Source organism: Paenibacillus sp. J22P169, from assembly GCF_059691995.1.
Map to the genome: position 1 here is coordinate 749,726 of NZ_JCAUAO010000002.1, position 57,671 is coordinate 807,396.

At 45.2% G+C, this 57,671-nt stretch carries 36 protein-coding genes and 1 pseudogene (1 of these 37 cut by a window edge); 33 read left to right on the top strand and 4 right to left on the bottom strand.

Annotated features, from left to right (window positions below; translation table 11 throughout):
* The 8 genes from AC58QG_RS17380 to AC58QG_RS17415 form a co-directional block, all read left to right on the top strand.
* Nucleotides 1-201, top strand: the end of a protein-coding gene (locus tag AC58QG_RS17380; protein WP_497363370.1) for an ABC transporter permease. It extends 696 nt beyond the left edge of the window; only the last 201 of its 897 coding nucleotides appear in the window; its start codon lies beyond the left edge, outside the window; its stop codon occupies nucleotides 199-201.
* Between the two features lie 17 nt (nucleotides 202-218).
* Nucleotides 219-1,103 (top strand): carbohydrate ABC transporter permease, encoded by an 885-nt coding sequence (locus tag AC58QG_RS17385; protein ID WP_497363371.1) that lies wholly within the window; start codon nucleotides 219-221, stop codon nucleotides 1,101-1,103.
* 40 nt (nucleotides 1,104-1,143) lie between these two features.
* Nucleotides 1,144-1,914 (top strand): sugar phosphate isomerase/epimerase family protein, encoded by a 771-nt coding sequence (locus AC58QG_RS17390; protein WP_497363372.1) that lies wholly within the window; start codon nucleotides 1,144-1,146, stop codon nucleotides 1,912-1,914.
* A gap of 21 nt (nucleotides 1,915-1,935) precedes the next feature.
* Nucleotides 1,936-3,036 (top strand): Gfo/Idh/MocA family protein, encoded by a 1,101-nt coding sequence (locus AC58QG_RS17395; protein ID WP_497363373.1) that lies wholly within the window; start codon nucleotides 1,936-1,938, stop codon nucleotides 3,034-3,036.
* A 44-nt stretch (nucleotides 3,037-3,080) separates the two neighbouring features.
* Nucleotides 3,081-4,277 carry an MFS transporter gene (locus AC58QG_RS17400; RefSeq protein WP_497363374.1) on the top strand — a complete coding sequence of 399 codons (1,197 nt, stop codon included), beginning with the start codon at nucleotides 3,081-3,083 and terminating at the stop codon, nucleotides 4,275-4,277.
* 19 nt (nucleotides 4,278-4,296) lie between these two features.
* A complete protein-coding gene (locus AC58QG_RS17405) occupies nucleotides 4,297-6,693 on the top strand; it encodes an alpha-L-rhamnosidase-related protein (protein ID WP_497363375.1) in 2,397 nt (798 codons plus the stop codon).
* Entirely contained in the window at nucleotides 6,686-7,462 is a 777-nt protein-coding gene (locus AC58QG_RS17410; RefSeq protein ID WP_497363376.1) for a ChbG/HpnK family deacetylase, read from the top strand. Before AC58QG_RS17405 ends, AC58QG_RS17410 begins: the two co-directional genes overlap by 8 nt.
* Nucleotides 7,463-7,735: 273 nt before the next feature.
* Nucleotides 7,736-9,904 (top strand): CBM96 family carbohydrate-binding protein, encoded by a 2,169-nt coding sequence (locus AC58QG_RS17415; protein WP_497363377.1) that lies wholly within the window; start codon nucleotides 7,736-7,738, stop codon nucleotides 9,902-9,904.
* 71 nt (nucleotides 9,905-9,975) lie between these two features.
* Here AC58QG_RS17415 and AC58QG_RS17420 read toward each other — a convergent pair whose 3' ends face one another.
* On the bottom strand, nucleotides 9,976-12,321 hold the full coding sequence (locus tag AC58QG_RS17420; protein ID WP_497363378.1) for an AraC family transcriptional regulator: 2,346 nt from the start codon (nucleotides 12,319-12,321) through the stop codon (nucleotides 9,976-9,978).
* A 259-nt stretch (nucleotides 12,322-12,580) separates the two neighbouring features.
* On the opposite strand from AC58QG_RS17420, the gene AC58QG_RS17425 reads away from it, so the two are divergent.
* The 17 genes from AC58QG_RS17425 to AC58QG_RS17505 all read left to right on the top strand — a co-directional run bounded on the left by AC58QG_RS17425 (nucleotide 12,581) and on the right by AC58QG_RS17505 (nucleotide 40,409).
* Entirely contained in the window at nucleotides 12,581-13,558 is a 978-nt protein-coding gene (locus AC58QG_RS17425; RefSeq protein WP_497363379.1) for an ABC transporter permease, read from the top strand.
* A gap of 25 nt (nucleotides 13,559-13,583) precedes the next feature.
* Nucleotides 13,584-14,462, top strand: a complete 879-nt coding sequence (locus AC58QG_RS17430; protein ID WP_497363380.1) for a carbohydrate ABC transporter permease — start codon at nucleotides 13,584-13,586, stop codon at nucleotides 14,460-14,462.
* A 40-nt stretch (nucleotides 14,463-14,502) separates the two neighbouring features.
* On the top strand, nucleotides 14,503-16,029 hold the full coding sequence (locus tag AC58QG_RS17435; protein WP_497363381.1) for a type 2 periplasmic-binding domain-containing protein: 1,527 nt from the start codon (nucleotides 14,503-14,505) through the stop codon (nucleotides 16,027-16,029).
* 24 nt (nucleotides 16,030-16,053) lie between these two features.
* Nucleotides 16,054-17,829 carry a hypothetical protein gene (locus AC58QG_RS17440; protein WP_497363382.1) on the top strand — a complete coding sequence of 592 codons (1,776 nt, stop codon included), beginning with the start codon at nucleotides 16,054-16,056 and terminating at the stop codon, nucleotides 17,827-17,829.
* A 29-nt stretch (nucleotides 17,830-17,858) separates the two neighbouring features.
* A complete protein-coding gene (locus AC58QG_RS17445) occupies nucleotides 17,859-18,995 on the top strand; it encodes a glycoside hydrolase family 88 protein (protein ID WP_497363383.1) in 1,137 nt (378 codons plus the stop codon).
* A 2-nt stretch (nucleotides 18,996-18,997) separates the two neighbouring features.
* A complete protein-coding gene (locus AC58QG_RS17450; protein ID WP_497363384.1) occupies nucleotides 18,998-20,143 on the top strand; it encodes a glycoside hydrolase family 88 protein in 1,146 nt (381 codons plus the stop codon).
* Between the two features lie 156 nt (nucleotides 20,144-20,299).
* Nucleotides 20,300-26,716 (top strand): discoidin domain-containing protein, encoded by a 6,417-nt coding sequence (locus AC58QG_RS17455; RefSeq protein ID WP_497363385.1) that lies wholly within the window; start codon nucleotides 20,300-20,302, stop codon nucleotides 26,714-26,716.
* 450 nt (nucleotides 26,717-27,166) lie between these two features.
* Nucleotides 27,167-28,072 (top strand): carbohydrate ABC transporter permease, encoded by a 906-nt coding sequence (locus AC58QG_RS17460; protein WP_497363386.1) that lies wholly within the window; start codon nucleotides 27,167-27,169, stop codon nucleotides 28,070-28,072.
* Between the two features lie 20 nt (nucleotides 28,073-28,092).
* Nucleotides 28,093-28,920 carry a carbohydrate ABC transporter permease gene (locus AC58QG_RS17465; protein ID WP_497363387.1) on the top strand — a complete coding sequence of 276 codons (828 nt, stop codon included), beginning with the start codon at nucleotides 28,093-28,095 and terminating at the stop codon, nucleotides 28,918-28,920.
* Nucleotides 28,921-29,036: 116 nt separating this feature from the next.
* Nucleotides 29,037-30,377 carry an extracellular solute-binding protein gene (locus AC58QG_RS17470; RefSeq protein ID WP_497363388.1) on the top strand — a complete coding sequence of 447 codons (1,341 nt, stop codon included), beginning with the start codon at nucleotides 29,037-29,039 and terminating at the stop codon, nucleotides 30,375-30,377.
* A gap of 172 nt (nucleotides 30,378-30,549) precedes the next feature.
* Nucleotides 30,550-32,247 (top strand): cache domain-containing sensor histidine kinase, encoded by a 1,698-nt coding sequence (locus AC58QG_RS17475; RefSeq protein ID WP_497363389.1) that lies wholly within the window; start codon nucleotides 30,550-30,552, stop codon nucleotides 32,245-32,247.
* A gap of 17 nt (nucleotides 32,248-32,264) precedes the next feature.
* On the top strand, nucleotides 32,265-33,863 hold the full coding sequence (locus AC58QG_RS17480; RefSeq protein ID WP_497363390.1) for a response regulator transcription factor: 1,599 nt from the start codon (nucleotides 32,265-32,267) through the stop codon (nucleotides 33,861-33,863).
* 29 nt (nucleotides 33,864-33,892) lie between these two features.
* Nucleotides 33,893-35,050, top strand: coding sequence for a glycoside hydrolase family 88 protein (locus AC58QG_RS17485; RefSeq protein ID WP_497363391.1), 1,158 nt, complete (start codon nucleotides 33,893-33,895; stop codon nucleotides 35,048-35,050).
* Between the two features lie 189 nt (nucleotides 35,051-35,239).
* The gene (locus AC58QG_RS17490; RefSeq protein ID WP_497363392.1) at nucleotides 35,240-36,388 is read left to right on the top strand and encodes a type III polyketide synthase; all 1,149 of its coding nucleotides are present in this window, start codon (nucleotides 35,240-35,242) and stop codon (nucleotides 36,386-36,388) included.
* Nucleotides 36,381-37,097, top strand: a complete 717-nt coding sequence (locus tag AC58QG_RS17495; RefSeq protein ID WP_497363477.1) for a methyltransferase domain-containing protein — start codon at nucleotides 36,381-36,383, stop codon at nucleotides 37,095-37,097. Before AC58QG_RS17490 ends, AC58QG_RS17495 begins: the two co-directional genes overlap by 8 nt.
* Nucleotides 37,094-38,242, top strand: coding sequence for an NAD(P)/FAD-dependent oxidoreductase (locus AC58QG_RS17500; RefSeq protein WP_497363393.1), 1,149 nt, complete (start codon nucleotides 37,094-37,096; stop codon nucleotides 38,240-38,242). The genes AC58QG_RS17495 and AC58QG_RS17500 overlap by 4 nt, the downstream gene beginning before the upstream one ends.
* A 10-nt stretch (nucleotides 38,243-38,252) precedes the next feature.
* The gene (locus tag AC58QG_RS17505) at nucleotides 38,253-40,409 is read left to right on the top strand and encodes an MMPL family transporter (RefSeq protein WP_497363394.1); all 2,157 of its coding nucleotides are present in this window, start codon (nucleotides 38,253-38,255) and stop codon (nucleotides 40,407-40,409) included.
* A gap of 135 nt (nucleotides 40,410-40,544) precedes the next feature.
* Here AC58QG_RS17505 and AC58QG_RS17510 read toward each other — a convergent pair whose 3' ends face one another.
* On the bottom strand, nucleotides 40,545-42,932 hold the full coding sequence (locus tag AC58QG_RS17510) for a glycoside hydrolase family 2 TIM barrel-domain containing protein (protein WP_497363395.1): 2,388 nt from the start codon (nucleotides 42,930-42,932) through the stop codon (nucleotides 40,545-40,547).
* Between the two features lie 142 nt (nucleotides 42,933-43,074).
* Between AC58QG_RS17510 and AC58QG_RS17515 the strand changes: the two genes are divergently transcribed.
* From AC58QG_RS17515 to AC58QG_RS17525, 3 genes and pseudogenes are all read left to right on the top strand, one after another.
* Nucleotides 43,075-43,932, top strand: coding sequence for a helix-turn-helix domain-containing protein (locus AC58QG_RS17515; RefSeq protein ID WP_497363396.1), 858 nt, complete (start codon nucleotides 43,075-43,077; stop codon nucleotides 43,930-43,932).
* Between the two features lie 120 nt (nucleotides 43,933-44,052).
* Entirely contained in the window at nucleotides 44,053-46,443 is a 2,391-nt protein-coding gene (locus AC58QG_RS17520; RefSeq protein WP_497363397.1) for an ATP-binding protein, read from the top strand.
* 228 nt (nucleotides 46,444-46,671) lie between these two features.
* Nucleotides 46,672-47,295: pseudogene (locus tag AC58QG_RS17525) on the top strand (YfbR-like 5'-deoxynucleotidase); the annotation flags it as partial.
* 442 nt (nucleotides 47,296-47,737) lie between these two features.
* Here the strand turns inward: AC58QG_RS17525 and AC58QG_RS17530 are convergent.
* Nucleotides 47,738-49,192, bottom strand: a complete 1,455-nt coding sequence (locus AC58QG_RS17530) for an aldehyde dehydrogenase family protein (RefSeq protein WP_497363398.1) — start codon at nucleotides 49,190-49,192, stop codon at nucleotides 47,738-47,740.
* 15 nt (nucleotides 49,193-49,207) lie between these two features.
* On the bottom strand, nucleotides 49,208-50,251 hold the full coding sequence (locus tag AC58QG_RS17535) for a zinc-dependent alcohol dehydrogenase family protein (protein WP_497363399.1): 1,044 nt from the start codon (nucleotides 50,249-50,251) through the stop codon (nucleotides 49,208-49,210).
* A gap of 128 nt (nucleotides 50,252-50,379) precedes the next feature.
* On the opposite strand from AC58QG_RS17535, the gene AC58QG_RS17540 reads away from it, so the two are divergent.
* From AC58QG_RS17540 to AC58QG_RS17560, 5 genes are all read left to right on the top strand, one after another.
* Nucleotides 50,380-51,267, top strand: coding sequence for a LysR family transcriptional regulator (locus AC58QG_RS17540; protein ID WP_497363400.1), 888 nt, complete (start codon nucleotides 50,380-50,382; stop codon nucleotides 51,265-51,267).
* Between the two features lie 142 nt (nucleotides 51,268-51,409).
* Nucleotides 51,410-51,835 carry a MerR family transcriptional regulator gene (locus AC58QG_RS17545; RefSeq protein ID WP_497363401.1) on the top strand — a complete coding sequence of 142 codons (426 nt, stop codon included), beginning with the start codon at nucleotides 51,410-51,412 and terminating at the stop codon, nucleotides 51,833-51,835.
* A 17-nt stretch (nucleotides 51,836-51,852) separates the two neighbouring features.
* The gene (locus tag AC58QG_RS17550; protein ID WP_497363402.1) at nucleotides 51,853-53,100 is read left to right on the top strand and encodes an MFS transporter; all 1,248 of its coding nucleotides are present in this window, start codon (nucleotides 51,853-51,855) and stop codon (nucleotides 53,098-53,100) included.
* Nucleotides 53,101-53,394: 294 nt separating this feature from the next.
* A complete protein-coding gene (locus AC58QG_RS17555) occupies nucleotides 53,395-54,858 on the top strand; it encodes an RICIN domain-containing protein (protein ID WP_497363403.1) in 1,464 nt (487 codons plus the stop codon).
* Nucleotides 54,859-55,068: 210 nt separating this feature from the next.
* A complete protein-coding gene (locus tag AC58QG_RS17560; protein ID WP_497363404.1) occupies nucleotides 55,069-57,531 on the top strand; it encodes a carbohydrate-binding protein in 2,463 nt (820 codons plus the stop codon).
* The last annotated feature ends 140 nt before the right edge of the window (nucleotides 57,532-57,671 follow it).

Genomic DNA, 57,671 nt, shown 5'->3' on the forward strand with positions numbered 1-57,671 from the left:
GATCAAGTATTTAATCTGTATAGCCCACAAGTATATGAGAGCGGGGATATTATCGACACGTTCGTGTACCGGATCGGATTAATCGATGCGCAGTACAGTGTTGCAACTGCAGTTGGCTTGTTCAAATCGGTTGTATCGTTGTTGCTTATCTCCATATCCTATCTGTTGGCTAACCGGTTCGCCGGTTACCGGATCTTTTAAGAAAAGGGAGTGGCACAATGGTTCAAAATCCAGGGATTGGCCGAAAACTGTTCGTTGCGTTCAACTATGTAAGTCTCATTGGGCTGTCGATTCTGTGCATTTTGCCGTTAATCCATGTCCTGGCTGTTTCGTTCAGCTCAAGTGCCGCAGCTACAGGCGGCTTGGTTAAGCTTTGGCCCGTGCAGTTTACAACGAGCGCATATAAGTATGCCATGCACAAACCGGAATTTCTTACTGCTCTAGGCGTTTCGCTCAAACGTGTGTTGCTGGGTACTTCCATCAGTATGTTTCTTACTGTGCTTACCGCCTATCCGTTATCCAAAGAAAAACACAAATTTAGCTGGAGAACTGGCTATGCGTGGGTCATGGTATTGACGATGCTATTTCATGGCGGTTTGATTCCATGGTATATGACGATCAAATCGCTTGGATTAATAGACTCCATTTGGGCATTGGTACTGCCAGGAGCCGTTCCAGTGTTTAACGTCATTTTATTGTTGAATTTCTATCGCGGCTTGCCCAAGGAACTGGAAGAATCCGCCTTCATGGACGGCGCGGGCCACTGGACGACTCTATGGCGCATCTATGTACCGCTCTCCATGCCGGCGCTTGCCACGATTTTCTTGTTCACGATTGTTGCCCAATGGAACAGCTGGTTTGACGGACTCATTCTAATGAATTCGCCGTCGAATTATCCGCTGCAGAGCTACTTGCGTACGATTATCGTGAGCAATGATCTGAACATGATGACTTCAACAGATCTGACCTTGCTGCAAGAGCTATCCGAACGCACGGTAAAAACGTCTCAAATCTTCTTGGGTGTGCTGCCGATCCTGATGGTATATCCGTTCCTGCAGCGGTTTTTCGTCAAAGGGATTGTCATGGGCAGTGTGAAAGGATAATAGATATAACTACTATATAAGCTTTAGGAGGCTGATTTTAATGAAAAACATATCAATTGCTTCATATTCGTTTAATGGACTTAGAAAGGAAGGCAAGATCGACTTATTCGGGTATCTGGAGTCGTGCAAATACCGATATGGTCTGGAAACGGCCGACATTTGGAACGGCATGCTGGCCAGTACAGAAGAGGATTACCTGCGCAAGGTCAAGGAGGCGCTTGAAGAGAAAGAGCTTAAGCTCGTTAACTTGTGCGTCGACTGGGCGGATCTGTGGCACGACGATCGTGAACAGCGGGAGGAGCTGCGACGTAATGCGTTAGCCCATCTGCGAGCGGCAGAGTATCTGGGAGCCCGTACGATGCGCTTGGACTTTGGGGTACGTGATCAGACGGATCTAACAGAAGAGCAGTTTGATTGTATTGTTTCTGGATATAAGGAATACAGCGAATTTGCTTACAATGCTGGGTTCAAGGTAGGTCCCGAAAATCACTACGGCGCTCAGCTGTATCCAGATGTCATGCAGCGGGTCTCCGAAGCGGTTGACCATCCGGCTTACGGTATCTTGCTTCACTTTAACCGCTGGCGCAGCGATATCGAGAATGGTGACCGAAGAGTTGCCAAGTACATTATGCATACCCATTTAGATGCTAACAATATGACGAATCGACTTGAGGAGTGCCTCGGTATTTTGCGTGATGCTGAATACAAGGGCTGTTTAGGCTTAGAGTACAATGCACCGGGGGATCAATATGCTGAAGTGGAATGGCTGCTTTCATCCGTAAAGCGTGCGCTTAAAACGAAGCAACTATAAATGAAAAGGAGTACAACTACCATGGGGAAAAAGAGAATCGGCATGATCGGCGTTGGACAAATCGCCAAAGGACACTTGAAGAGATATGCAGAAATCGCAGATGCGGAAATCGTCGCAGCCTGTGATATTAATGAGGCGGAGCTGGATCGCGTTTGTGCGGCAAATCAAATCCCGCATAAGTATACCGATTTCCGTAAAATGCTGGAACGCGATGATCTAGATGCTGTCGATGTATGCCTCCATAATAACTACCACGCGGCCGTAACAATAGCCGCACTGGAAGCTGGTAAGCACGTCTACTGCGAGAAGCCGATTGCTGGCTCCTACATAGACGGCGTCAAGATGCTTCAGGCTGCGGAGGACACCGGCCGCATGCTGCATGTGCAGCTCGGACAGCTGTACACAAAGGAGACGAAGGCAGCCAAGCTGCTCATCGAAGACGGCAAGCTGGGGCGATTGTACCATGCGCGATCGACAGGGTATCGTCGTCGCGGTCGTCCTTACGTCGACGGTTACGGTACGCCGACGTTCGTACGTAAGCAGGAATCCGCCGGTGGGGCATTGTTCGATATGGGGATCTACCATATTTCACAAATGCTGTATCTGCTTGATCAGCAAAAGGTGGAGCGAGTTAGCGGGAAAATTTATCAGGAAACGGACATGGATCCGAAACGGCGCGAGGAGAGCGGCTACAATGTGGAAGAGCTCGGGCTTGGTTTCGTGAAATTCGCTGGTGGCGCATCGCTGGATATTATCGAGGCTTGGGCGATTCATATGAACGAATTCGAGGGCAGCAGCATTGTTGGTTCTCAGGGCGGAATTCGGTTGGCTCCGTTCAGCTATCATACGACCATCAGCGATATGGAAATCGATTCTACTGTGAAGCTGGACGCGATGGATTTCCGCCGACATAAGCTGTTCGAGAATGAGGATGCTTACGATTCCTCTCAAAATCACTGGATTGCAGCGTTACAAGGGCGCGTGCCGCTGCTTCCGACGGCGCAGCTCGCGTTGCAGACGATGCTGATCAGTGAAGGGATTTACATGTCCGACCGACTAGGCAGAGAAGTTACAGCGGACGAAATCATGGCTGAATCCACATCTACAATGATTCATATTTAATGGCCTCCAAACTTGAAAAGCAAACAGCACCGGTGCCCGCGTCTATGTCGGTGTCGATGAACACCAATCTTACTAAGTATTCCATGCACCTCTTTATATTGCTGTACTATATGGCGGTTTCTTCTTACCAGCCATTTTTGAGCTATTGGTTCTCCCAACAGGGGCTGAGTAACAGTCAAATCGGTCTTCTGTATTCACTAGGACCGTTGATTGGACTTGCGGCTCAGCCTGTATGGGGGCTGCTAAGCGACCGTTACGATATCGGCATGCGACTAGTCTTGACGAGTCTTTTACTGACTCCCCTAGTTGCATTCTGTTACCTGCTGGCTGGAGATAGGTTTTACTTGTATATCATGGTGTCCGCCGTATACACCTTTTTGTTCTCCGTCGTAAGACCGAATATGGAGCAGCTGACGGTAGGCCATGCCAAAGCGCACGGTCAAAGCTACGGAAACATCCGGGTGTTGGGATCAATCAGCTTTGCGATTGCGGTGACGCCATTAGGCATTTTGTACAACAAGTTTGGCATCAATACGATGTTTGTCGTCCATATGCTCACGATGGCGCTTTCGTTCGCTGCGCTGCTGCTCGTCAAGCCGGTAAGCTCCGGCACACCGAAGTCGAAAGCGATGGCATCCGGATTTCGGCAGTTGATGGGTAATCGCAATTTTATTTTATTTCTCGTTTGTGCGTTTCTACTCGGCATCGCCAGCAACTTTTACAGTGTATTTTTCCCTATGCTTGTCAGCAATCTGGGGGGCGAAGTGGCACAGAACATCGGCCTGCTTAATACGGTTTCGGCAATCAGTGAATTGCCCTTCTTGATTTTATCGGGGTACTTGCTTAAACGATTTGGTTTTTTCAACATTCTTGCCTTGTGCGCACTCGCAGCTGCGCTGCGCTGGTTCGTGATGTCAATGGAGCCGACATTCGGTTTGCTGCTTATAAATCAAGTACTGCACGGCATAACGTTTGGACTGTACACAGCGGCTGGCATCACTTTCATTTATGAGATGACGCCAGATGGACTTAAAACGACGGGACAAACGATGTTTGCCATTATTTCAGTCAATTTGGCGAGCCTAATATCCAGCAATGGCGGTGGCTGGATTGTGGATCGGTTTAATTTCCATACACTATACACATTAGGTTCGTTATTAGCCCTCCTTGCGGCCCTAATTTTCGGGTACATGGCTATTATGCATCGACGGGAGCGGCGCAATTTGCTGAATCCACACTAATGAGGAGGTAGACAACACCATGGCTTATTTGGAAGAAAGTAAACGTTGGCAGGGCATGTGGATCTGGGCTGATGGCATGGAACGAAACCGTTCAAAGAGACAGCACGAACTCGTCTACTTTCGGCGGGAATTCGAGGTTGAGGATTCAGCAGATGCTAGACTTGTGGTACATGTCTCTGCGGATAGCCGGTATCGTCTTTATTTGAATGGAGAGTCGGTCTCCGTCGGTCCATGTAAAGGGGATAATTGGAATCATTATTATGAAACCGTGGATCTTACCAATTTGCTAAAATCGGGAAAGAATGTGCTAGCGGCGAAGGTGCTGCATTATTTGTATGCTTCCCCGTGGCTTAGCGAGGGCAAAGCCGGTCCAATGTCTGTAACCCGAGCTGAGTTAGGAGGCTTCTGGTTAGATGGGGCCTTGGTAAAGAAGGATGGAACGATCATGGATTCCCTGCATTCCGATGACCAATGGAAATGTAGGGAAGACCAAGGCTTCCATCTTCAACCTACCAAGGTAACTTCCTGGCTAGGGGGGTTGGAGCAAGTGGAAGGCCAGTCTGTTCCACACGGCTGGCAGCAGATTGCTTACGATGACCGCGAATGGCAATCAGCTGTAGCCTTCATGGCTACACGAGACAATTGGGGTCTGTTCTTACCGTGGAATTTGAAAGCGAGGCCGATTCCGCCGCTATACGAGAGGGAAACCAGTTGGTCAAAGGTTGTACGAGCTGAAGGGCTAGAAGTAGGGGAAGTGCAACGGCTGATTGAAGGTTCGGAAGTCTTAACCGTGCCGGCTGGAAGCAAGGTATGGGCGGAATTCGATGTAGGTATGCTGGCAACCGGCTATCTTCAGCTTTCCATGACTGGAGGACCCGGAAGCCTCATTCGTCTGCTTTGTGCGGAATGCTATGAACCGATATCTTCGAACACAGGAAATCGGGGAAAAGGAGTACGCGACCAAGCTGAAGGCGGCTGTCTGCTCGGGGAATACGATCAATATTCCATAGCTGGTGTCGGAACGGAGCAAAGTCCTGAAGTCTATGAGCCGTTTACATTCCGCACGGCCCGTTTCGTCCGTCTGGAAGTGAATGCAGGAGAATCGCCAATATGTGTGACCAAATTTCAGTTCAGGGATACGGGGTACCCGCTTGAGATCGAAGGAGCTTTTTCCTGCTCTGATCCGGAGCTGAATCAAATATGGGATATAAGTATCAATACACTTCAAAGGTGCATACACGAGACCTATGAGGATTGTCCTTATTACGAGCAGTTGCAGTATATCATGGACACCAGGTTGCAGATGATGTTTACCTATCAACTCTCAACGGACGATCGACTGGCAAGGCGCGCGATATTCGACTTCCATAGCTCAAGATTGCCTTCGGGGATGCTGCAATGTCGGTATCCATCAACAGAGCCACGCGTGATTCCGTCCTTCTCGCTCTATTGGATACATATGCTGTATGAGCACTATATGCAATTTGGAGATGTGGAGCTAATTAGATCTTATCGTGCAACGATGTCTGACCTGCTGCAGTGGTTCGACAATTTGCTGACACCTGAGGGACTCGTCGGGGCAACGCCAGACAAGTACTGGGCTTACATCGATAATGTGCATGATTGGACCTCCGGCTCCCCGGCAGGTAGAGAAAACCCGCCTCTAACGATCCTAAGTCTCATGTACGCTGCAGCGCTGGAAAGAGCGGCAAAGCTATTTGAGTGGACGGGTTGGCGAGATGCGTCACGGGAATGCCTTGAAAAGCAAGAGCGAGTTAATGAGGCGGTTCGCACGGTTTGCTGGTCGCAAGATCGTAAGATCTTTGTCGATATACCGCATATGGATAGGACCAGCCAGCATGTACAGATTTGGGCAGTCTTATCGGGTGCGGTCAAAGGCGGAGAAGCACGGGAACTGCTGCTTCGCATGCTGGATGACAAAACGCTAGACAAGGTATCCACGCCAATGTCATTTCAATTATTTAGAGCTTTAGAAATGACCGGATTGTATCAGCATGCCCACCAGCAATGGGATCGTTGGAGAGTCTTCATTGGACAGCATTTGACGACATTTCCAGAAGTCGATCACAAATCTCCGCGAAGCGATTGCCATGCTTGGAGCGCATTGCCACTGTCTGAATTCCCAATGATGGTGTTGGGCGTCCAGCCACTGGAGCCAGGCTTCACCAAAATCCGAGTCGCGCCTCAAATTAAGGGTTTGACTTGGGCGAAGGGGACGCTTCCGACTGTGAAAGGTCCTGTACATGTGGAATGGTCCATCGAAGACGGCAACCATTTCCGAATCACCCTGTCAGCACCCCTGGGTATACCTGTCGAGCTCAGACTTCCTGACGGAACTGAAGTAGCAGTTGCGGATTGTCACTCCTATGAAATTTGGTGCAAGATTGATGAATAAGCAGAAACAGGTTTATTTGATTATACGTGGGGATGATTGTGGTCTTAATCGATCTACGAACGAAGCGCTCCTTGAGGTATGTCAAAAAGGAATTGTGAAAAACGTTTCACTCATGGCTAATGGACCTGCTATAGGAGAAGCAGCCAATCTGTTTGAAGGACATAGCGAAATCTGCTTCGGTCTGCATTTGACTTTCAATTCGGAGTGGGATCGATTGAAATGGGGCGCGATCCAGTCCAAAGAGAAGGTGACCTCGCTTATCGACAGCAACGGTTATTTTTACCCAACGACAGCCTTACTGAAAGAAAATCATCCAAGCGTAGATGAAGCCATATCGGAAGTGCAGGCGCAGTATGACAGACTTCGAGAGCTAGGTTTTCACATTTCGTATGTTGATGAGCATATGCAATTCGGACTTGTCATTGAAGGCTTCATTGAAGCGTTGGATGCCTGGTGCCGCAAAAATGAATTGATTTATTTTCGCTGGATGGACCGTCGCTTGCCCAAGCATTGGAAAGGAACCGATAGAATAGACAACCTGATAGAGTCTCTGAGGGTAGTCGAATCCGGTTGCTACACATGGGTTGGTCATCCTGCCTTCACCTATGAAGATATGCGGCTGCTCGGCAACCAACAATCTTCTTGGGAGAAAGTTGCCTTTGATCGTAAATGGGAGCGGGAGATGTTTCTGAATCAACGTATTATGGACTACTGTACTGAGCATGGCATTCAGCCTATCCGATATGACGAGCTGGATAAATTTCTCTAACCTTTGATTACACCGAACTATCATGGTATTTGAACCGCTGATCCGACATGAAATGATCTCATGTTGGCATTAGCGGTTTTTCTGTTGTTTGTTGTTATTGATTCGGGATGAGCGAATGAGGAATAGGTAAAATTATTATCAGAAAAGACAAAATTAGTACTTTCAGAAATCGCATGAATATTTATACAATGTAAATGAAAGCGCTAACATTATATAGGGGGTGTGACTCGGTACTGTGGCGTTTATTTCAAATCACGAGGAGGATGAATTGGCATGTCGAGAAAAATGAAAGCACTATTATCTGTCTGTGTGTTCGTCGGTGGTCTGGCTGGCTCTGTAGGTGTGGGAGGTTTAACTGCCCACGCAGCAGGCGCTGAGGTGACTGTCTCCAACGAAGTTGCAGGAAAAACGCCATTGCATATCGGCTATAATCAAGGCCATTATTTCCCGGGAAGTAATACGTCCGCTTGGGTGGATTATTCGGGTGTGAATTCCTTTCGGGTCTGGGCACCGATGAATGAGTATGAGCCCGTTGATGACATTGCTCCTTATGGCGATGGTGTAACGGATCTCACTTCTTTCGAGTCTCGCAAAGCTGCTTTACGTGCCAATCCATTGAGCGCAACCTACATAAATTGGACCTATTTTTACGATCGCTTCGCAAACTATATCCAAGCAGGACGGAATAAAACAAACTTGAATTATGCGCTTGATGAACTGAAGCAGCGTAATATTGCCACGATGGTTGTGCTTCATCCGAATATGTGGACCGGTTCAGGGAATTGGCAGGATCGCTGGGAGCTCTGGCAATATGACTATGCTATGGCCTATTATCTCGCCAAAACATACGACATACAAATGTACGAAATGTTCAACGAGCCTGATCATGGTGACAATATCACGGTAAGTCAAGATACGTATATTACGATGCTCCAATTCGGTTCGGATGCCATTCGATCTGCCTTGGCTGACGTAAATGCAAGCTACGGAAAAAGTTTAACGCCACAGATCAGCGCTCCTGTACTTACTCATGCCCAAAGCTCGACAGGCGACTATCACATGGTAGCCGATCCAGATTCGGATACCCGTGATGACACCTATGGGTGGGGTCAGAAGGCGATGATGAATATCCGCAAAGATTACAAAGGAAACACGGTCAACTACGATATCTTCAATATCTTTGGGACGCATAAGTACGGAAATGTGGGCAATGACTTTTACAATGAGATCAATATGATAAATACGAAAATGCAGCAGTTCTCGCCGACAGGCATTGCGCTTCCAATCTACTATACAGAGTTTAATCGTTACAATACGAGTACGTTTACTGCGAATCCTAGTTATAATTTGGAAAACGCGCAAACAGCTGCTGATCTAGGACTCATTTATGGTAAATCGATCTTGGCGGGTGCCAAGGGGTTACTTGCATTTAAATTTAGTAACACGTATTCGGATACGTATGGGTATCAGGGGACAGGGTTCAATTATGTGTCCAATACAGCTCCCTATAATATCGGAGGTGTGAAGAAATCGGCAGAAGTCGTCCGCTTAGCTGCCAAAGGGTTCAAAGATGCGCGTGACCGGTATAAAACGATTTCGAATTCTGCCTACAGTGATTATGCAGCATATACGTCATATGATCCCATCTCAGGGAATTATTACATGCTAGCTATCAACCCAAATGCAACGAACAATTACGATGTGACATTTAATTTGAATGGCTTGGGTATCTATACAGACACAGTCATGTCAGTAGAAGAGGTAAGTCAGAATCATACAGGCGAAGTTACCCAATTGGTTAATATGCCAGTTTCTAGAATGTTCACTTTAACGCAACCGAAGCAAAGTGTTTGGTTGATTACGATTCCGAAAGGGCCTGTGCTGACAGAGAACAAACTGACAGCTTTTGAAGATGCGCAGGTGCAAGGAGGAACGGCTGCTAACACTAATTTTGGCAGCGATACCGTCATGCGAGTCAAGAGAGATTCGAATGCAGCGACGAACAATCGCGTTAGTTATGTCAAATTTAATACAACAGGAATTAACCTTTCCGGCGTTAAGCGTGCGATTCTCAGGGTATCTGGGAAAAATGCCATTGATTCCGCAGATCTAAGTTTTCACGTATATGGCTTATCGAATGACAGCTGGAGCGAATCCTCAATTACATGGAACAATGCACCTAATTTAGATCCAGGCTCTTCTCAAATTACGGGTGTTGGTTCGAGTGCATTTCCAGTGGGGCATCTAACTGTAGATAATATTGATCAAATTGCTCGAATGGATGTCACGGATTTCATCAAGAAGCAACCAGACAGCGCTGTAAGCTTCGCTCTGATTAGAGAGAGTCGATTCAGCGGAGATGATGCAGATGATGCCAGACATGCATTATTGAATACAAGCGAAGCAAGCTCAGGCAGACCTTATTTGGAGTTGTGGTACTAGTTAGCATTTCTGACGAAGATTAACAAAAAAGAGCTCCTACTAAGCAGAAGCATCTGCTTAGTAGGAGCTTATTAACTATTCAATAATCCATTTGATTCTAGACGCTTGCGATACTGACTCGGCGTTATGCCTTCCCGCTTTTTGAAAATACGATTGAAATAGGACGGCTGATAGCCAACCTGACAAGCGACATCATTAATTTTCATATCGGTATCTGTTAACAGCTGCCGGGATTTATCCAAACGCAAATCGGTTAAATAATCAATGAAATTAACGCCAGTCTGCTGCTTAAATGCTTTGCTTAACGTGTAAGGGTTAACGCCGATCGCATCAGAGCACCATTCCAGTGATAAGCTGTCATTGGCATATTGTTCCTGAAGCAAGTTCAAAACCCGGTCAACGGAGAATTCTATTTTCTTCTCTTGGGTGCTGCGAATCTCAGCAACTTCTTCCCAGTAAGGGAGGATGATGGTGGTGACGATCCATTTCTGCATCACTTTGGTTTCTCGAAGCTGATCCCATTGCTCATAAAGACCATTGATCTCATGGGAACCGTACCCCCACTTTTGAAGCGCATGAAACAAAATGCCAAGAAACTGCATCATACCTTGACGAACATAGATTTCCTTACCCTCATCCTCCAAATGTTGAACAAAGCTTGTCATTAATCTTTCTGTTTCACTTGCATCACCGATTCGAATGACATGCAATAATTCTTTTTCGATATCAAATGGGTAAGTGAAGCCTGGTCTCGTAGGAGGAAGAATATCTTCCATGTCGATGATTTGATTCATATCGTTCAGATCCCTGTACCCCAGCGCATATTGAGCGTCTTCGAATGCTTCGGGGATCTCCTGAGCGGATAATGTTGATTTTCCAATCACTTGTGTGACATTCAACTTAAGTAATTGCGTCATCTTTATTTTGATTTCTTCGGCTAAACGATAGAGTTCGCCCCGAAGCTGTACGGACTCCCATTCCTCTGGTACGAGCACGAGCAAGCCGACAGTCATGTTTTGAAAGTTGATAACACAGCCTTCCAAGCCTGCTCTATGTTCAAACAGCTCGATGATAATGTTGGACGCGGAGAACGAAACAAGATGCTCGTCCCCTTCTCGGAAGCGGTTGTTCTCGGTCAAGCCTAGCAAACGAATAAGAAGAACGTTGTAACGTTTGTCTTCTGGATGCCAGCCTAATCCAATCATGCGGTCCTGAAGCTGTTTCTCGGATAATGCATATAAATGACCCTGCAGTAATTGGAGCAGAAAGCCTTCTCGTAAATACGGAAGCTGCTCGTCAATGCGCTTTTTCAGGGATTGCGATTCAGCTGTCAAATGTCGCCAACGGTTCTCAATCACAACGACTTCGTCGTGATGGTCAGGTGTCGGACCGAGCACGCCTCCGAATACTCTTACAAGCCTTAGGATTGGTTCATATAGCTGCCGAGAAGCAAGCAAGGATAGAATGGCTGCCAGTATTAAAGCAATGAGACTGACACCTAAAATGAGTCGGTAAAGGTAGGTTACTGGCTTCGTTAACTGCGAAAGTGAAGTGGCTGTCACGTAGATCCATGGTGAATTGGTTCTGCTAAACTTCTCATACGATAAGGAGTAGCTTTCACCATTTGTACGAAATGTAAAAGCATCCATATTTTTTTGATCTTGTAGAGCTTTGAGCAACAAGGTCTTTTGTTTGGGATTGGAATCAGCCCATTTACCATTGTTGAGGGATAAGACCCAATCTCCTGCTTGATGATAGAGAAAGGAATCGACTTGATTCTCACTACTGACACCTTTCATGAGTTCGGCGAGCTTATTTTGATCTAAATAGATGATTAGTGAACCATCCGGTTTTCCAGAAGTGCGTGGCAGCTTCTGTATGAGAGCGACACCTAACCCATGTCCAGAGAGTGGAGGTAACTTATCCGTCCAAAACAAGCTTTGTCCTGCTTGCATGACAGCAGCAAATACAGTTTGGTTCTGTGTGCCTTCCATTGAAGTAATACCATCTTCACTGGAGATCAGCATGCTGTTATCCGATAGATAGAGATAAGCCTTCTCGATGATCGGGGTAGAGCTCTTGATCGTAGAAAGAGCCTTGTACAGCTCCCAGACGTCTTCATATCCATGATTAATATTAGATTGATTAAGGTTGATGTCAAAGGCGGGATTGAAGGCCCATTTAACTGTAAGGGTTTCCATTTGTGCAAAATAGGTGTCTAATATTTTGGTTGCTTGGGTGACCTGCATTTGGTTGGTATGATTAACTTCCTTCTCAATGCGAGAAACACCAAAATAATAAATGCCAATACCGATGAGCAGCGTGGGCAAGCAGGTAATCAATAGAACAAGAAGCAAGCTTCTTCGATATAAAGAACTGTGAAATCGAACACTTTTTTTCGTGCCGTGGTTTTGCATATGTTCTCCTTATTTGGGAAATAAGTTTGCAAAAAAATCTTAACTTAGGTGATAGTTTAAGTATCTAGCACAGGGAAGAGGGAGTCAATATTTAAATGCTCCCAGCAAAAAAGTGTTAATGCAAAAAAGTACTATAGACCAGACAGTTTGATCGAATTGGTCTATAAAATGCATGCAAAAAAATCGGGTTGTTGGAAATTTCGTATGCCATTACGCTGAGTTCAGCTAGAAAAATTTATAGAAAAGGAGGCAAGCAACAGTGAGTCAATCTACTGATCAAAGGCTTTCTACTTGGTTTTCTACTACACGACAGGAACCCAAGCGTAGGAAGAAGTCATTGTTCTGGCAGCATTTGCGGCGCGATAAATATTTGTATCTACTCGTATTACCTGGTCTTCTTTATTTCATCGTGTTTAAATATGTACCCATGTATGGGATCATCGTTGCCTTTCAGGATTACACACCGTACATGGGTGTACTGAAAAGTAAATGGGTGGGCTTCGAACACTTCGAGCGCTTCTTCTCGACAGCTGATTTTTGGATATTATTTCGGAATACCATGGCCATTTCGTTTTTGAAGCTGTTTTTCTTTTTCCCATTACCCATTATGCTTTCCCTTTTATTAAATGAACTTCGTCATGCGCCTTACAAGAAGATCATACAATCCGTTGTATATTTACCGCACTTCCTATCCTGGGTTATTATTTCAGGCATTACATTTCTTATGCTTTCCCAGTCGGAAGGAATTGTAAATAAAGTGCTGGATGCTTTGGGATTTGCCAAATTTGACTTTCTCACGAATCCAGACATCTTCTGGGGATTAATTGTTGGACAAACCATTTGGAAGGAATGCGGCTGGGGCACAATTATCTTCCTGGCTGCGATTGCAGGTGTTGATCCTCAATTATATGAAGCTGCCAAAATGGATGGAGCCAATCGGGTGCGTCAAATGTGGCATGTTACCCTGCCAGCCATTAAAAATGTGATTGTGATCCTGTTAATTATCCGATTAGGTGATATTATGGATGTCGGCTTCGAGCATATCTACCTGATGATGAATGGAGCGGTTAACACAGTAGCGGATGTATTTGACACGTATGTGTATCGAGCGGGTGTCCAGCATGGACAGTTTAGCTATAGTACAGCCATCGGACTTTTTAAATCAATTGTAGGGCTAATCCTTGTAATTCTTGCTAATAAAATAGCTAAAAAGGCTGGCGAAGAGGGCGTTTACTGAGTCTACCAGAAAGGAGGATACCTGTATGAAACGAAGTTTGGGTGATAAAATATTTGATAACGTAAACATTGTTATTCTTGGACTCATTGGACTCGTTTGCCTGTTTCCCATCTACTACGTATTCGTCCTGTCCTTTACAGAACCAACCGAATATTATAGAGGCGGTCTAATTCTATTCCCAACAGAGTGGAGCTTTAAATCTTACCAATACTTGCTTTCTACGAAAGCGTTTCCGCGAGCGCTAAGTGTCAGTGGCTTTCTAGCCATTGTGGGTACCATCATGTCGCTCATTATCACATCTGCAATGGCCTATGGACTGTCACGGAAAAGGTTAATGGGACGTAGATGGATCATGCTTATGATTCTTATTACGATGATTTTTAGCCCAGGATTAATTCCGCAATATTTATTAGTTCGGGAGCTTGGACTCATTAACAGTATTTGGTCTCTTATCATTCCAAGTTTGACAAGTGGCTGGTATGTGCTATTAATGAAGGGCTTCTTTGACAGCATTCCCGTGTCTCTTGAAGAGGCTGCAATCATTGATGGAAGTACAGACATCGGTGTCTGGTGGCGCATCATACTTCCGCTTTCTTTACCTGCATTGGCAGCATTCGGTTTGTTCTATGCGGTTCATTATTGGAACACCTATTTCAATGCCGTCATGTACATCAGCGATTTTAAAAAGCTGCCCTTGCAAGTACTCTTACGTAATATGCTGCTTGATCCGTCGACAGCCGGTGGCGGTGAAATGGGACAAGCAGCGATGCAGGAGGTTAGACTTCCGGCGGAGACACTGAAGATGGCTGCAGTCGTCATAGCGACATTGCCGATTATGCTCGTTTACCCTTTCTTGCAGAAGCATTTCGCCAAAGGTGCTATGGTGGGTTCAGTAAAGGAATGAAATTGCAGTAAACCAAATTAGATATAGAGGTGGTTATTAAATGAAAGTGAAAATGAAAAAAACTATGCTAGCCATGTTGGCCCCTACTCTCGTATTATCGACGTTACTTACAGCATGTGGGGACTCAGCTAAAGAAGGTTCAACTACTGCTAAAGCAGAGGACTTGACGCCGACAGATATTAGCATCTTCACGACGTTCTTTGGCTCTGAGCCTCCCGGCGAGGATAATGTCATTAAGAAAGAAATAGAGAAGCGCAGCAATACGAAGTTGAATATTTCTTGGATCAGCACAGAAGCCGAGCAAAAGGCCAACGTGATGCTCGCATCCGGGGACATTCCGGACTTGATGTTTATTAGTAATATTAATTCAGCACAGTTTACGTCAATGGTTAATCAAGGTGCCTTTTGGGATGTAACACCATTCTTGAAAGATTATCCGAATTTAATGAAATTCCCTGAAGATACATGGATCTACACGCGAATTAATGGCAAAAATTTCGGTATTCCTCGTGTACGGCCAACGGAAGGCGGCAGCTTCCCCTATGTTCGTAAAGATTGGCTGGATAAGCTTGGTTTGAAAACACCAACCAACATGGATGAGGTTTATACGGTGCTTAAAGCATTTGTAGAAAAGGATCCGGATGGCAATGGGAAGGCAGATACGGTCGGAATGGTCGGCCTCGCAAGTGAAACAAGTATGAACACACTGGCATGGGTCGAAAACATATTCAATAAAGCAAACGGCGAGTATGCGATGGTAGACGGAAAGCTGATCAATAAGAACATTCTGCCTGGAACCCGCGAGGCGCTTGTCTGGTTGAATAAAGCGTACAACGAGAAGTTGATTCCACAAGATTTCGCTGTGTTAAAATCGGCACAGGCTTCGTCTATGATGAAATCCAACAAAGGCGGTATGTATTATGGGCCACCTGAGGCGGCATGGCCGGATGTAGAAGACCTAAGAAAATTGGGCATCAAAGAAGCAGATACGTTGCCGCTGATCTCGCTTAACGGAGTGACCTTTCGAGATGCAGGATTCTTCGGCATGTACGCGATTCCGAAAACGGTTCCTGAAGCAAAGCTGAAGAAAATTTTGAAGTTCATGGATTACGGTGCTTCGGACGAAGGCTCGACACTGGGTAACTATGGCATCAAGGACATCCATTTCAAAGATGAAAATGGGATTAAAATCGCGACACCGCAAGCAACGAAAGATGTGGTCTCTTCCCAAACCTTTGGACAAATTTATCAAAGCTACGATAAATATTTCCGAGCATACCGTGTCGGTATGGATGCCGTAACCTTTGAACGCAACAAGAAAATTATTGATGAGCGCGCTAAAGTAAGTATCCCAGATTACGGTAAAGGGTTGTACTCGGTAACGGATGAGAAACTGGGAGCCGACTATACCAAAAAACTGATTGCTCTGAAAGTGAAAATCATTATGGGCAAAGAGCAAATTGGAGCTTGGGATACGTATATCGATCAGCTGAAAAACGACGCTAACTTTAAGAAAATCGAGACAGAGATTAACGAAGCTTACAAAGTCAGAATGGGTAAAAAGTAAGCGTTTGAGAAGGAGAGGATGGAAGTGGCGGCTTCTAAAGTAACTACATTTGAGGACATTGAATCTAAGTTAACAAAGTTTCTAGCAAGGCAAGGCACGACTGAGCTGAGCCCCGACATAAGCGTAAATCGTGAAACGTATTTGGATCTGGTACAAGGCATTGTAGATTTCTTCAAAGCGCATCAGGATGACAGGGGAGCGATAATAGATCCTGTCATCGGCGGGGAAAGGCAGTATTCTACGCCTTGCTTTGCGGCGACGACTGCGGCGTTAGTGAAATTTCGGGGGAGAGCAGATTTATTGGAGCCCTCCTGCAGGGCCCTAACTTATAGCCTGGAATGCCTAATTCAAGGAAACGCATCATGCAATAACCATGGAAATTTCTATACCACACAGGTTGTGCATGCCTTTTCGTGGCTGCAAGACATTGTCGAACCATCGTTGGTTGCAAAATGGAAGAGCATGTTTGCCCTTGTGAAGTCTGAAACGGCGTATCGCCAAGCCTTTCATAACTGGTCAGTTGTCGCCTATGCGGGAGAAGTCATGCGTTTGGAGCAAGGGCTTGGCGGAAATCTGGAAGAGATTGATGCCAATCTCGATATCCAGGTGCCACTTGTAACAGAATTAGGCATGTACGTAGATCCAAACGGCCCTTTGTCTTACGATTTATTTTCTCGCTTGTTTTTTCAAATGATGCTGAATCATAGTTACAACGGACGGCACAAGGCATTTCTTCAAGATGCATCGCTTAAGGGAGCCATCACCTCGTTGTTCATGCAGAGTCCGACTGGTGAAATTCTACTCGGTGGCCGCAGTGCTCAGCATCAATGGAACGAAGCCGAGCAGTGCTATGTGTTTGAATCGTATGCGAGGCACTACCATAAGCTGGGGGATCAAGCCATGGCAGGCGCATTCAAACGGGCAGCCAAGCTGTCGCTTGCTTCCATCACTCGCTGGGTGAGACCGACAGGCGAGCTCAATATTGTGCGCAATTGGTATGATCCAAGCGAACGTGTCGGTTACGAAGGCTACTCCTTCCACTCCCAATACAACTTGTTATGTGGCTTCATGCTAGCCTCATGCTATGCCCAAGCGGATGAGTCTATTCCTGAAAAAGCGTGCCCCGCTGAAACAGGCGGTTACGCCCTATGGATTGAATCTCATTTTCGAAAGCTAGTCTTACATGGCGGCGGGTACTATGCGGTTATCCAAACGAAGGGAGAAAGGAACTACAATCCTACGGGGATCATTCGTATTCAAAAGCGCGGAATGACGCTGCCAATTGGTCCTGCAGATATGGTAGCAACTGAGAAGAATCCCGAAGAAGGTGCGATTTCTTATGCGATCAGCACGTACTACCGGGAGAAATGGCAGCGCACTGCCGATATGACACGTGGCGAACTGGATGAAGTGAAGGTAGATATTCTAGAAGAGCACCCTGATCGGGTTGTGGCTCAGCTCACGTATATTGGCGGACTCGCCGTGAATATTTGGAAGCGTAAAATTACTTTGGATAAAACAGGTGTAACCGTTGAGGATGAAGGCTCTATGAATTTCCATGAGGAAATTCCGATTCTATTGTTTGATGGTCGAGATGAGTCGGAGGTTATTCTCTCAGACCGTCAATCTCAAGTGAGGCTTCGTGACGAACTGCAGCAGGTGATAATTCTTGAACCTGCCGATGCAGGACTAGCTTGGACGGAGCGAACCGGTTTGTCACGGAATGGCAAACTCGGTTCCCTTATGTATGCGACGAAGGGGAACAAGACTTCATACCGAGTTACGCTAAGCAAAGTGTAGCCGATATCCATAGAAGGGAGAGCGTGACGATGACACATAAGCATACACAGATTAATTCTTGGATTGACGAGGCCTGGGAGCGTACAGTTGAAAAAGTTAGTAAAACAAGTCGACGGATCGGGGCAACCTTTCCTCATATTACCGTAAATGGGAAGTATGATAGTGCGAAGGCAGAGTGGTGGACTAGCGGCTTTTGGCCAGGTTTGTTATGGCTCATGTACAGGGAAACTGGAGATGAACAGTTACGGGAATACGCAGCTTCCTGCGAAGAGCAACTGGATAGTGTCCTGGAAAACTTTTACCAGTTAAGTCATGATATTGGATTTATGTGGAGTTTATCAGCCGTAGCCCAACATAAACTGACGGGAAATGAGCAATCGAAACGACGTGGATTGATTGCAGCTAGTCATTTGGCTGGTCGTTTCAACTTGAAAGGAAACTTCCTACGCGCTTGGTCTGACAGCGCGACTGAAAGTCGTGCGGGCTGGGCGATCATTGACTGTACCATGAACTTGCCAATCCTTTATTGGGCGTCGGAAACACTGAATGATCCTAGATTTAAGTATATTGCGATGGCACATGCGGACACGGTTCTACGCGAATTTGTTCGTGAAGATGGCTCGGTGAGACATATCGTTTGCTTTGACCCCCATACAGGGGAACGAGTGAGCGTTCGGGCGGGACAAGGCCACTCGGAGGACTCTGCATGGTCAAGAGGTAATGCTTGGGCCCTGCATGGACTTATTCTTTCCTATCGGTATACCAAAGAGCAGCGATATTTGGATGCTGTGAAACGTGTTGCTCATTATTTCATTTCTGCTTTACCTGAAGATCATGTACCCTATTGGGATTTCCGTGCACCGAAGGAAGAACAGGACTGCGTGGATACATCAGCAGCCGCTTGTGCAGCGAGTGGTCTTCTCGAAATAGCGAATTGGGTTCCGGAGCTGGAAGCATCCCTTTATAGAGAAGCGGGAGAACGTATCCTAAGATCGCTCTATGAAAATTACGGAGCTTGGGACAGCGATGAAGAGGGGCTCGTGACGAAAGGAACGATTTATTATAAATCGGAACGGTATCCGAATCATGTTCCTATCATATACGGCGACTTCTTCTTTGTGGAGGGTTTGACGAAGCTGAAGGGGCAGAGGGAAGTGCTGTGGTAGATATGATTCGGGAAGATCTAATGGTGATGGAACAAAGTGACTGGCTGGATGATGCATGGGATCAGGTTATTCATAAAATTGGAAAGACAAGCAAGCGGATTGGTGTCAGCTTTCCCCATGCTTCCAAAGAAGGTGCGTATGATGCGATGCCTGTTGCTTGGTGGACAGGCGGCTTCTGGCCAGGTCTTCTGTGGTTGCTATACAGACAAACCGGCGATGCCTCTCTAAGGAAGATTGCGGAAGATACAGAAGAATTGATGGATGAAACGCTGCGCGAATTTGATAAATTCGATCATGACGCTGGCTTCCTCTGGAGCTTGACGAGCGTTGCCCAATATAAGCTAGTTGGCAACGAACCATCCAAACGGCGCGCGCTCGTTGCTGCAAGCCATTTGGCAGGAAGGTTCAACCTCCGTGGGAGATTCATCCGTGCCTGGAACGATAAACCGACCTCGATTCGGACGGGCTGGTCCATCATCGATACGATGATGAATCTTCCGCTTCTATTCTGGGCATCGGAGACGTTAAATGATCCAAGATTCGCTCATATTGCGATGGCACATGCGGATACGGTATTGGAGCATTTCGTTGATCCGGATGGGGCCGTGCGTCATATCGTCCAATTTGACCCAGAAACGGGAATGGTGGTTGAGGTCAAAGGAGGGCAGGGTTACTCCCCGACTTCCGCTTGGTCTCGCGGGGCAGCATGGGCACTGCATGGTATGATTCTGACCTACAAGTATACACAGGAGCAGCGATACTTGCTTGCTGCAAAACGCATAGCTCATTTCTTTTTGGCTAATCTGCCCGATGATCATGTGCCGCATTGGGACTTCCGAGCACCTGAAGCGAACCCTCGAGGTCTGGATACTTCGGCTGCAGCATGCGCAGCTAGTGGATTTCTTGAGATTGCCAAAGCGGTTGATCCCACTGAAAGTGAGCTATACAGGGATGCTGCTGAGCGTATGGTTAAATCGCTCTATGAGAACTATGGAACATGGCAGGACGACGGGGAAGAAGGTCTAATCCGAATGGGAACCGTTAACTTCAACTCGGGTAGGTATGTGAACCTGCCGCTCATTTATGGCGATTATTTCTTTGTTGAAGCACTTGCCAAGCTGAGAGGGCAAGATCAGGTATTTTGGTAAACGGGCAATGAATTGAATTCAGACCTTAGATGGATGCAGACTCGCTGGAAGATAATCTTCTGGCGAGTCGCTTTTTGGAAGGCATAGAAGCTAGTATGAGTAGTTTGGAAGCGCTTACTATCAGCGATAGATAAGAATGCTAGGAGGAATTAAAGAATGAATTCTCGGTTCAGGTTGATGAAAGTCTTGCATTTCGTCGTTTTAGTAACCATGTTAGTGAATGTATTAATACCTCTTGGGATAGCTCCTGTAGTTACAGCTGCAGCAACGTCAATCAATTTGGCTGCTGGTAAATCGTACACGTCTAGCACCTCTTATAATACAAGTCCTTGGGCGACTTCGAAAGCGTTCGACGGTGACCCGAATACCGCTTGGAGACATACAACAGCGGATACTTCTCCGTGGCTTCAAGTGGATTTAGGAGCTTCATTGAATATCAATCAAATTAAATTGCGCACACCAAATATCAGTTCAACGGATTATGCTTCCAGACCCATAAACTTTGAACTTCAATATTCCAATGATCTGCTCAGTTGGACTTCCGTCTATAAAACTCCTGCAGGTGTAACGGATTCAATTGGAAGCGTGGCTTCACGTTCCTTTGACTTCGCTACAGTTCAAGGGAGATATGTGCGGTTTTGGATACCAACTGCGCCTACGCCAGCTTCTGGCGCAACCATTGCTGGCATTTCCGAATTTGAAGTTTATCTTAACCCTCCAGCGATAAGCGGTGTGGTGATTGACAAACCATCGATCACCCTGGGCAGGAATGGGAATAGTACGCTAAATGCGACGGTCCTACCTGCTGGAGCAGACCAGAGCGTGAGCTGGTCAACTAGCGATCCAACCGTAGCTACGGTAAGCAGCAGCGGTACCGTATCAGGGATGGGCATGGGGCACGCAATGATTAGAGCAACAAGTGTTACGGATGCGACTTACTTTTATGAAACGGATGTGAATGTAATCCTTTCGGATAAAAAAGAGCTTACATCATTCAGCTTCCATAATACGAGCTCCACATGGAATGGCAGTATTGATGAGAGTCATGGAACTATTTCGGTTCAGATACCTGAGGGAGTGCCGTTTAGTTCATTAGTCGCTCATTTTCAGACGGTTGGTGAGGCTGTTTATGTGAATAATACACTGCAAATTAGTGGCGTGACCGCCAATGATTTCTCCACACCCATTACTTATCGTGTCGTCGCAGAAGATCAAACCTCCAAACAATATGTGGTAACCGTAACGAGTCGCGGTGAGTCTCAGAAGGAGCTAATGACGTTTTCTTTTAACGATTTGAACCCGGCAGTAAATGCCTTCATCGATGGAGAGAACGTAAATGTTGTCGTTCCTAGTGATACGAACTTGACGAACTTAGTGCCGAGCTTCACTTATTTAGGCAAGCGCATAGCGTTGAATGGAACAATACCTATAAGCGGGGTTACAAGCCAGGATTTATCGGATTCGGTTACCTATACGGTATATGCGGATGACAACTCCTACAGAAATTATACCGTCAATGTGTATAAACAGCTCTCTGGCAATCCGGTTAATATGGCTTTGGGAACGAAGGCGACAGCTACGAGTACAGCCTTTTATAAGAACCCGCCTGAAACGCTTGTTGACGGGAAAGAAGATACATTTTGGCGGAGAATGAGTACAGATTTAGTACCTAATTACGCAACAATTGAGTTGCCGGCCGTATCTCTCTTTAATAAAATTGTGTTAAAAGAGGCACTTCGCAACGGCGCATACCGCACCGTGAGTTTCTCACTGTATGCTTCTACAGACGGGCAGTATTGGACCAAGTTGCATGATGGAGGCACGATTACGCAAAGGTTAGAGGTTAGCTTTAGTACGATTGCAGCCAAATATGTGCGACTGGTTGTGACGGCGGACGATACGTTCGATCAGCCTTTCATTGCAGAGATTGAAGTATATAACAATACGAAGCCTGCTGCTTCGCTTATACTCCCATCCCCGACGGAATTGTTAACGGGCGAATTGAAACCCATTCAGGCAGCCATTCTGCCGACTGCTGCCGATCAACGTGTCATGTGGAGCTCGTCGGATCCATCTGTGGCTACAGTGGATAAACAAGGACTGGTAACAGGCATATCTGCAGGTACTGCAGTTATCCGTGCAAGAAGCATTTCGAATCCAACGATTCAGTCTTCCACGCAGGTGACAGTCAAAGCTCAAATCAGTACTGCTAAGGAAATAACGGCATTTACGATCAATAATGTATCCCCTATAAGCAGTACGATAGACGATAATATCATTACTGTTACGGCCCCAGTAGGAACGGATGTAACCCGCCTAGTCGCCAGCTTTGCCAGCACAGGAAACCGAGTGACGGTGAACGGAGCAGAGCAAAAGAGTGATATTACGGTAAATAACTTCACAGACCCTGTTATCTATACCGTCTGGGCGGCTGATGGAACGAAGAGAGCGTATACCGTTCAAGTTGTTCTCAAAGGAGATACCAAGGATCTGACGTCATTCCGCATGGACGGCTTGACGACAAGCGTAAATGGTACGATATTTTCAGGGATAAGCAGCCGTACCATCGAACAAGTCGCTGGCGGCATGTATACCATAAATGATAATTACAATAACAGCATCGAGTTAATTGTTCCTGAAGCTGCTGATATCACTCATCTCGTGGCGACTTTCGAAACTTCTGGCGATAGGGTAGAAGTGAATGGAACTGTTCAAACGAGCGGTGTAACCGCAAATGATTTCTCAAATCCCGTTCTGTATACCGTGAAGGCACAGAATGGTACGATCAAAACCTATAAGGTCACCGCTTATAAGCAGCCGACCGAAGCATCTGTGATTGTGACCAATCAGGTGGTCGGTAAAACGATGAAAGATGTAGGTTTCAGCGGCTCCTTCTTTCTGAAGAATGACAATATCCCTGCGTGGCTGAAATATGCCAATGTGAATGCAGTCCGTTATTGGGTTTCTCCAACGCGTTTTATTACGGAAGCCAATGTGAATCGTTCAACGGATGTGAATAGTGTTGCTGCATTTGACGCCATGAAGAATGACCTGCGGGCGAAAATGGATAGCCATATGACGGACAATACGTATCTGAATTGGCCAGTCATCAAATCGAATTTTGATCATCTCTGGGATGGTACGGCTGAATTCAATATCGATTACAATATGCAGACGTTTAAAGAACTTGGGCTCGATGTCATTGTGGAGATGCATGATGGTGTTTATGGGGGATATGTGAACGATACGGACCCTTTGAAATGGCAAATCATGTGGAAAAAATGGCAAACGTATTACGCGGAAGCCTTCTATTTAGCCAAAAACTATGGCATTACGAAGTTTGAAGGACCGAATGAACCAGAGGTATTCATGAAGGTAAGTACTTCACCGGAAGACCGGGCACAGGAGGTTAACAAGGTTACATTTTTTCTGAAAATCATTGCAGATGCGGTCAAGAGTGCAGTAGAAGATGTGAATCGCTTGGAAGGAACGCAGTATACAGCAACTTTCGCAGGACCAACCTTGGCTTCTAGTGGGTTAAGTGATATTGCCAAGGAAACGATGAATGGTAACCGTACGAACTATCGTGGAGAAGCCGTTAATTTTAATCTCATTGATGTCTTTGTGAAGCATACGTATTCAAGTGGTGCGGATGACTATGGCAGGGAAATCGATGAAATGAATGGGATGATGCAGACGCAGTCTGTGAATCAGCAAGCATTGCCGATCATGTATACCGAGTTTAACTATGCTGCTGGCGCAAACTGGAAAACATTAAACATAACCGGGGATACGCCGAAAGTGTTTCGTACAGAAGCAATGACCTGGCAGACTGCGATGGACAAGAAAGCACAAGCCATGTATCAGTTCAAGTCTAGTAATGTATACACAGGCATTAATGGGAACGCGGTTATGTTTATGTATGACCGTTCAAGGGATCCAGCTCAGAATCTTGTGCTTGGCAAATCAGTAACGGCAAGCTCCAATCAAGCTAATGCAGGCAAAGTTGTGGACGGCGATTCCAGTGATGGATCCGCCTGGATAAGTGGGGCAGGTACCAATCATACGTTAGACATTGATTTAGGCGGAACGAAAACGATCAAACAAGTGAAAATTGATTTGGGTGACGCGTTGTATGATCCCGCGCTAAATAAATTTACGGGAACCTTTGGCAACTTTAAGCTTCAATATTTAGATGCAGACGGGGCTACTTGGAAAGACATTGTTAATGTTACGACGAATGCAAATAACTCAGCAGGTGACGTCATCAACCCGGTGACCACGAATAAGCTGCGATTTACTTCAACAGCAACTGGACCTATTAAAATTAGAGAAGTGTACGCCTCTGAACAAATTCCCGTCTATGATATCGGCGGACCGACGAAGAATGCGGAAGTGACGCGTCTATTTGCAGAAGGTTTCAAGAATGCACGTGATTTATATGCGACAACCGCCGTGGCGAAGTATGATACGAATTATGAAGCGTCGACGGCTTTCGATCCTGTGACGAACAATTATTATATCTGGATGCCACAAACCAGTGATCAAGTTGATTACCGAACAACCATTGACTTGTCAGCGCTAGATGTAAAACCAGGGAATTTAGTGTCCATTCGGGAGGTTAGCACATCGAGCTTTGGCGGTGTCGTGTACAGAGCTCCATTAGCAGCGGATAAGAAACTGACGCTCATGCAACCTAAACAAAGCGTGTGGTTAGTCACTGTTTCAAAGGGGGCCCCCATGTCAAGGCCGGTTACCGTAATAGCAAGTGAAGATGCCCAAGTTTCATTAGGGGCTTCGCTTTCTACAAACTTTGGGGGCAATCCTAGTATGACTGTTCGTCAGAGTACGAGTACACTTGATCATAATTCTGCAGCGTACTTGAAATTCCCAGCCTCTAAGGGCGCTCAAGTCGCGAACTTGAAAGTTTTCGGCATGCTGAACGAGGCATCAAGGTTAGATAATTTCGATATCAATGTCTATGGAATCTCAGATTCGGTATGGACAGAAGAAACGATAACTGGAAGTAATGCGCCTCATTTAAATGCTAAAGCTACTTATTTAACCGATCTCGGAGTTACAGCCGAACCACTAGGTATGATGACCTTCACCAAAACTGGTGGATACAGTTCTGTGGATGTGACAGAGTATGTGAAACGTCATGCTGATACTCCACTGTCCTTTGTACTCATCAAAGAGAAAAGAAATTATGCAGAAGTCAACGACAATGAGATGGTTGTGTTGAGCTCTCGGGAGGGGAATTCTGCTGAGCAGCCCGTATTGGAATTGTGGAGTTCTGATCCTGCAAGTCCTGATTCTGAAAGCCCAACTGCTGTCATAGCGCCAGTAAGTGGGAACGAGCCACAAATCAAGCTTCATTCATCTGGCGAGGTCAGTGTGGAAGCAAAACCTACGCTTGCTGCTTCAACAGGTATTGCGAAGGCAACTTTAAGCGAGGACTTACTTAAACATGCAGCCGGTAAAGTGATGGCAAATGAACGTGGTGATAAGACCGTTTCGATCAATCTCGCCAAGGTGGATGGAGCGAAGGCCTACGAACTGAGTTTTGCGGCGAGCACGCTGGATTCAGGTGATGCTAAGCAGAAATGGGAAATTCGGACTGAATTCGGTAACATGACTGTACCTTCTAATCTGTTGCGTGCTGATGAAGTTGGGAATTCACCTTACGTAACGATATCAATTGCCGCAGCTGACAAGACGAAGCTTGAGGAGAATGTTAGATTGTCTATTGGCAACCGTCCATTCCTCGAATTGAACGTGATGGTGAATGACAAGACGATTGCATGGCGTAACCCGGACGCACCAGTAACGATCGCCATTCCATACAAGCCTTCACCGGAAGAACAAGCGAATCCAGAGCATATTGTTATCTGGTATGTAGATGGTCAAGGCCATATTCAAACGGTAGCGAATGGCAAATACAATTCGGCAACGGGTGCAGTTACATTTACGACGACGCATTTCAGCCAATACGCCGTTAGTTATACGAAGAAATCGTTTGATGATCTCCTTCAAGTGAAGTGGGCTCAACATGAGATCGAAGTGCTCGCTGCCAAAGGAATTATTTCGGGAACTTCAGAATCGACGTTTCAACCATTGGCGAATATCTCTAGAGCGGATTTCCTGCTGCTTCTCATTCAAACATTAGGACTAACCGATGCTAATGGAGTGACTGGGCATGGCTTCACAGATGTTTCAGTCTCGGATTACTATTACGATGCTGTAGCTGTTGCAGCGAAGCTTGGTATTGCAGTGGGAGACGTAGGCAATCGCTTCGCACCTCACGCAACAATCTCACGTCAGGATATGATGGTACTTACAGCTCGTGCGTTACAAGCCGTATCGATGCAGGTGAGTGACGTCGATGTTCAAGAGTTGAAGCGTTTTGCAGATTATAAGGACATAGCTTCTTATGCAGCAAGCAGTGTGGCAATGATGGTGAAGGAAGATTTGATTCAAGGTGATGTCAACGGACTGAATCCGATCGGACAGCTGTCTAGAGCGGAAGCAGCTGTACTGATCTATCGCCTATATAACAAATACAGCAACTAATTTGTAATCATATTGGGTCACACAGGGGGATTGCCTACACCAGTGTGACCCTTTTTACCATCCTGTTGAGAAGATGAGAGTTAAATTGAATTAGTCCCGAACTCGCCGTGAATAGCTGGAATTTATGTAGTTAATTCATTGGGAAATGCGTTCAAGCACCGAGTAAATGGATTTCCTACTGTTAAATTGAGGCATTTTTAGCGATATGAGCAAAAGGGGGAGAATTAACTACCTATTTTCCATCTAAATCGAATTATCGAGGTAATTTTTCGGAAATAGCTGTAGTTTTTGCAGTTAATCCGCAGTGCTGCTTGTATTCCTGTTTTTCCAAAGCAATGTGCAATCAGATCGACACCAAATGTAAATTTATTATCAAAAATGACATGATTGTAACTTACGAGCGCCTCCCCATTCTTTATATAATGATAAAAAAAGAAAGGGATGGGGCAGATGAGTCAAGTCATAAAGCGAAGAAATAAACTTCAATTGAGAGAAACCTACACGGGGATCATGTTCATATCTCCAATGCTGATCGGATTATTGATCTTAACAGTGATTCCTACGTTGGCTTCATTTATTATCAGTTTTACCGATTGGAATTTCGTTACAACGATAGATCATATGAAGTTCGCTGGCGTAAAGAATTATAGTCATTTGTTTCAAGACGAATATTTTATGAAGTCGGTACGGAATAACCTGATTTTAATCCTAGTTGTGCCGATCGAACTCATTATTTCCTTATTGTTGGCAGTCACCGTTAATAAGCATGTCTATTTCAAAAGCTTTTTCAAAGTGGTGTTCTTCATGCCTTATATTTCAAGTATTGTTGCGGTTGCGGTCGTATTCCAGGTGCTGTTTCATCCATCGCTTGGACCTGTTAATCAGACTTTGATTGCGCTTGGCATAACAGATCCTCCGAAATGGCTAGCAGATTTAACTTTTGCGCTCCCTTCCGTTATGATAATCATGATTTGGGTACATATTGGTTTTGCACTTATTGTGTATTTGGCAGCCTTACAAGCAATCCCGAAGGATCTTTACGAAGCAGCTGAAATTGACGGAGCGGGTAACTTCGGTAAGTTTAAAAATATAACACTTCCGATGGTTTCCTCAACCACCTTCTTCCTTTTAATCACAGGGGTTATTGCAAGCTTCAAAGTATTCGACATCATTGCAGTACTGACCCAGGGCGGTCCTTCCTTCTCTACTTCGGTCATTGTATATTACTTATATAAATCAGCTTTCGAGGATTTGAAGACGGGATATGCATCGGCAATGGCCTGGTTCTTATTCGCATGTGTCATGGTTATTACAACGATTCAATGGTATGGACAAAAGAAATGGGTTAACTATTAATTCGTCGGAAAGGTGTATCCATGAAAATAAATGTTATGAAAATCATGTTGACTGCGGTCATGTTTCTAATAGGCATCCTATTTTTGCTCCCTTTTATTTGGATGCTTTCCACATCCTTTAAACCGGAAATTGATGTATTTAACTTCCCGATCGAATGGATTCCTCAGAAGTGGAGCATCGTAGCTAATTATAAGGAAATATGGGGCGGCAAGTATCCATTCTCGTTATACTACTGGAATACGATTAAAGTTAGCGTGCTCACAACGATTACATCGGTTCTTGTTTCAAGCTTAGCAGCGTATGGCTTTTCGGAAATTCACTTCAAAGGCAGAGATTTCATCTTCCTGATTGTTCTTTCGTCGTATATGATCCCGCATTTCTCTATCATCGTGCCGCAATTTATCGTCTTTAAGCATTTAGGATTATTTAACACGCATGTCGGATTGATCTTGTTAGGTTCTTTCAGTGCATTGGGCACGTTTATGCTGCGACAGTTTTTCTTGAGCATCCATCAAGATTTTATTGAATCAGCGAAAATAGACGGCGCCAACCATTTGAAAGTGTTTACACATATTGCCATGCCGCTCGTTCGTCCATCACTCGCCACTTACGCGATATTAAGATTCATTTGGACATGGAATGATTATACGAACCCGCTTATTTTCTTGAAAACGGATAATATGGCCACTTTGCAGTTAGCGATGAAAAAGTTTGCAAGTGCAAGCGGAGCTTATTATTCCTTAATGATGGCTGGTGCAGTGTCGGCCATTATCCCTCTGGTAATCATCTTTATTCTAGCTCAGAAGCAAGTGATAGAAGGTATATCAACTGGTGGAGTTAAGGGTTAAATACGAGTAAAAAAATTATCAAAAATGTATAAATAGTTCATTTTTAGAAATTATTTACTATGTTAAATTAGGGTTGTGAAAGCGCGTGCAACATATCATAAGGGGGCAAGGTATTTATGAATACAAAGAAAATCGCAGCAGGAATGTCAATGCTACTCGTGGCAGGAATAGCCGCAGGTTGCGGGAACACAGAAACGAAACAAGCGCAGGAATCCGCATCTTCAACTAAGCCGGCTCAGCAAGTTACCATTAAATATCATACTTGGACGCCAGCAAAGGATTATGAGAATGTGATTAAAGCTTTCGAAGCCAAAAATCCCGGCATCAAAGTAGAAGTGAACACCGTGGTGGAGAATGATGCTACGGAAACGATGAAGAAGCTGGACATCCTGAGTGCTTCTGGCGAGGAAATGGACGTCATTGAAATTAACAGCATGGCAAACTACGCCAAGCGAGCTCAAACGAACTACGAACCACTTGATAGTTATATTGCGAAAGAAGGCATTAAGTTTGCTGATGAATACAAAAGTGATATGGCGTTAAATGGCAAGATATATGCACTGCCAGGTATCTTCCAACAGCAATTAGTTATGCTGAACAAGGATTTCTTGGATGAAGCCAAATTGCCAGTACCGAAAGATTGGACTTGGGATGATTTTGCAGACTATGCAAAGAAACTAACGAAGGGTGAAGGTGCAGCGAAACGATATGGTACGCATTTCCATACGTTTAAAGAGTTTTTCCGTTTGACAACACTTAGCTTGCCAGCAGATCAGGGTCTTATGAAAGACGATGCTTCCGCATTGAATTTGGACAACCCTAATTTCAAGAAGTCCTTGGAGCTGATGAATCAGTCGCAAAATGTTGATAAAACGGCTGCCTCTTATTCAGATGTCATTTCGCAGAAAATCCCATATCGGAATCAATATTTTGGCGGAAAAGCGGCTATGATCCCAATTGGTTCATTCTTGGCCTCTGAAGCTGGTGGTACGGACAAGCTTCCAGTTACGTTCAAAACGGTGTTCGCACCAATTCCGAAAAATGCCAAAACGGACGAGTTTTATTCCAATGGTGCCTCGAATCCACTGGTGATCTCAGCAACTTCCAAGCATAAAGCGGAAGCATATAAATTTTTGAGATTCCTTACAACAGAAGGCATTCCTCTGAAACTGACAGGCGGACTGTCCTCTTGGAAGAAGAGCGACCTTAACAAAGAATTGGATGTTATTATTAAGCAATCCTTGAAACCGGAGCTCATTGATAAAGAGTCACTTGTGTACACATTGTCTGTCTCTAAATTTGGTAAAGCGGCTGTTGTTCCTGATTACCTAGCTGAATTGGAGAAAGCTTATGTCGCAGAAGCAGAGAAATACTTGCTAGGCAAAACTGACATCAATACGACAATGACGGCACTCAAAACTTCCTTGCAGAAAATCGTAGACGCGAATAAAAAGTAAAGGATTCCAATGAAATTGGAAATAAATGCTAGGAGGATGCCAATTGGCATTCTCCTTTTACCCTATATAATGAAGGAAGGAGGGGAAGATCATTCGAACTTACAAAATTTCATGGAGAAAGAAGCTGATTCTCTCTTCATTACTGTGTCTAATCCTACCAGCCTTCATTACATTGGGTGTTACGAACTACATAACGCAAGATATTATTAAGAATCAGGCGGAAGAAAAAGCGAATGAAAGTCTGAATGTCATCGATTTGTTTATTTCAAACATGAGCAGTAATATGATGTACTTTCTAAATTCCATCTTCTCGGATACGGAAATGGAATCGCAGTTAAAGGAAGTCTGGTATGGATTGAATGATACCGGGGTCATCGATGTACTGAAATATCGCCAGATTATTAATCGGTTGCAAAATATGTCTGTCTCCGGTGAGAATACCTACATTACGATCATGATGCCAGATGGATTCTCATTTACCAATTATCCTGCTAATGATAGTAATGGGACTCCACTGCTTCAATTGGATTGGTTAACTGAAATTAGAGATAAGCCCGTGAATCAAACATACTGGGCAGGCATTCAACCTAATTATGTGAAACCGGAAACAGGAAATACACCAAGCCTTCTAACGGTGGTGAGGAATTTCAAGGTAAGTAGTAAATTACCGCCAGGTCAAGTGTTAGTCAGCAGATCGGTTAAACAAATTAGCCCTATCTTGGAGAAATATGACCAAAGTCGTGACATCTTTTTGATGGATGCGAATGGCGTATTAGTCTCACATCGGGATGAAAGTCAGATTGGAAAAACCTTTCCCTACCTGGATCTTCTTTCAGACGGTAAAGCTGCGGATATCATCACAATCAACCATATAAAGTATCTAGCTAATAAGCATGATCTTCGCTTCGCAGATTGGAAAATCGTTAGCCTTACACCGTTCAAGGAAGCGGCTGCCAAATTTAGTTATTTATATCGGATTAACTTTTTCGTTCAATGCGCATTTATGATTATGTTTTCTGTGTTTTTATTTTATATCATCAGAAGGTTTACACGGCCGATTATTAAATTAGACCGCGTTGCTGCTCATGTGGATTCTGGGAATTTGTTTGTCAGATCCCATATCCGTGGAGACGATGAAATTGGTAGGTTGGGTCAATCCTTCGATAACATGCTAGATCACATTCAACACATGATCCAGCAGATTACAATGGAACAACAGCTTAAGCACAAGGCGGAAATTGATTTGCTTCAAGCACAAATCAATCCTCACTTTTTGTTTAATATTTTGAACTCGATGCGGATTCGAATTGAAATGCGCGGAGATCAAGAAGGCGCAGAATTAATCAGCTCTTTATCTAATTTACTGCGGATGACGATCAATCGAAATAATGAATTTGTCTCGCTGCACGAAGAAGTGCAGACGGTTCAGCATTATATCAAGCTCATGAATTTCAGGCACAAAGAGGGAATTGACTTGATTGTGAATTTAGAGACAGAGACACTTCTGGAGCAGTTACCAAGATTTACGTTACAGCCGATAATTGAAAATGCTTACATACATGGTTTAAAACAAAAGCGCGGAATGATCATGATTGACTCCAGAAAATCAGAAGCGGGGTATGTCATTTCGATTGAAGATGATGGTACTGGGATGACAGCGGAGCAATTGACAGCAATTACCGATGGTTTATACGACCATCCTAAGTTGAAACAGAGTGAATCTCACAAACACCACTCCAAAGTATCAGGGATTGGCATAAAAAATGTCTATGAACGATTAAAAATCATGTGCGGCCAGGGATTCGAGATGTCGGTTCATTCTGAGCTAGGAAAAGGGACCGCCATTACGTTATTTATTCCAAATGCATAGCAAGGGGGCGAGGACACTTGTATAAGGTTATGCTTGTTGACGATGATTACTTGGTTCTTTCCTATTTACAAGAAATTGTTCCATGGGAAGGACTCGGCTTACAGCTGGTGGGCATGTACGAGGATGGTTTGGAAGCTTACCATGCAGCTAAAGATAATTATCCAGATATACTAATAACGGACATCGGTATGCCTGAAATGGACGGCTTGGAGTTAATAAAGCTTTTACAGGAAGAGTATAAGGATCTGCATGCCGTCATTCTTTCCTGCCATAATGATTTTCAATATGCCCAAACGGCAGTTAAATTAAATGTGCATGAATATGTATTGAAAGAAACCTTGAATGCGCAAACCATTTTACCCATCCTAAGCAAATTGATCGAAAATTTGGATCAAGCGAGACATGCAAGAGAGCATACGGAGCGCTTCAAGCAAATCGCCGAGCAGCAGCAGTTTATGTTCAAGGAAAAGTTCGTTCGTTCCATCCTACAGCAACCCATCATTAGTGATGAAGAGTGGGTCAAAGCGATACAAGCTTGTGGATTAAGTTCAGCACACGTAGTACCTGTGACTTGCTTTGTTAATCAGTATCAGCAAACCTTAGCGCGGTTTCAATCGGAAGATACATTGAAATTTGCCATTGAAAATATTTTGAATGAAGTCGTGGACGCGAGTGCGGCCATCGTATTCCCGTATCAAGCTAATGAAACGATATTGCTGTTTCCTTCTCATAATTCCTTAGTTGTCAATGTGTATCAGACGATTAGAGATACCTTAGCTCTTATCCAACGAGTTTTGTCCAAATATGTCAAAGTGGATACCTCGTTTATTATTGGAGACGTCATTCATACACCTGGAGAATTGAAAAAGCAATTAAAGCTTCTGACGCAATCGTCAGATCAACGATTTTACTTGCGGAATCTGGATATTGTCAAATTAAAACTATTGCCGCCTTCTTTTTCACAAGAAGATATGTTTGCTCGCTATGCGGAAATTTCTGAGGCTTGTAAACGTCTTATTTTGGAGCAAGCCGAATCACTTATTGCGCCTAGTTTAGACCAATGGTTTGAGTTGATAAGTCAAGAGCGCTATCAACCTGATGTTGTGAAAAGCTTTTTTCTGAAAATTATGATGGATTTGCAGGTTAGATTGAGGTCGATTCAGCGGTTTCAATCGTATTATGCCATGGAAATTTCACACAAAAAGATGAATGTCATTGAAACGTTAGACGAGCTTAAGCACTGGATGTCTGAATATTTGCAGGATTGTGTTCATGTAATGAAACAAATATCAAACCAATCGCTTCGCGTAGAAATTGCCGAAGCCCAGCGTTACGCGGAAATGAATTTAAATAAGAAAATAACCTTGGAAGAAATAGCAGAAAGATTAGAGCTCAATCCAAGCTATTTCAGCCGATTATTTAAGAAAGAGACGGGTGAAGGATTTATTGAATTTGTCACCCGAATGAAGATGGATAAGGCCAAGGAGTGGTTGATTTCATCCAATAAAACGATTGAAGAATTGTCAGAACTACTCGGCTATGAGAGTAAAAGCTATTTCGTCAGAACGTTTAAAAATCAGATCGGTGTAACTCCCGCAGAGTATGCAAGGAAATGAATTAACCACGTAGGAGGAGAGAAAAAACGATGACACAACCAACACAACCAACCCAACCAAAGGCACCAACCAAATCCTGGCTGGATGAGGCATGGGAGCGAACCGCAGCGAAGATCAGCAAAACAAGTAGACGAATCGGGGCAACATTTCCTCATATTACGGTGAATGGGAAGTATGACAGCACCAGACCAGAGTGGTGGACAAGCGGCTTTTGGCCAGGCTTGTTGTGGTTGATGTATCGCGAAACTGGAGACGAGAAGCTCGCTGAATATGCGGCTGCGTGTGAGGACCAGTTGGATGTGGTTCTGGAAAACTTTTACCAGTTGGATCATGATATGGGGTTTATTTGGAGCTTGTCAGCAGTAGCCCAATTCAAACTTACAGGCAATGAGCAGTCAAAACGCCGCGGGTTGATAGCAGCAAGTCATTTGGCTGGACGATTCAATTTGAAGGGGAACTTCATTCGTGCATGGCCGGACAATGCGACAGATCGTCGTACGGGTTGGGCAATCATTGACTGTACCATGAATTTGCCGCTTCTCTATTGGGCATCTGAGACCTTGGATGATCCGAGATTTACATTCATCGCAATGGCACATGCAGACACCGTGTTGCGCGAATTTGTTCGCGAAGATGGATCTGTGCGCCATATTGTGTGCTTTGATCCACATACAGGTGAGCAAGTGGAGGTTCGGGCGGGACAAGGCTACTCGCCAGATTCCGCATGGTCCAGAGGAAACGCTTGGGCGCTTCATGGTCTTGCGCTATCCTATCGCTACACGAGAGAGCAGCGTTATCTGGATGCGGTGAAACGTGTTGCCCATTTCTTTGTTTCTGCATTGCCCGAGGACAGTGTGCCTTTCTGGGATTTCCGTGCTCCCAAAGAAGAACAAGACTGTGTGGATACATCAGCAGCGGCTTGTGCAGCCAGTGGTCTTCTGGAAATTGCGAATTGGGTGCCCGAATTCGAAGCTGCGCTCTATAGAAACGCGGGAGAGAGAATTATCAAATCACTATACGAAAATTACGGAGCGTGGGACAACGAAGAAGAAGAGGGACTTATAACCAAGGGGACGATCTTTTACAAATCTGAACGGTATCCGAATCATATTCCGATCATTTATGGAGACTTCTTCTTCGTGGAAGCTTTGACCAAGTTGAAAGGTCAGAAGGAAGTACTGTGGTAAGTCAATGTGATATAGCTAAGAACCCTGCTCGATCTTGCAGGGTTTTTCTTTGTTTTAATGAAGAATAAATGAGCAAATTACCAATTTTATACTTTTCCTCATATCAGCCACAATTCTTGAATAGATATGTGTAAAGTGACCTGCATGTCCAACCAAGAATTGAATGAGCCAAGGGGATGAGAATATTATATGAAGCCAAAAGATCAGGTTATTGCAATTCTTGGAATAGGCACAGCGGTGCCTGATTTCCGTCTCGATCAAGCCGATACGTCACAACGATTAACGGATGCTTTACGCGACAACCCCAACTCCGCCCGTTGGGCGAAGAAAATTTTCAAGCAATGCGGCGTAGAAACCAGATATACCTGTGAACCAAATCTGCTGGAAACAGCTGAGAATTGCCGGTATTTTTCACAAAGCAATCACCAAGCACCATCGACTTCCGATCGGATGGCGACGTACAAACGGGAGTCTGTGCCCCTAGCTTTACAGGCGGCAGAGAAAGCCCTGAGTGATGCCAAAGTTGATGTGTCTGACATAACGCATCTGATTACCGTAAGCTGTACAGGACAGTTCTTGCCTGGACTGGATGCCGCTTTGACGCATCAATTGGGACTAGCCGCCAATGTGAATCGCATTCCATTCAATTTTCTTGGATGCGCTGCTGGTTTGAAGGCTGTATGCTTGTCCCGTCAAATCGCTTCGAGCAGTCCGACAGCCAAAATACTAGTCGTCTGCGTGGAGCTATGTACGCTGCACATTCAGCCTTCAAGTGATCGTGAGGCTTTATTTGGAGCTTCCTTTTTCGGAGATGGCGCTTCCGCTTGTGTGGTGGGTGTTCCTAGTGATCAACATATACCCATTTTTCAATTGGGGAACGATCATTCGATTCTATTACAAGATTGCGCAGATGAAATGAAATGGGATGTAGGAAATCACGGCTTTGATCTGTATCTTTCTCCGAATATCCCTAAATTGATTGGGACATGGATTCCCCAACAAATCGAGCATCTGCTTGATGGGGGTCCTAAACCGGCGATTTGGGCGATTCATCCTGGGGGTAAGGGGATTATCGATACGCTGGAAGAGGTTTACGGATTATCAGCCGATGAAACACGGCCTAGTCGAACTGTTTTGCGCAATTATGGGAATATGTCCTCGGCAACGATCCTTTTCGTATTAGAAGAAACAAGGAAGGAACTGGCGAACCGCGAAGCAGGACCGACAAGTGGGATATCCCTCGCATTCGGACCGGGTCTTACCTGTGAAATGATTCAAATCACCTATTTAGGCGTTGCCGCCATACATGAAAAGAAGTTAGATGAAACCTATGTTTAAGGGGCTGAAACAACGGGCTGTGCAGCATGAATTAATGGATGACTTCTCATCAGGTGGCCCCGAGCTTCGGCAAGCTTTGCAGCATTTGCGTCTGCTTAATCGTATTTTCGGTGCTGCAGGGCCGACAATATTTGGCTTTAAGCGCTTGTGGCTGCAAGCAGGCAAACCCAAGACATTATCTATTCTGGATGTTGGATCTGGCTCCGGAGATGTCAATCGGCATCTCTTACGCTGGGCGGATGAGCATGGGGTAGCACTTAGCATTACACTGGTTGATATTACCGAGGAAGCTTGTGCTGAGGCAAGAGAGCTATTCCGCAGCGAGCCGCGTGTGCGTGTGATGAGAAGCAGTTTATTTGAGCTTCCGGAAAATGGGGTCGATATCACGACCGGCACACAATTTGTGCATCATTTTACGAACACGGAGCTTCCTCAAGTTGTGGGCTGTATGCTGAAAGCCTCTAGGTTAGGTGTCGTTATTAATGATATCCATCGGCATTGGATCGCTTGGGCGGCTGTGTGGGTTACGGCTCGTATTATCTCTAAGAATCGTTATATTTTGAATGATGGTCCGCTGTCGGTAGCGAAAGGCTTCCGTTCAGGGGATTGGACAGCCCTCCGTAAATCTCTAGGAATCTCTACTATGTTGGTTTCTTGGAGACCGTTGTTCCGATATGCTGTTGTGATTGCGAAAAGGGAGCAGGCATGATGACTCACACCTATGATGTTGCCGTTATTGGTGCAGGTATCGCAGGCAGTGTGATGGCCAAGTCCTTAGCTGATCACGGCTGGAATACCGTTTTGTTCGATCGCAAGGCTTTCCCCAGGCATAAGGTTTGCGGGGAATTTCTGTCCCCTGAATCCCTTACGATGCTGAAAAAGCTTGGATTGCGTGAAGCAGTGGCATCCCTAAAGCCAAGTACGATCAAGCGGACAAGCTTGATCCTTAGCCGGGGAAAGCCACTGCAAATTGCACTTCCTGGAACAGCTTGGGGAGTAAGCAGATTCCAGCTTGATACCGTTCTTCACCATGCCGCAGTGCGCTCAGGCGTGCAAGTGCAGACAGAAACAATGGTGACTACTGTGAAGCCTGGCGAACGGGGATACCTGATTGAAACCAAACAGCAAGGGGAAGTTCACGCCTATCAAGTGCGTGCGGTCATTGCTGCTTGCGGCGCCGTTGGCTTAAGCGGGCTTCACAAACAACCTCATGCTAAATCCATTCAAGGGGCGCATCTAGGTGTGAAATCCCATTATGAAGGGGTAGACATGGGGGGAGTTGTAGAGCTGTACTTCTTTGAAGGCGGTTATCTAGGCTTATCACCGATTGAAGATGGGCGGGTGAATTTGGCAGCCTTGCTGGAGCGAGAGAAGTTTCCACAAGCTGAGAAGTCAATTCTCGGATTGATTGAAGCAGCTTGCGCTAGACATGGTAAGCTGTCTGAACGCCTATCGGCTGCGCAACCTATTCCAGGGACTCAAGTGGCTGTTGCTCCCGTTAAGCTAACACGTAAACCCATGGCATGGAATGAGATCCCCTGTCTAGGGGATGCCGCCATGATGTTACCGCCGCTCTGCGGAGACGGGATGTCGATGGCGCTGCGGTCAGCAGCGTTATGTGCGCCGTTGGCATCTCGCTATCTAAAGGGCGATATCACCCTAGCGGAATGGGAGCAGGCGTATACGCAAGCTATTCACCGGGAATTCAATGGACCCTTGAGATGGGGCCATCTGTTGCAGGGAATGTTGACTGTGCCGTATCTACCGCACATGATGTTTGCTGCAGCTAAGTACGCACCTAAATTAGCAGATAAATTTGTACGAGCGACAAGGCTAAACGAAGCCGAGTTTTGAGAAGGGAGTCATGACCTTGCATAAACTTGCGATGATTTCCCTTCGGTATCCCAAAACCATCCTCCTCATCTGGGTTATTTTCTTCCTCTATTTAGGGTTCTTCGCCCCCAAGCTGCCTAACGTTCTAAAGGATCATGGGTTAATTTCGGACGGTGCTTTTACCAAAGTCCAAGACACATTAGCCTCTGATTTTGATATTCCAGCGAATCCTATCATTCTAGTATTTGAGAAAAATAATAAGATAGACTCTCGACAATTTGAGCGATACATTCAGCAGGATTTGTTATCTTTACGCGGTATGCAAGGGTTGAAAGAGATCGTATCTCCCCTTGAAAAAGAGGGGATGGTTCAAGGCGATTATGCTTATGCGCTGCTTGGATTCGAGCAAAGTCCACATGAAATGAAACCCGTCTTGCATGAGCTTCAAACACGGTTACCCCAGCACAAAGAGATGAAAGTGACATGGACCGGGAAGTCGGTTGTGCAAGAAGACGTAAATCGTGCAAGTCAGCATGATTTGAGAAAAGCGGAAAGCTTAGGCATCCCGGCGGCCTTCCTCATTCTTTGGCTGGCTTTTGGCGGCATGACTTCTGCTCTGATCCCGATTATTGTAGGTGTTATTGGCGTTGCAAGCACGATGGGGATCATGTATGGACTTGGAACAAGAATCGATTTATCTAACTTTGTACTGAATGTCATTCCGATGGTGGGGCTGGCTCTTAGCATCGATTTTGCCTTGATGATGGTTAGTCGATTTCGCGAGGAAATTCATTTGCACCCTGTGGGACAAGCCATCCTAATCACGATGACAACAGCGGGAAGAGCCGTATTATTTTCGGCGCTTAGTGTTTTCTTAGGTCTCATGGGTATATTGCTCATTCCGCTTCCTATATTTTCGACCGTAGCTTTAGGTGCAATGACCGTTGTAGCCGTTTCCGTTTTGCTGACATTAACGTTAGTGCCAGCGCTTCTGACCTTGTGGTGGTCTGCCATAAGGGCCGAACGTAGACCACTTTATACGGCAAAAAGTACGAAAAATTTGTGGTTTGCTATGGCACGTTTTGTGATGAGAAGACCAGTCCAAATGTCTTTACTCGCGGCTTGCATCCTGATGTGCTGTTTCCTGCCACTAACGAAGATGAAATTAGCGATCCCAGACGCAACCTCCTTACCTGAGGGTTATGCTTCCCGCGCCGCATTTGAGGCTTATCAAACGCATTTCGGTAGGGGAACAAGTTCAGATGTCTACCTTCTTGTCACTGGACCAACAGCTCAACTGACCCATAATGATTGGAAGAACGCTTCCTCGCTCATACAAAAATTAGAGAGAGAACCGCTCGTTGAAGGGGTGGATTCAGTTTTTGCGCGAATGGAAATGCCGTATGATCAACTATATGGCGTATCCAAAAATCCAACTGCCCGAGCGAAATACGCGCAAATCCTTCAAGCTTTTGTTCATGAGAACGAGATGCTCGTTCAAGTTCGATTGAAGGGTGAACCCTCATCCCTACAAGTGAGGGATTGGCTGAAACGATGGGAAAAAGTGGGAGAATCAGGGCCGCTTCCTTTCCTTCTTGGCGGGGAAGCGAAGTATCAGCAGGAGATTTTCGATGATATTTTTGACCATTTACCCGATGTGCTGCTCTTCATACTCATTTCGAATTATGCGGTTTTATTTATCGCTTTCCGTTCCGTTCTCATCCCCTTGAAAACAATCCTGATGAACCTGTTGAGCTTAGGTGCTTCTTTTGGGATTCTTGCGTGGCTATTTGAGCAGGGGCATTTCGGCTTGGAGCCGAGCAGGATTGCCATCATGATTCCCGTGTTTATCTTTGGGCTAGCCTTTGGTATCTCGATGGATTACGGTGTTTTCTTAGTATCGCGGATTTATGAGGAATATCAGCGGACGCAAGATAATCAGCGATCTGTGCTTGTTGGTTTGGCTTCAATTAGCAAGATCATTAATTCAGCTGCTGCTATTATGATTGCGGTCACATTGCCGTTTGCATTCGGAGAAGTTGTTGGTGTGAAGCAGCTAGGGTTGGGCATTGCAGCTGCCATTTTTATCGATGCGACGGTGATCAGGTTGGTGCTTGTACCCGCACTGATGGTCATTCTTGGCAAATGGAACTGGTGGGGACCACGTGTGAATAAAACACGTACATAAGGAAATCGAAAAGGAGCTAAGGCGTTTTTTCGCTTAGCTCCTTTGCTTTTTGCGGAATGTGCCGGAATCGCCTGCCTCTCCGCGCTGTAACGGTGAAAAACACGCTTACAGATACAGAGTAGTTGCGCCAACGGACTATTTCACAGCAATGACGACCTGAGCAGCTGCCAAGCCTTGCGCATCTGCTTTCACAATAATTTGGCCAGGCGCGATGCCTGCTCTAACATAGGCAAGCAGCTTGCCATGATAAGCTTTTCTGAATTTTGAGCTATACGGCTCTAAATCCTGTACATCGCCGTTTTCTAAGCCAATGATGTCACCAGGACCCTCGATGGACAGCTTGATGAGATCATCTGCCAGATAAACGTGTTTACCATCGCTGTCTGTAATCTCGATCTCAACATGAGCAATATCCTGTCCATCGGCACACAATTCAGCAGCATCTGCACGCATGGCCAGCTTTTCTGGTTTGGAGACCGTTTGCAAAGCATAGGTGGTTAGGGTGCCGTCTTGGCTTCTGCCTGCAACTCGCAAGGTGCCTTCTTCAAAACCCACCTCCCAAGTTAGGTAGCCAAGCGGAGAATCAGCAAGTTTCTTGCATCCGAGCGATCTTTCATTGAGAAACAGCTCCGCTTCTTCACAGTTGGTATAACAGATGACATCCAGCTGTTCGCCCTGATTCCAGTTCCAATGGGGAGCGCCGCCATGCCATCTTTTGTTACCTGCATACGCAGGATCGTCTTTACTTGCTGTGGCCAGCAAAGCCATTGGTTCCTGGCTCCATAGGCTCTGGCGGAAGTAATAGCTGGCTTTCTTAAAGCTGGCAAGATCCAGGAATCCAGCTTGCGATGCCCGAATAGGCCACCCTTTTGCCTCACCCATATAGTCGATTCCTGTCCAAATGAATTGCGCACAGATCGCATCATTGTCCCTGACTGCAAGCCATGCCTCTAGACTAGCGCCATTTTCGCTGCCAAAGGTAACTCGATTCGGATATTGCCGCCGCGCCTCCTCGTAGAGATGCTCTTTATAATTGTAGCCCACCACATCCAGTGTGTCGGCATAGCCAATTAAATTCGCCAATTCTGGAAAAGCAAGCGCAGCAGTGACAGGTCTTGTCTTATCGCATTCCTTTACATAGCTCACGAGGCGTTTGGCAATCGTCGTGAGCCGATCACTTTGCGGTTTATTCGGATCATATTCGCGTTCAGCAGCAGGTTTATTGGCATCGTTATTCCCGGTCATCGTTTGGAAATAAGGGTGGCAATAAGGATCGTTGGGATAATCTACTTCGTTTCCAATACTCCATAAAATGATGGAGGGATGGTTCCGGTCCCGCAAAACCATCTCTTTGATGTCCAATTCGCCCCATTGCGGAAAATCCTCATAGTAACCAAAATGCTTGGGCGGGTAAACGTTGTGCCCGGTCGACCATTTATGCTTCACGCCTTCCCACTCATCAAAGGCTTCATCGATGACGAGAAAGCCCATACGGTCGCATAAATCTAGCAAGCTCGGAGCAGGAGGATTATGGCTCATTCGGATGGCATTGCAGCCCATTTCCTGAAGCGCTTGAAGTCTCCGCACCCATACCTTTTCAGGAACTGCGGCACCAAGTGCTCCTGCATCGTGATGGACGCAAACCCCTTTGATTTTCATATTCACGCCATTCAAGAAAAATCCCTTATCTGCATCAAATTCAAACCATCGAATTCCTATTGGGGTGTTTACATGATCGATGATTTCGCCGTCTTTCCTAATTTCCGTACATAAAACGTACAAATAAGGAGAACTCGGGGACCATAGATTAGGGGTAGTCACCATGATGGTTTGATTCAGTTCCGTACCGGAGCCAGTCTGAACGACAATCTCGTCTCCAACCGATTCGATCAGGTTTCCGTTGGCATCCCTTAGGGTATTTGAAAGCTCAATCGTCTCATCCGTCTGTGTCTCATTGGTTAATCGTATGTTAACAGCAACGGTAGCCTGATCTCCGGAGACATCAGGTGTTGTGACGAATACACCGTATTGATCGATATGTATGGCCTCTGTGAACGTGAGATACACATCTCTATAAATACCTGACCCGGTGAACCACCTAGAGTCAGCAATATCTTTATGGTCGACCTTGACAGAAATCACATTGTCTTGTTTCCCGAAGGTGATGAAATCCGTGATGTCATAGGTAAAGCTGCTATAGCCGTAGGGGCGCTTCCCAAGATAATAGCTGTTGCACCATACCTGAGCGTTATTATAAATGCCTTCGAAGGTGATGTAGACTCTTTTGCCTTCTAATTCAGGAGATAGAGCTAAGTTTTTACGATACCACCCTAAGCCGCCGGGCAAGTAACCGGTGCCACTTGAATGCTCTTGTGAAAATGGTTCTTCAACGGACCAATCATGAGGAAGTGTCACATCACGCCAGCTTGAATCTTCAAAACCTCTATACCAGGCTTTGGATTCATCCCCCCTGAGAAACTTCCAATTCAAATTGATATTTTCAATGATTCTGCTCCTGTTCATCGTCTTTCTCCCTTCTCATCTGAGCATTCACAAAATTGCATGGTCATTTGTTGTCGCGCTTTCATTATAAGATTACAATTGGAGTTAGTGAATAAAACATATTGCTATAAACATACACAAAATTGCTATTGGAGTGATCTTGATGATTAATATATCCGGCAATGCGCTAGATGATTGGTTTGAACAAGGGATTGAGCGGAAAGACAGCTTGCTGACTGTCAACTGTTGCGGTTATCAGAAGCTGATGACCATTGATTTACATCGGAATCGTGACCAAGGCCGTGTGGATTATCAGTTGATTTATCTTGTGGATGGAAGAGGGATCTTTTACTTAGATCACCAACCAATAGAAGTACATAAAGGTCAAATCGTCATTTTTTCCCCCAACGAGCCTCAAAATTACACGTATTACGCAAAAGATGCCACAGAGGCCTATTGGATTCATTTTACCGGGCATGGTGCATATGATTATTTGCAACAATGTGGACTACTTCATTCATCAATTCACACGGTAGGCCAGGTGGATGAAGTGAGTGTATTGTTTAAAAAAATCATTCAAGAACTGAATATGAAGAAGCCATTTAATGACCAATTGACATCAGCCCACCTACTCACTTTACTTGCTTTACTGGGAAGAAGGCTGCAAAACACGGAAAACCCAGGGAAAGCGGACCACAATTCCGACATCCATATGATCATGGAAATCATGCACGAAAACTATAGTCAGAACTTGGTTGTTTCGGAGCTTGCCAAAAAGTGCAACTTGAGTCTTTTTCGATTTATCCATAAGTTCAAGGATGTTACTGGAACGACGCCAGGTAAATATGTGACTAGTATCCGTGTTAATGAAGCTAAAAAGATGCTCTCCGAAACTTCGTTGCATGTAAAAGAAGTCGCATCGATTGTCGGATATGAGAATCCCTTATACTTCAGCAGAGTGTTCTGCCAAGCAGTGGGAATTCCGCCGAGTCGGTATAAAGAACAAGCTATCGATAATTAGCTCGTATTAAGAGCCATAAATAGAGGAATTTCAGGCTGATTACCGAATTGACAAGTAAGATCTTGTCGAATTTTGGCAGAATGGTTATTTTGAACTAACTCGAGTAAAGGATGATCTGCCATGACTAACCTTGTAAAGACGAGCCTTTCCCGCCGGTTTGTTAGAATGATATTGTTTTTCGCCTTGCTCGTCATGGTTGGGGCTGCTGCGGTTTCATTTATTGGCCATAATGTCCAGCAGGACTACCAGGAGCGCATCACGCTGTTAAAAGAGAAGGAAAAGGCGACTGCATCGATTTATCTCCATTATAATCAAATATTTTTACATGCTAGAGCTTTCTACGCTTTCCGTCAGGAGTTCGAATACGAAGCCGTTATGAAGGAGAAGCCAGAGTTAGAGCAAGCATTGGAGACATTTGTACAGCTTCCTTTAACGGACCAAGAGCAAGAGTTACTTACAACGTTAAAGTCATTTGAGAAGAACTATTTCGAAAATATATTTCCGAAATATGTTAAGCTCGCGCATAACGAGGATCCAATGGCTTTAGTAAAAGCCGGCGCTACGACACCAAGCGGCAGTGTAGGGACTAGTGTCTATGATTTGTTAGGCAAAATTAATGACATTTCCTTGCAAATCTCGTCCCAATCGGAAACGGAAGCCCGAAACTTGTTTAAGACCTTATCCAATCTTAATTATTTATTCTTTGCGTATGTGTTTGGAATCTTATTATTCATTACTTTCATGACTTCGAACACGGCCAAGAACATTGGCAGGCCGCTACGCAAGTTGGCAGATAATGCAGAAAAAGTGTCAATAGGGCAATCGGTTGAGCTGGAAATGGTCAAGCGGAACGATGAAATTGGTCTTCTCAATCAATCCTTTCACACCATGCTCCAGAAGATTCAATTGAAGGAAGAAGAGCTTCTATCACAGAATGAAGAGTTGATTGCTCAACAGGAAGAGCTTCAGATGCAGCAAGAAGAGCTTCAGGACATGCTGCGTAAAATGGAAGAAAACGAAGAGCTGCTGATCAGTGAGAGGGCCCTTACTAGAGACATCATGGATACCATTCAAGAAGGCGTTCAGTTTGTCAATGTCGAGGGTATCATAGTAAAGGCTAACTCAACGATGAATGAATTATTTGGTATTCCTGAGCAGCAGTTCATGTCAGATATCCAGTTAGATGAGTTTATCAATTCTGCCTCCCATTCCATTGAGGATTGCACGGACTTAAAGTCGTTTATGATCTCACAGATTAGCGATGAAGCAGTGGAGCAAAGGTCTTACATGTATGAGATTACTTCTCCAACTCGACGGGTCATTCAAGCCTATGCGGAGCCTCTGTTTAGAGAATCGGGTAGAATTGGTACCGTATTTGTCCATCGAGATATTACGAAACAAGCTGAACTGGATCAAATGAAGTCTGAGTTCGTAAGTACGGTTAGCCATGAATTGCGGACACCGCTATCCAGTGTACTGGGCTTTGCTGAACGGTTGCTAACCAAAGAGACGAGTCCAGAGAAGCAGCAGAAATATTTGAAAACCATTCATCAGGAGACAGTCCGACTGACGGCTTTGATTAATGATTTTCTGGATGTACAACGGATGGAATCTGGTAAGTCGACACATCAGAAAAATCCCGTGGACCTCTTCGAGGTGTTGAGCGGCGTATTCAATTTGCAGCAAGGAAGCTCCACCAAGCATTTCTTCGACGTTCAAATGCCAAGTGAACCGTATGTCATTTCCGGAGACCGGGATAATCTGACGCAGCTATTCATGAACCTCGTCAGCAATGCGGTTAAGTATTCACCGGATGGCGGACGTATTACCGCTAAGCTTTACCACATCGGTACGCAAGCCGTTGTTGATATTACGGACGACGGACTGGGAATTCCAGAAGATGCAATTCCGAAGCTGTTTACGAAATTTTATCGGATTGATAATTCGGATCGGAGAGCTATCGGTGGAACGGGGTTGGGACTTGCCATAGTGAAGGGAATTGTAGAAGCACATGGCGGCGAAATTTCCGTTACCTCTAAGCTTGGACAAGGGAGCACGTTCCGTGTAAGCTTCCCTCTGATCTCGAAGCCTGACAGCCTCATCGAGGCCGAGCAGCTGTCAGCTGCCGCAGATGAATTCACGGGCAAAACCGTCGTGCTCATCGAAGATGACATCAGCCTGACAGAGCTGTTAACCGAGGAGCTTACCGAGAAGGGCTTTCGTGTCATCAACTATACAACGGGTGAACAAGCGCTCACGGATATGCAAATGAAGAAGCCGGATGCCGTTATCGTTGACATCATGCTGAACAATAGTATTGATGGTTGGGAAATCATCAATCTAATCAAGGAAAACCCTCAATTGAATGATTTGCCAATCTTTATTTCCTCCGCATTGGATGAAATTGAGAAGGGGAAGGAAATTGGGGCCAACATGTATTTCGTCAAACCTTATCCACCTAGCCAATTGTCGGGGATGTTGCTCGAGATTCTCGGATTGAAGCGGGTGTAAGTCGGCGTTTTGTTATAAGTAATCGTAGATAGAATGTGCCAGAAAGAGCTGCCTTGTGGCAGCTCTTTCTTTTCGGTGTGGTTGCTAATTGGTTGTGGATCGTGTGCTGGTATCAAGGAAAACATGAACCACGTTAACAATAGTACGAGTTAGTTTTAATCCCCAATTAACAGGCAGCTTGTATATTAAATATAGGGACCCGAATAAACAAATAGGGAGATTACAACTATGGGCATTCATACTTATTTTAGGTCTTTAAATGAATTAGAGAGAATCATACGATGTCCAGGGAAGTTTAAGTTTGAAGAGCATAGTGTTGCAGCTCATTCATGGAAAGTTGTTCAATATGCCAAAACACTCGCGGACATTGAAGAGAAAAATGGGGCAACAATTAACTGGAAAAAACTATACGATATTACCAGCAGTCATGATTATGGTGAAATCTTCATTGGAGATATTAAAACGCCTGTAAAGCATGCGTCACATGAGCTCCGATTATTGATACAACAAGTAGAAGAAGGGATGGTCTACAACTTTATTGAGGAACATATTCCAACTGAGTTTAAAGAGACGTTCCATAAACAACTACAAGAGGGTAAAGACGGTTCAATAGAAGGACTGATTTTGGAAGTTGCCGATAAGATGGATCAAGTGTATGAGGCCTTTGCTGAGATACAAAAAGGAAATACAGAGAAAGAATTCGTTACGATGTATCGAAATGCGTTAATTAAGATAAAAAACATCCAATTATTTTGTGTGGAATATTTCTTAAGTAACATTCTCCCCGATATGGTGAATGATGAGATGGCTTCACTTGTTGATATCAAAAGGATCACGGAAGAGGCGTTGGCAGACGCTAATGAAGGAAGAATGGTGCAATCTAGGGGAGGAAGTCGAACATCCATCACACTGACGGTGGATGAAGTGTATCAAACATGAAACACAGAAGGAAAAAGCATGTTCGATCAATGGACGTATCATTGATTAAACATGCTTTTTTTGTGAATTAACTGGAAAAAGTACATCTAAATTTGCCTATAACCGCTTAGAAAGCTAAATAAATGGATTTTATGAAGTTAATTTCGAAGGAAATTAGCGTTTTGGCGGATTCCTTCGGAAATAACTGTACTTTTTCCATTTAGATTGAATTTTCAAGGATAAATCGCTGAACTAGCTGGAGTTTTTCCAATTAATTCAGAGATGGTGCGTTTGCAGGCCTTCCAGCCATTGCACCTTCATCTCAAGTGCTCTATCATCCCTGTTTGCTCAGCAGACCCGGCCTCATTCCGTTCAATTAGAACGGGAATACGCGTGGCTCTTTTTGCACAGAAATCCATTTGCTCGTCGTGAATTCTTCGAAACCGAGATCGCCGCCGTAGTGACCGATTCCGGATGATTTCTCTCCGCCGAATGGTGCGTTCATGTCCATATTGATGGTCGTATCATTCACGTGCGTCATGCCGCTTTCGAATTCGCGCGCGAATGCCATACCTTTTTCGAGATTCGTCGTGAATACTGCGCTGGATAAGCCGTATTCGGTATCGTTAGCCCAAGCCAAGGCCTCTTCTTCCGTATCGAAGGGAATAATGGAAGCAATAGGACCGAAAATCTCGGTCTGTGCAAGCTTGGAATCCGGGTTTACATCAGCAAAAACGAATGGTGTGACGACATTGCCAATTCGTTGACCTTCCAACACAAGACGTGCGCCTTCTTGCTTAGCCATTTCCGCAAGTCCAAGTACTTTCTCAATCTGTCTTTCGTTGATGAGCGGTCCTACGATGACCTTCGGATCGGTCGGGTCGCCATAAGGGACTTGTTGCAGTCTCTCCGCCAAACGTGTAACAAAAGCATCGTAATGTTTGCGATGAACAAAGAAGCGATTCGTACAGACACACACTTGTCCGGAGTTCAACAGTTTGCTGAATACAGCCGCGTTAACAGCTTGATCCAAATCAGCATCCTCGAGCACAACGAACGGATTATTGCCGCCGAGCTCAAGTGAGGCACGTTTCAGATGTTTGCCGCAAAGCTCGCCGATATGACGGCCAACGCCAGTTGAACCGGTAAACGAGATGATGCGCGGCACAGGATGCTCGATCATATAGTCGCCGACTTCTGCAATATCGTAGCCGACAACGTTGAGCACACCTTTTGGTAATCCAGCCTGCTCGAAAATGTCGGCAACGATAGGGCCGCCAGAGATATAGGTTTGTGAATCCGGTTTCAATACGACGGCATCACCCGCGGCAATGGCTGGTGCGACAACTCGCATGGCCATATACAAGGGGAAGTTAAATGCATTGATGGTTCCGATAACACCAACTGGAAAACGATAAACATGATTTTCCTTCCCAGGCAGAGGCGAAGGAAACACATGTGGGACATACATCGCATCGACGTAGTTGATGGCAGCCATAATCGAGCCTACAGAAGCCATGAATTCGCCAACTGACTTGGTAACGGAGCTTCCAGATTCCTTCACCATCAAGCTGATAATCTCATCTTTTCTTTCTTGCAGCAGCTGAAGGGCGCGCTTAAGAACACTCTTGCGCTCTTCTGCAGAGGATTTAGCCCACATTTTCTGTGCTTGTTTGGCTGCCGAGTAAGCTTCATCAATGTCATCACGATTGGCAAGTTTGATGCGTGCGACGACTTCGTTATTATAAGGATTAATGCTGTTATATATGTTTTCGCTTGATCCGTCGCGCCAAACGCCATTAATATACTGTTTGTTATATTTCTCTGACATGGGAATGCCTCCTTGTTAGTATTTGGTGATAACCGTTACGCCAACACCCGCATAGTTGTTCATTTCCTGGAACGCCGCGTTAATATCGTCCAATGCAATTTGTTGCGTAACCAGCTTGCCTGGTGCCAATTTACCGCTCTCCACCATTTGGAGCATTTCACGGTATTCTGGAACTGGCATACCTGCGGAACCGACCAGTGTGAGCTCTTTTAACAACAATAAATTAACCGGAACAGGTGTCATTCCGCCTTGCGGGTTATTGCTTACGCCGAGTTGAAGATGACGGCCGCGTTTAGCTAAGCTCATGATCGAGTTAACAAATGTGTCTTGGATGCCAAGGGCTTCGATCGATAGGTTGGCCCCGCCTTTGGTAATTTCCATGATCGCTTGCGGTGCGTTCACTTCTTTGCTGTTCACGGTCGCGACAGCGCCCATTTGCTTCGCAAAATCGAGTTTGTCATCGGCGATATCAACCGCAATAACGTTCGCACCTGCTGCGGTCGCGATTTGGATGGCGGACAAGCCGACACCGCCGGAGCCAAATACGGCTACCCATTCGCCTGAACGGACCTTGCCTCGAGAAACAACGCCGTGGAAAGCGGTCATGAATCGGCAGCCCATTGCGCTTGCAGTGAGGAAATCAACGCCTTCTGGCAGATGAAGCAGGTTCAAATCCGCATTCGGAATGTGGATATATTCGGCGAACCCGCCGTCAAAATGAAAGCCGACCATTTTCAAATTGTCACATAAGTTGTGGTGCCCAGATTGGCAATGCGGGCATATGCCATCTCCTTGATTGAAAGGGACGATAACGCGGTCGCCTTTTTTGAAATTGCGAATATCTTTACCGACTTCTTGAACAATGCCGCTCATTTCGTGACCTAGTATATGTGGGAATGATTTAATAGCGCCCAGTCCTCCGTGCCATCCGTGCAAATCACTGCGACAAATGCCAGTCGCCTCTAATTTTAAGATGACACCATCAGGAGTAAGTGTAGGATCTGCAACCTGTTTGACCACCAAAGGTTCGTTAAATGCTTCTAGTACAGCTGCTTTCATAAGGATCATCTCCTAGTATGTGTTGTGTGAACTTCGTCCTTATTATAGAAATGCATATTGATATTGTATAATACATAATAAATTATGAGTTCATAGCTTTGAGTCTATATAAAAAGGAGGAATGTGTCATGGAGCTGCTTCAATTACACTATTTTCAGACCGTTGCAAGATTAGAACATATGACCAAGGCCGCAGAGGAACTCAAAATCGCACAGCCCTCGCTCAGTAAGACGATTTCCAGATTGGAAGAGGATCTCGGTGCGCCGTTATTCAATAGGCTGGGGCGTAATATCCGGTTAAATCAATTCGGCAAAGTGTTTCTTATACGTGTGGAGCGGATATTCCGGGAATTAGAAGAAGGAAGAAGAGAAATTCGAGATATGGCAGGCTTGGAGCGAGGGAGCATCACGCTGGCTGCATCGTTAACGAGTATTCTACCGGAGCTATTAGGCGATTTTCTAAGCCAGTATCCGAACGTACATATCCGGCAATTACTGGAACCAACAGCAGTCATCAAGCGCATGTTAGAAGACGGAGAGATTGACCTGTGCATCACAACCGCACCGGTTGAGGGATCTGATATGGCGTGGACTCCTCTTCGAACCGAAGATTTTTATGTTGTTGTACCAGAGAACCATCCGCTTGTTGGCAGAGAAAGCGTCTCATTGATTGAGCTGAAGGATGAAACATTCATCGGTTTGCGAACGGGATATTGGTTTCGCAGCTTGACAGACAGCTTGTGTATGCAAGCTGGATTTACACCGAATACGATGCTTGAGGTGGATGAGGCGGATGCAGTCGTTTTGCTTTTGAGAAAAGGACTTGGTATCATGTTTGCACCTGAGCTGGCCTGGCAAAAGCGGGCACATTTAATGCCCCATAGGCTGAGAATTACCGACCAGGGCTGTACGGTAACGACCGGAATTGCGTGGTCAAAGAAGCATTATTTATCTCTCGCGGCAGAGAGGTTCCGTCAATTCGTTATCGCCTATTTCGTGAATATGGAGACGCAATAGGCATAGAAAGCGAGCAGCTGCGCATAATAAGTCTCTAAAATCTGGACGTGCATGGTCGTTCAAAAGTTAACGTTGACGTTAACGTTCAAACGGATTATGATAATCACATCGAGAAGAAAACTAGTTTGAAGGGAGTGTTTAGATGGATAAATTTAAAATTGATGACGTGGCCAAAGAGAGTGGATTGACCAAGCGAACGATTCGTTACTACGAGGAAATCGGAGTACTGTTTCCTCCAGAACGTAGTGAGGGAGGCATGCGCTTATACACTCGCAAACATATCGAAAGATTGAATCAAATCGTGAATGCCCGGGATATTCTTGGATTTTCACTCATGGAAATTCAGGATTTCGTAGCCATTCGCGAAAAGATGGACGAACAGAAGCAAGTCTATTGGAAAACCGAGGCAGCAGAAGAAAAGCTGAAGCAACTGCGAGAAATCAAAGTCATGGTCGACCAACAGATGGCGATGGTAGATCAGAAACTCTCCAAGATGGCTGAGTTTCGCAAGGAAATTGAATATATGCAGAAACGCGTCAATGATGGTATCACTAAAATGACAACATAAAAGGAGTCTTCTGGGACATGCAACCAACAGCTACGAGTAAGGCCAATACGGCCGCACAAGCACATCAGAATACACAGAAAGTTAGTATGTTTAGTCAACCGAAAGCGGTATGGGCGGTCGTTTTCGCCAGTATTATCGCTTTCATGGGTCTCGGTCTTGTTGACCCGATTTTGCCCGCTATTGCTAAGAAGCTACATGCTTCCCATAGTGATGTCACTTTGTTGTTTACAAGCTACAATGCCGTCATGGCGGTAGCGATGTTGATCACAGGTGTCGTCTCGTCCCGTCTAGGCATCAAGAAAACTCTGCTCGCTGGAATCATCATCATTGCACTGTTCTCAGCATTAGGTGGTATGTCAAATGGGATTTGGAGTCTTGTTTGGTTACGAGGGGGATGGGGACTCGGAAACGCGCTATTCGTCGCTACAGCCTTGTCAGCCATCGTATCTTTATCCAAAACAGGCGTCGCACGTTCCATTATTTTGTTCGAAGTAGCCGTCGGTCTGGGGATTTCCGTAGGCCCGTTGCTAGGTGGGGAGCTTGGGGCTATCTCCTGGAGAGGTCCATTCTTCGGAGTAGCGGGTCTTATGGTCATTGCCTTCTTTATGATCTTGTTTATTATGCCCAAACCACAAACGCAAATTCGCAAATCCAAAGCATCGTTAGCGGACCCGTTCCGCGCTCTGAAATTCAAAGCACTTCGTACATTCGGAATCGCAGCTTTTCTTTATAACTTCGGATTTTTCACCCTGCTTGTATACGCTGCACTAGTATTGGGGAAATTAGGATTGGATGAGCACCAGCTTGGTTACGTTTTCTTGGGCTGGGGACTTATGCTTGCCTTTACATCTGTCTTTACAGCGCCGAAGCTGCAGAAACGCTTTGGAACAGTGCCTTCCATGTGTGTTCAACTGCTTTTGTTCGCTGCTACTTTGTTTGTCATGTCCATTTGGACAACAGATAAAACTGTCATTATCGTTGCCGTCATCATTGCTGGAGCATTCCTAGGCAATAACAATACCTTAATCACGACCGCGGTCATGAACGCAGCACCTGTCGAACGTCCAACAGCGTCGGCCGCATACAGTTTCTTGCGTTTCATCGGTGGAGCCATCGCCCCATTTCTGGCAGGAAAGCTAGCTGAATGGTACAACCCGCATATGCCGTTTATCGTCGGTGGCGCATGTGTTGTTGTGGCTGTCATCTATCTTTGGATGAATCGCCAGCATTTGAAGCACGTGGATGAAGTTGAGAGTGCGCATTAGAGGATGAAATGTTCGGAGAGCCCGCTAACCAGCGAGGCTCTTTTTTGTTCTAGGCAATTTCTCTGGATGGACAAGCAAAATGTTCAGGAATATGCCAAAAGTGGCTAATTCCATTGTTCGAATTGTTCATAGAACTTGTAATAATTCACTATGAAACAGCCCATGAATCCTCTAACATTAGCCTCAGTTGGATATGGAATGGGGGGTGAGCATAAGGCTGCAAGCTGGATGTCCCAGTATGATTGAGGTACCGATTGTCCGATTGTCTTAGACTAGAACGAAAGGATGAGAGCCGTGTACGTTCATTCCAATGAAAAATACGCAGGGAAGTTGCTGGTTATCGGTTTGATTATTGCTTTATTCATGTCATTGTTTTTGACCACACAAAAGGCTGAAGCTGCAAGCGTTACCATTCCAAGTAATGGCGTTCAAATAAAGGATAGTGCAGGCAATCTTTTGCAAGCACATGGCGGTGGCATCATTAAAGTAGGATCTTATTACTACTGGTTTGGTGAGAATAGAAGCGGAGACAACTTAGTCGCTTGTTACCGCTCAACGGATCTCAAAACATGGGAATTCCGCAACAATGTACTCAAGCATTCTTCAGCTCCTGAGCTGGCAACAGCCAATATTGAGCGGCCTAAAGTCATTTACAATGCTTCTACAGGTCAATTCGTTATGTGGATGCATAAAGAAAATGGCGTTGATTACAGCGAAGCCAGAGCAGCAGTTGCTTACTCTTCCACAGTTGATGGCAACTACACCTGGCAGGGCAGCTTCCAACCACAAGGTCAGTATATGTCTCGAGACGACACCTTATTTGTGGATGACGATGGCTCCGCGTATTTCATTTCTTCTGCTAGAGAAAACTTAGATACGCATATTTATAAGCTTTCTTCGGATTATCGATCTATTGCCTCCTTAGTTCAGAAGGTTTGGGTTGGTGCACAACGGGAAGCGGCGGCGATGTTTAAAAGGAATGGTGTCTACTTCCTCGTGACCTCCGGAGCAACCGGCTGGGCGCCGAATCAAATGAAATATGGGACAGCAAGTAGCATCGCTGGTACATGGAGCGCACTTAGCAATGTCGGAGACGGCACATCGTTCGATTCGCAGCCAGCCTATATTCTCCCTGTTCAAGGCACTTCTACAACATCCTATCTTTATATTGGGGATAGATGGGCGGGTGCGTGGGGCGGCATTGTGAATGACTCGAGGTACGTATTCCTACCGATATCGTTCCCTTCGAGTACATCCATGAGTTTAACGTATTATGATAAATTAACGATTGATACGGCGACAGGGACGATTTCGGGATCGAATTACAGCATTAATTCAACTACGAATTATAAGATACTCAATCGAAATAGCAATAAGTCACTAGCCGTTAGTGGCACGGATAAAACACTCAGTGCAGCGCCAATCCAGCAGTTTACGGATACGACATCGCTCTTCCAGAGATGGCAATTCGTGAAGAAAGCGAATGGCTACTACAGTATTATAAACAAACAAAGCGGCAAATATATGGATATCAACGGTCAGTCCACGGCAGATGGAGCAACGAACATTCAATATCCAAGCAATGGCGGTAAGAATCAAGAATGGCTGTTGGTTGATCTAGGAAATGGCTATTATGCAATCGAGAATCGCAATAGCCGTAAATTTATGGACATCAGTGGAAGCTCTACAGCGGATGGCGGACAGAACATTCAATATACGTGGAATGGCGGCAATAATCAGCAGTGGACGATTAATTAAATAACGTGAAGCGAGGAAGGGAGCGATCCCTTGCCTCGCTCTTTTTTATTTCTTAGGATCTTCATACCCAATGCTTAAGATATTCACTTAACCTAACTGCGTTAACCGTTTAGTATAAAACTTAGGAAGTATTTGGAAGTGAAAGGAGGTATATTACCTTTAATGTAAGCGCTTAATAAATAGAAGGAGTGATAGACCTTGATAACCTGGATGAAGAAAAGAACCTGTTTGCTTATTGCCTCGGTAATTATGCTAAGCATAGTAGCCCTGCCTGTCCAACATGCAGAAGCAGCGCCTATTCCTGAGACTGTCACCTTTTCGGCCCAATCATCTTTTAGTAGTACCCAAGGAACAGGAAGCTGGTACGCGATGAAGAAAACAGGAAGCACGTATTCCTATTTAAGTCAGTATGATGCGACTACACCTGCAAAATGGAAAGAAGCCTCAGGCTATCCATATGTGAGAGATGGTTATTTTCACCCGGAAAATACATACGATGCCGTCAAGAAATGGGTAGCTCCGCAAGCGGGAAACATTTCGATATCAGGCACGGTATTCAAGGTAAACGCGAGCAGCAACGGCGTCGTGGCTAAGATCTTCAAGAATACGAGCCAGCTGTGGAGCGCTGCGGTGACTTCAGCCGCTGATGTGAATCCGACGGGAGTAGCGGATATTCATGTAGAAACAGGGGATGTACTTTATTTCGTTGTGAATGCAAACGGCAGCATGACTTCGGACGAAACGAAGTGGTCCCCTGTCATCACGATGACGACAGCGATCAAAATCGAAGGCGAGAGCTATGACAGCATGTCAGGCGTCAGCACAGCTGCAACCAGCGATATTGGTGGAGGACAGCAAGTGCAGAGCTTTGATGCGAATGATTATTTTGTATTTAATAATGTAAACTTTAGTGGCGGATATAAGACATTGGAGGCGAGAGTCTCTTCGTTAACGACAGGCAACAAGTTTGAGCTCCGACTAGATAGCCTAACGGGACCAGTCATTAGTACATTTACTTTGGCGAATACAGATAGTCTTTCTAATTTCGAAACACAGACATGGGCGATCACAGGAACGGCAACAGGTGTACATCATTTATATGTAAAAGGTGTTTCGGGCAGCGGAATTGCGAATATCAACTGGTTGAGGCTTACGAATAACAATCCGCGTGGAGCTACTATGCCATTCACGACATATGAAGCGGAAAGCGGTACGCGCGGTGGCGGGGCAACGCTCAATAACGATGCAACAGTGAAGAAAGAGGCTTCCTCCGGTAAGAGTTATGTCCATCTGGATGCTACAGGTGAAAATGTGACTTGGACAAATGTAAGAGATGCCAATCGACTTATGCTTCGGTATAGTATTCCGCAAAATACAAGCGGTACTTTGGCTCTCTACGTGAACGGAGTCAAGAAACAGGATGTATCGCTCTCTTCCACATTTAACTATGATACCTTCAAACCATCCTATGTAAGAAGCTTTGACGATAAAGATATTGCTATCGAGATCAATGCCGGCGATACGATTATGCTGCAGAAGGATTCAGGTAACAGTCTGGCCTGGTATGGGATCGATCTCATTGATCTCGAGACGGCACCTCCGGAGCTTACTATTCCTGCGAATTACATCTCCGTTAAATCTGCGCCGTACAATGCCGTAGGCAATGGCATCGCCAATGATACAGCTGCGATCCAAAGTGCTGTCAATGCAGCGGCAGCACAGGGGAAAGGTGTATGGTTCCCGGCAGGTACTTACAACCAGAATGATAAAATTCAGGTGCCAAGCGGGGTCAATATGAAAGGCGCAGGCATCTGGTACTCCCACTTGCATGCTACGGTTCAAAGCACGGTCTGGGGTGGCGAAATTGGCTTCATGATCAACAACAACACGACGGTTTCTGATTTGAGGTTCAGTGGTGTTGATACACAGCGAGACTCCAGATACGGTATTGTGATTACAACACCAAGTGGAGCTGGACAAAATAATGTGCTTCAAAATCTCTGGGCGGAGCACATGGGTTGTCTAGAAGGCTGGCAGGATTGGACGAATTCCAAAATTCAAAATGTAAGACTTTATAATACCTACTTCGACGGCATTCACTGGGGTGATGGAGGAAACTCGGGCAATAGTGCTGTGAACAATTTTATGCGTGGACTAGGCGACGATGGTGTTGCACAAGTGAACTTGATCAATTTCCCTACTATTGCTCAAAATAATTTGGCTCAGTTTAATACGATTATCGCTAACTATTGGGGAAGAGGTATGTCCGATGTTGGTGGTAACAGTCTTATCATGCGCGATAATATCATAGATAGCACGTATCAAGCTGGGATGATTATTACGACCGAACCGGTGGAGCCCACCAAGGATTCCTATACAATCAATGGTCTGAAATTCCAACGCAACACGATTAATAAAGCGGGTCATTCCGGCCATAATCACGCGGGCATTCACTTTTGGTTAAATGTAAATCCCATGTTGAATGTCAGAATAGAGTTGAATGCCATCCTAAACGGTGAAACCGAAGGAATTCATATTGATAATACTTCTTACGGAGACAGCGGTGGGCGCACGCAATTCAACTTCAATACAGCCACTGGCAACGCAGGGGCGAACTATACGAATGCGAATTCGTTGGTCGTACCAACATTAAATGGTAATACAGGTTTTTAAAAGAAGAACGCGAAATAAGAAGGACATGCGGAGCTTGATTTCCCGCATGTCCTTCTGGCGTTATACCGAAGATTGATTGATATTTTCACATCAATCCCTTTATTATTTCATAGTCTTCGAGGCAGCCCTTAGGCGAATAT

Excerpts from the sequence above, each read along its gene's own strand:
- AC58QG_RS17495 (WP_497363477.1), top strand. The coding sequence starts at position 36,381 with ATGTTTAAGGGGCTGAAACAACGGGCTGTGCAGCATGAATTAATGGAT.
- AC58QG_RS17430 (WP_497363380.1), top strand. The coding sequence starts at position 13,584 with ATGAAACGAAGTTTGGGTGATAAAATATTTGATAACGTAAACATTGTT.
- AC58QG_RS17505 (WP_497363394.1), top strand. The coding sequence starts at position 38,253 with ATGACCTTGCATAAACTTGCGATGATTTCCCTTCGGTATCCCAAAACC.
- AC58QG_RS17470 (WP_497363388.1), top strand. The coding sequence starts at position 29,037 with ATGAATACAAAGAAAATCGCAGCAGGAATGTCAATGCTACTCGTGGCA.
- AC58QG_RS17460 (WP_497363386.1), top strand. The coding sequence starts at position 27,167 with ATGAGTCAAGTCATAAAGCGAAGAAATAAACTTCAATTGAGAGAAACC.
- AC58QG_RS17410 (WP_497363376.1), top strand. The coding sequence starts at position 6,686 with ATGAATAAGCAGAAACAGGTTTATTTGATTATACGTGGGGATGATTGT.
- AC58QG_RS17490 (WP_497363392.1), top strand. The coding sequence starts at position 35,240 with ATGAAGCCAAAAGATCAGGTTATTGCAATTCTTGGAATAGGCACAGCG.
- AC58QG_RS17455 (WP_497363385.1), top strand. The coding sequence starts at position 20,300 with ATGAATTCTCGGTTCAGGTTGATGAAAGTCTTGCATTTCGTCGTTTTA.
- AC58QG_RS17545 (WP_497363401.1), top strand. The coding sequence starts at position 51,410 with ATGGATAAATTTAAAATTGATGACGTGGCCAAAGAGAGTGGATTGACC.
- AC58QG_RS17390 (WP_497363372.1), top strand. The coding sequence starts at position 1,144 with ATGAAAAACATATCAATTGCTTCATATTCGTTTAATGGACTTAGAAAG.
- AC58QG_RS17540 (WP_497363400.1), top strand. The coding sequence starts at position 50,380 with ATGGAGCTGCTTCAATTACACTATTTTCAGACCGTTGCAAGATTAGAA.
- AC58QG_RS17450 (WP_497363384.1), top strand. The coding sequence starts at position 18,998 with ATGATTCGGGAAGATCTAATGGTGATGGAACAAAGTGACTGGCTGGAT.
- AC58QG_RS17510 (WP_497363395.1), bottom strand. The coding sequence starts at position 42,932 with ATGAACAGGAGCAGAATCATTGAAAATATCAATTTGAATTGGAAGTTT.
- AC58QG_RS17400 (WP_497363374.1), top strand. The coding sequence starts at position 3,081 with ATGTCGGTGTCGATGAACACCAATCTTACTAAGTATTCCATGCACCTC.
- AC58QG_RS17415 (WP_497363377.1), top strand. The coding sequence starts at position 7,736 with ATGTCGAGAAAAATGAAAGCACTATTATCTGTCTGTGTGTTCGTCGGT.
- AC58QG_RS17385 (WP_497363371.1), top strand. The coding sequence starts at position 219 with ATGGTTCAAAATCCAGGGATTGGCCGAAAACTGTTCGTTGCGTTCAAC.
- AC58QG_RS17435 (WP_497363381.1), top strand. The coding sequence starts at position 14,503 with ATGAAAGTGAAAATGAAAAAAACTATGCTAGCCATGTTGGCCCCTACT.
- AC58QG_RS17515 (WP_497363396.1), top strand. The coding sequence starts at position 43,075 with ATGATTAATATATCCGGCAATGCGCTAGATGATTGGTTTGAACAAGGG.
- AC58QG_RS17420 (WP_497363378.1), bottom strand. The coding sequence starts at position 12,321 with ATGCAAAACCACGGCACGAAAAAAAGTGTTCGATTTCACAGTTCTTTA.
- AC58QG_RS17550 (WP_497363402.1), top strand. The coding sequence starts at position 51,853 with ATGCAACCAACAGCTACGAGTAAGGCCAATACGGCCGCACAAGCACAT.
- AC58QG_RS17530 (WP_497363398.1), bottom strand. The coding sequence starts at position 49,192 with ATGTCAGAGAAATATAACAAACAGTATATTAATGGCGTTTGGCGCGAC.
- AC58QG_RS17465 (WP_497363387.1), top strand. The coding sequence starts at position 28,093 with ATGAAAATAAATGTTATGAAAATCATGTTGACTGCGGTCATGTTTCTA.
- AC58QG_RS17445 (WP_497363383.1), top strand. The coding sequence starts at position 17,859 with ATGACACATAAGCATACACAGATTAATTCTTGGATTGACGAGGCCTGG.
- AC58QG_RS17500 (WP_497363393.1), top strand. The coding sequence starts at position 37,094 with ATGATGACTCACACCTATGATGTTGCCGTTATTGGTGCAGGTATCGCA.
- AC58QG_RS17405 (WP_497363375.1), top strand. The coding sequence starts at position 4,297 with ATGGCTTATTTGGAAGAAAGTAAACGTTGGCAGGGCATGTGGATCTGG.
- AC58QG_RS17485 (WP_497363391.1), top strand. The coding sequence starts at position 33,893 with ATGACACAACCAACACAACCAACCCAACCAAAGGCACCAACCAAATCC.
- AC58QG_RS17395 (WP_497363373.1), top strand. The coding sequence starts at position 1,936 with ATGGGGAAAAAGAGAATCGGCATGATCGGCGTTGGACAAATCGCCAAA.
- AC58QG_RS17535 (WP_497363399.1), bottom strand. The coding sequence starts at position 50,251 with ATGAAAGCAGCTGTACTAGAAGCATTTAACGAACCTTTGGTGGTCAAA.
- AC58QG_RS17520 (WP_497363397.1), top strand. The coding sequence starts at position 44,053 with ATGACTAACCTTGTAAAGACGAGCCTTTCCCGCCGGTTTGTTAGAATG.
- AC58QG_RS17560 (WP_497363404.1), top strand. The coding sequence starts at position 55,069 with ATGAAGAAAAGAACCTGTTTGCTTATTGCCTCGGTAATTATGCTAAGC.